We start from the raw sequence: 57671 nt of genomic DNA, 5'->3' as shown, positions 1-57671 counted from the left end.
TACCGCAGGCCGGTCCCGCCGGCGGCGTCGCCGGCGCTCCAGCTCACCGTCACCGTCGACCGGCCGGACGAGTCCGCCTGGTCCCCGGCGACCGCCTGGAGGTTCGTCGGCTTGCCCGGTGTCCCGACGGCACTGCCGGTGGCGGACGCGGAGTTCCACTGCACGACGGTGCCGTTGCGGTCGGCGTCGTTGCGAGCGGACACGGTGACCTTGTACTGGGCAGCGCTCTGGGCGCCGGTGAACGACGTGTTCGTGGCGGTGCCGGTGTGCCGCGTGCTCGACAGCCCGGGGCCCTCGATCGTGACGATGTAGTCGTCGACCGCGCTGCCGTTGTTCGGCGCGGACACCTTGCCCCACTTGACGTCGAGCTGGTTCGGTGTCGCCTTGCTCGGCGTGACCGTGATGCCCTTCGGGGGCGCCGGCACGAAGTCCGCACTCATCGGACCCGAGCGGGACGACGGCTTCGAGTCACCGATCGCGTTGGTCGCGACGACCTGGAACCGGTACGACGCCTTCGGGTCGAGTCCGGTCAGCGTGCACACCGTCGCGGTCCCGCAGTTCTTCGAGACGCCGTTGGTCCCGACGACCCGGTAGCCCGTGATGGGCGAGTTGTTGCCCTGCGGGGTCGACCACGTGAGCGTGACCTGACCGCCGTCGTACGAGCCGGTGCGGGTGGGTGCACCCGGAGCGTCCGGGACGTCCTGCACCGAGATGGTGACGTCGCCCCAGACGTACCGGTCAGGGTCGTTCGTCGCGTCCGCCACCTGGTACTGCAGGTGGGCGTCGCCGGGCTTCGCGGTGTCGGCGACCGAGACCTGCAGGCGCGTGCGGTCACCACTCGGTGTGACGGTGACGCCGCTCGGCAGCCCGCCGGAAAGACCCCGGATGTTCACGACTCGCAACCGCTCACCCGGGAACGGGTTGGTCGGCTGGTCGTTCGTGAGCACGTCGATGGTGGTGGTCGCCCCGCGCTTCGTCACCGACCGGTCCGCACCGGGCTGGACCACCGGACGGGTGGAGGCGACGACGCCGACGGTGACGGTGCCGGCGCGACCGGTGTTGGCGTCGTCCGCGACACCGATCCCGATCGACGCGGTGGTGTTCTTCTTCGCGGTGTCGGCGACCGAGATCGTGAGCTGCTGCTTCGCGATCGACGCGGTCGTCCCCGCGGCGGGCCGACCGACGATCGAGTACCGGAGCTCGGGCAGGTCCCTGGGGTACGGGTAGTCGGTCAGCTTCGTCAGGTCGATCTTGCGCGTCTCGCCCGGCTGCATCTCGACCGAGGATCCCGTGAACGCCGGCGGCTGGTTCGACCGGGGCGTGACCGTGATCGGGAGCACGAGCGTGGCGACGCGGCCCTTGCCGCCGTTCGCCGACGACCCGTCGGTGACCTCGAACGAGATCGACGCCTTGCCGTAGTAGAGCTTCGACGACGTGAACTGCAGCGTCGACGAGTCCACCACCAGACTCTGCCCGTTGGCGTGGGTGGCCTTGACCGTGCCGCGGTCGGTGATCTTCGCGGTCTCGCCGTTCGCCGTCACGACGAAGTCCTGCAGCGGGATGCGGACGGTGGCCTCGCTCTTCACCGTGACCGCACCGGCGCTGCGGTTGATCTGGGGCAGGGCATCGTCGAAGCCCGGCACGTTGATGAAGCCGTAGGAGACGATGTCCGGGTGGTCGGCCCGGGCGACCGAGAACGGGATCACCTGCGAGTCGTCGGTCAACCGGACGGTGATGCGGCCGTCGTCGGTGGGCGTCGCGGTGTCGCCGTAGCCGGGGACGACCCCGACCCGGAGGTCGGCCGCGGTGCCCTCGGCGAAGAAGACGTTGTCGAGCACGTCGACGGTCACGCTCTGCCGGTGCAGGATGTCCTGCAGGTCGAGGGTCGTGTCGTCGACCTCGGGCCGGAGCGGCTGGGCGTCGGGGTCGACGGTCACCGTGAGGAAGGCCGTGCTCGACCCCCCGCTGCTGTTCGCGACGGTGTAGAGCACTGCGAAGTCACCGCTCTTCGCCGACTCCGGAGGCGTGACGCGGATCTGCTGCTTCCGGAGGACCTTGGCGGTGACGTCCTCGGCCGTCGGCTCGGCCTGCGCGACGGTCAGCTGCCCGCCTTCCGGGTCGGAGTCGTTCTGCAGGACGCGCACCGTCACCGACCCACCGGGGCGGATCGTGACGTGGTCGGCCTCGGCCACGGGGTTCGAGGCCTGCTCGGCGCGGGGTGCGATGCCGACCCGTACGGTGCCGGTGGCGCGGGCCCCGAGGGCGTCGACGACGGTGTAGGTGAACTCGTCGGTGCCGGCCGAGTAGTCGCCCGCCTCGTAGGTCAGGGCGTCCGAGGCGACGTCCGAGACCGACCCCTTGTCGGGGTTGGAGCCCACGCCGACCAGCTGGACGGAGTCGCCGTCCGGGTCGATCCCGTTCAACGGCACGCTGACACGCACCGACGACCCGGCGACGACGCGCGCGGTGACGGTCTGCGGGACGGGCGGGTTGTTCGTGGCGGCGTCGCGTTCGCGCACCGAGATCGACACCGCGGCGTCGGCGTACTGGCCGTCCGGGCCGGCGACCCGGTAGACGGCGGTGTAGTTGCCCGGCGTCTTCGGGGCGAGGTACCGCAGGTGGTCGCCGGAGACGAACAGCAGGCCGCCGTCACCGGGGACGTTCTGCACCAGTTCGGGCTGCAGCGTCAACGGCTCGCCCTCGGGCTGGGTGTCGTTGTCGAGCACGTCGATGTTCGCGACGTCGCCGACACGGACGGTGGCGCTGTCCGGCTGGGCGACCGGGGGCTGGATGCGGTCGGGCTTCGGGATCTCGACGACCGTGATCGTGCCGGGTGACGACGCCAGGCCGTTCGTCTCCGTGTACCCGAACGAGACCGGCCCGTCGAGGGGTGCCGTGAGCGTGACACGGACCGTGTGCTGGTCGAGGATGCTCGCCTGCACACCGCTGCCCCGTGGGGGTCCGTCGAGCGCCGTCACGAGCAGCACCCCGCCCGCCGGGTCGATGTCGGTCGCGGTGACGTCCGTGTCCTTGGTGGACAGGGTGTTCACGAACACCGTCTTCGGCGTGGTGATCGGCGCCGTCGAGGCGTCCGGTGGCGCGAGGACGGTCACCCGGACGATGCCGCTCGAGGTCTTCACGCCGTCGGTCACCGTGTATTCGAGCTGGTGGTCGCCCGCCCGCTCCCCCTGCACCCGGAAGGTCCCGGCGTCGTAGCTCGGGGTGACGGTGAGCCCGGACGCCGACGACACGCTCGTCAGCGTCACGGTGCCGTTGCCACCGCGCACGTGGTCGAGCGGCTCGACCGTGAAGGCCTTGCCGGCGTACCCGGACACCGGGAACGGATCGGCGCGCAGCGGGACGGTGCCCTGCTTGGCGACCCGGACCGTCACGGCACCCCGACCGTCGGCGCGACCGTCGCTCACGACCAGCTGCACGGAGCGCTCACCGGTCCGGCCGCTGTCGTTCCGGAAGTCGAGCAGGCCGTCCGGTGTGGTGGACACCCGGTCACCGTTCGACGCGGTCGCCGACTCCAGGTACACCGGGTCGCCGTCCGGGTCGACCCAGTCGCCGAGGACGTTCGAGACGACGTGCCCGTTCTGGACGACGTCGGCCGAGGTGTCACGGACCTGCCGCGGCGCCTCGTTCTGACTGTCGGGGCGCACACTGATCCGGACGGTCGCGGTGTCCGATCCGCCGTTGCCGTCGGTGATCGTGTACGGGAACGTCACGGTCCCGGTGGCGCGCGACGACAGCGTGACCTGCAGGCGTTGGCCGTCGCCGACGATCGCGACGCGGCCGGCGGACTTCGAGATGGCGCCGACCTCGCTCACGATGATCGGGTCACCGTTCGGGTCGTAGTCGTTCAGCAGGACCGGGAGGCTCGTGGTGCGTCCCGGACGAGCGCCCAGTTCGTCGTCCACCGCCACCGGCGGCTTCTGGTCCTTGTCGACCTCGGGGTCGTCGTCGGAGACCTGCTCCTGCTGCTGCTCGTCGTCCTGCTTGATCAGGTCGGCCCAGTTGTCGATGAGCTGCCCGCTCCGGTCGATCGCCCAGGAACGGCCGCTCGTCGGGTCGTTGGCGACGACGGTGTCGCCGTTGTGCAGGATCTGCAGTTCGCTCGTGCCGCCGGTGCTCGCCAGCCGCTGCAGCGCGTTGCCGTCACACGTGTCGATCGCCTGTCCGCCCGCCCACGCCGCGTACGTGCAGGAGCCGTCGACGTAGGGCCGCGCGGCTCGTCCGGCCACCTGGAGCGCGGTGGCGTCCACGGTGCCGGAGGCGCTGACGCGGACCAGGCCCGCCGTGCCCGCGACCGTCACCTGGGCCGTGCTGTCGGAGGACCGCTGGAGGGCCGGCGACGACCCCACCCGGTCGCCGAGTTCGACGGTGCGGCCGTCGACCGACAGGGCACCGCTCGTCCGGTCGAGCACGGCGAGGTGCCCGTCGAACGTGGCGACCTGGAAGTCGTCGCCGCGGTCCATGTCGACCTTCCACCGTTCGGCGACGGTGAGTGTCGTGCCGACGTCGACCAGCGACGCCGTCCCGGTCTTCGCGGAGTAGACTGCGACGTGGCCGTCGGAGGCGTCGAAGACGGTGTCGGCGCCCAGGGTCAGGTCTGCCTTGGCCGACGCGTCGAACTCGGCGAGGTCGTTCGCGGGGGTCGCCCAGAGCTCGCCCGTGTCGGCGTTGCCGATGACCGCGGTGTCGCCCGCGAAGAAGACCTGCGGCGTCCCCGCCGGCAGCGTGATCGCATCACCCACGGTGGCGTCGGCGACGTCGACCCGGGCGACCGTGCCCTTCGTCTCGTCCACGCTGTAGACGGTGGAGCCGCGCTGCAGCACGGACAGGTCGTCGCTGGCCGTCTCGACGGCGGTGTTGAGCTGCAGGATGCCGGTGTTCGCCCGGCCGACCGCGCCGTACTCGGCCGAGGGCACCCAGACCGTGCCGTCGCCGAGGTCGACGCGTTGCGTGTGGTACCCGGTGGAGACGATGGCGGTGGTCGCGACGACGGCGGCGACGAGCACCGAGGCACCGGTCGTCACGGCGGCGGAGCGGTGCTTCGCGAGGAGGGCGCGGATCACCCGGCGCTCCCGATCGTCGCGCACTTCTGCGCGCTCGCGGCACCCGTCTTGCCGTCGCGGTTCACGGCGACGGCGATGCACTCCTCGTCGCCGCGTTCACCGGAGACGACGAACGTCGTGCCGGTCTGCTGGCTCGAAGACCCGTTGGACGAGATGACGTACGTGTCGCCGCTGCGCAGCCCCGGGTCGGTCCAGCTGAAGGACACGGACTGCGGCGACGGCTCGGCACGGACCTCGGCCACGACCGGGATCGCCCCGGCGCCGAGCCGACCGACGACGACGACCGTGGCGATCGCCAGTGCGGCGACCACGACGACGGCCAGGGACGTCGCCCAGACCAGGGTCGAACGGGTCCGGCGCCGGGCACGCGTCACGGACCCGGTGCGGTGCACGGTGCCGACGCTGTGCGAACCCCCGGCCACGACCCCACCCTGCACCGCACGGCGGGTGCGACGACGTCCGCCGACCCGGGTGGGCGGCTGCAGCTCACGGATCACGGTGCGCTCACCGTGCGGGGTCGGCGTCGAGATCGCCCAGGCCTCGACCGCGACGTCGGCGGACGTCTGCGGGATGCCGAGCTCGGCCTCGACCTGCTGGAAGCCGCGGACGAGTTCGATCACCGTCGCGGGGCGGCCCTGCGGCTTGCGGGACAGCGCCGAGGCGAGCAGGCGCTCCAGCGAGGGCGGCACGTCGGTGCGACCGGTGGGCTTCACGCCGCCCTTGTCGATCCGGTGCATCAGGTCGTTCGCACCGTTCTTGCCACCGCGGACCTCGAACGGGCTGCGCCCAGCGAGGAGCGAGTACACGGTCGCCGCGAGGGAGTACACCTCGGACTGGATCGTGCCGCGCGACTCGTCGATCAGGACCTCGGGCGCGGACCACGGGATCGACATGCCGATCGGCTCGTCGGGGTCAGTACCCCCGATCGTCGCGGCGATGCCGAAGTCGGAGAGCACGGGGTTGCCGTAGGCCGTCAGCAGGATGTTCGACGGCTTGATGTCGCGGTGCAGCACGCCCTCGCGGTGTGCGGTCTCGAGCGCCGACCCGATGCGGATGCCGATCGACAGCACCTCGGACACCGGGATCGGTTCGCGGCGGTAGCGCTCACTGAGGGACGAGGAGCAGAGCTCCATGACCAGGTAGGGCCGGCCGTCGGCGGCGACGCTGGCCTGGAGGACGGTGAGGATCGACGGGTGCGTGCTGAGCCGGGCCATCAGGTTGGCCTCGGCCTGGAACATCTGCCGGACGCGGTCGTCGACGACCTCGTCCAGCAGCACCTTCACCGCGACCTGTCGTCGGGGCATGTCCTGCTCGTAGAGGAAGACGTCGGCGAAGCCACCGGACCCGAGGACATGCACGGGACTGAAACCGCCGATCACGGGCGGGTTGGACGGCAGGCGTCTCGCCATGGTCCTCTCCTCCCCCGGCCGAGCGGCCAGCTCTCTCGACGTGGCCATGTCATTGTACGAAGCGTGGGTGACCGACATTCCGCACGCCGATCCCCCACAGCTCGACGTGTTCCCCCAGTTCGGGGGCCAGCTAGTGGCGCGGCAGCGTGTCCTCGAGGTCGCCGTCGTCCGGTGCGGCATCGACCTGCAGCACCACCACGGTGACGTTGTCACGACCGCCGGCCACGACGGCGTCGCCGACGAGGCGCTCCGCCAGGTCCTGCGCGCCGGGCTCGCGTGCCGCGATGCGCGCGATGCCGGCGTCGCCGAGCTCCTTGGTCAGCCCGTCGGAGCAGACGATGTAGCGGTCACCGGCCCGCAGGGGCAGGGTCCACCAGTCCGGTGCCGGCGGTTCGCCGAAGCCGACCGCACGCGTGATGACGTTGCTGTCCGGGTGCTGCTCGGCGTCCTCGGCACGCAGCAGGCCGGCGTCCACCATCTCCTGCACCACCGAGTGGTCGACGGTGACGCGGCGGAGCACGCCGTCCTCGATGCGGTAGGTGCGGGAGTCACCGACGTTGAACACGAGCGCCGCGGGCTGCCCGAGCGAGGCCACGAGCGCGATCCCGGTGACGGTGGTGCCCGCGCCGATGGCGTTGCCGCCGGCTGCACGCTCGATGTCGGCGGTCGCGAGGAGCAGCGCACGCTGGATGCCCTGACGCGTGGTGAACGGTTCGGCCGTCACCTGCTCGAGCCGACGCACGACCGCGTCACTTGCACGGTCGCCCGCGAGGTGTCCGCCCATGCCGTCGGCGACGACGAAGAACGGCGCGCCCACGATGTAGCTGTCCTCGTTGTGGTCACGCCGCCGACCGACGTCGGTCGCGGCTCCCCACGAGAGTGTCAGGGTGGCGCCGTCGGCACCGGGGACGTCGATGGCGTGCGCAGTGGCTGCTCGGCCGAGTTCGGTCACGTGTCAGGATCGCTCTCTGGTGGGTCGGGGCGTGCCGTGTGCTGTCTGATCGGAGGGCCACGGGGGAACCGGAGGCAGCCCCTCTGCCGTCGGTGCGACCCGGAGGTACGGCGAGAGGACCTCGATGGCGTTGCCGTCACCGATCTCGACTACCGTACCCGTCAGCGCGACGATCGACGCACCCGACGCCATGCGGTAGGCGGGTGCCCCGGCCGGGCGGACGACGGTCCCGTTGGTGGACCGGAGGTCCTGCACGACGACGGCTTCGCCCTCGGCGTGCATCCGGACGTGCGACGACGACACCTGCCCGTACGCCGACCGCACGGTCACGAGTTCGGGCTGCGGGCCACGGGTGACCCGCGGCAGCGACGGCCGTCGGCCGATGACCACCGGGTGGTCGAGCCGGAAGGTGCGGTCGCCGATGCGGATCGAGGGCACGCGTGCCGTGGGCGCGGCGGGCGCCTCCGGGACGGCCGGGAGGCCCGGAGCGGCACCCACGAGCGGGCTCGGCCCGGCACCTGGTCGCGCCGGCACCCGGACGACGGTGTCCTCCGGATCGACGTCATCCACCGCTGCGGGTGGCTGGTCGGTTGCCTCGGCCGCGGGCCGGATGACCGTGTCACCGAGGACCCCGTCGTCGGAACCGGGGTCGGAGTCGGAGTCGGGACCGGCTCCCGGGACGACCTGACCTGCGCGCCGGATGACGGTGTCGTCGACGGCGTCCGCCGTCCGGTCGCCCAGCGATCGTCGGGGTCGCCGGATGACGGTGTCCTCGATGTCGTCGTCGTACAACCGGAGCCCTCCCAGTGTGGTCTCCCCCACCGTAGACGATCCGGTCGACCCCACGTCATCGACGCTCCCACGACGGCCCGCTGCCCGCGACGACCGAGCGCAGGACGAGCCCCGCGAGCGGGTCGTCCGCGCGGGTCTCGAGGGCGTACCGGGCACGCGTCTCCGCCCGGGCCCACGACCCGAGCGCCCACGCACACCAGGCGCCGAGCGACAGGGCACCGGCGGCACCCGACGATCCGTCGAAGGGGCCGTCCTGCGCCCGCCACACCCGCCACGCGTCGGCGCACCGGTCACCGGCGACCCGCACGCGGGCCCGATCGGGAGCCGGGCCGAAACCGTGGAGCGCCGGCGGTGTCGCGTCCGCGAAGGGGTCGAACACCCGGATCGACCGGGGGTCCGGTGTGCCCTGCGCCGCGATGAACGGCACCAGGGCCATCCGGGGCGCGAGTGCGCCGCACGCGGTCACCACGGCCGTCGCAGCTGCCGTCGACAGGTCGGCGCGACCGGGCGCGACCAGCGCGGCCGCCGCGGCGGGGAGGGTGACCGCCGCGGCGATCTCGCGAGGGAAACGGACTGCGGAGCCGAGGCCGGACTGTGCCGTGAGAGGGATCATGCACGCCATCGAAACGTGCTGGGAGCCTCCAGGCAGGGTCGCCCCGACCATCTGTGGACAGGAGCGACCTCGCTCACGCCTGTGGAGGACGAGCCGACCCGGCACCCGCTCAGGCGGCGACGGGCTCCAGGCTCTCGGCGACCAGGTCCCAGCCGCCCTCGTTGCGCTCGACGACCACGTTGTTCGCGGCCGCCCAACCGACCAGGTCGTCCATGCTGCCGATGCTCGCGCCGGTGCGGGCGAGCAGCGCCACCAGGCGACCCTTCGCGGTCTTGTTCCAGTGGTTCAGCGCACGACGACGACCGGAGCCGTCGACACTCACCACCCGTGGTGCCACCGCTCCGGGCACGGGACCGAGCTGCCGGTACCCCTCGGACCTCAGGTCGAGCACCAGGCCGTCCGCACGGGTCAGCAGGGAACGGGTCGACACCGCGGGCCAGTGCGCGGCCAACCGGATCGAGCCGAGCCGCGAGTCGTGTGAGAGCCGGTACGCCGGGATCGGGTCACCGGCACCGATGGGGCCGAACATCGCGGACTGCACGACCACGTGTTCCGCCCACCACGCGCGGGTCGCAGCATCCGCGTCCTGCGCGCCCAACGGGTCGTAGAGGACCCCGGTGTACCGCTCGATCGCGGGCATGGTGCCCGAGGTGTCGAGCTCGAGGTTCCGGAGCCGCTCGGCGATCGACTTCGGACCGAGCTTGAGCGCCGTCCTGGCCGAGGACTCCTCGGAACTGACGAAGCGGGCCGCGGTGATCACCGCGGCCCGCTCATCGGCCAGTTCCGGGAACGAGAGTGCACGCAGATCGAGCGTGCGGCTCGTGTCCCCGCCCTCCCGCTTCGTCTCCGAAGGCGGGAGCAGGACGGTCAGTCCGGTCAGGACGCCAGCGCGGCCTGCCGCGCGACGATCGTCACCGTGTCGTGCTCGACCGACAGGAAGCCGTCCTCGGCGTCGACCGCGACGGTCGACCCATCGGCCCGCGTGATGCGGACCTGACCCTGCGCCAGGATCGCGAGCATCGGCTCGTGTCCGGCGAGGATGCCGATCTGGCCCTCTGTCGTCCGTGCGACGACCATGGTGGTGTCGCCCGACCAGACCTCACGGTCCGCCGAGACGACGCTCACGCTGAGACCCGCCATGTCAGCGGTTCTCCTTCTGGATCTGAGCCCACTTCTCTTCCACGTCGTTGATGCCACCGACGTTGAAGAACGCCTGGGTCGCAACGTGGTCGAACTCGCCGTCGGCGATGGCGCGGAAGGACTCGATGGTGTCCTTGAGCGGCACCGTGGAGCCCTCGACACCCGTGAACTTCTTCGCCATGTAGGTGTTCTGCGAGAGGAACTGCTGGATACGACGAGCGCGCTCGACCGTGATCTTGTCCTCTTCGGAGAGCTCGTCGACACCGAGGATGGCGATGATCTCCTGCAGTTCCTTGTTCTTCTGGAGGATCTGCTTGACGCGCGTGGCCGTCTCGTAGTGGTCGGCACCCAGGTAGCGCGGGTCCATGATCCGCGACGTCGACGCCAGCGGGTCGATCGCGGGGTACAGACCCTGCGATGCGATCTCACGGGAGAGCTCGGTCGTCGCGTCGAGGTGCGCGAACGTGGTGGCCGGAGCCGGGTCGGTGTAGTCGTCAGCCGGCACGTAGATCGCCTGCAGCGAGGTGATCGAGTGGCCACGCGTCGAAGTGATGCGCTCCTGGAGCACACCCATCTCGTCGGCGAGGTTGGGCTGGTAACCCACGGCGGACGGCATGCGGCCGAGCAGCGTCGAGACCTCGGAGCCGGCCTGCGTGAAGCGGAAGATGTTGTCGATGAAGAGGAGCACGTCCTGCTTCTGGACATCGCGGAAGTACTCCGCCATCGTCAGCGCCGACAGGGCCACGCGGAGACGCGTTCCCGGCGGCTCGTCCATCTGGCCGAACACGAGGGCCGTCTTGTCGAAGACACCCGCCTCTTCCATCTCACCGATGAGGTCGTTGCCCTCACGGGTGCGCTCACCGACACCGGCGAACACCGACACACCGCCGTGGTCCTGCGCGACGCGCTGGATCATCTCCTGGATGAGGACGGTCTTGCCGACGCCCGCACCACCGAAGAGGCCGATCTTGCCACCCTGCACGTACGGGGTGAGGAGGTCGATGGACTTGATGCCGGTCTCGAACATCGAGGTCTTGGACTCGAGCTGGTCGAAGGCCGGGGCCTTGCGGTGGATCGGCCAGCGCTCGGTGATCTCGAGCTTCTCGTCCGTGTTGAGCACGTTCCCGAGGACGTCGAAGACCTTGCCCTTGGTGACGTCGCCGACGGGGACCGAGATCGGAGCGCCCGAGTCACGGACCTCCTGGCCACGGACCAGGCCGTCGGTCGGCTTCAGGGAGATGGCACGGACGAGGTCGTCGCCCAGGTGCTGCGCGACCTCGAGGCCGATCTCCTGCGACGAGTCACCGATGGTGATGGTCGTGAACAGGAGGTTGTACATCTCCGGGATTGCGTCGTGGGGGAACTCGATGTCGACGACGGGGCCCGTGACACGGGCGATCCGGCCGACACCGGGCGCCGACGACGTCTCGACCGCGGTGGTTGCGGTGTCGGTCATGGCTGGTGCCTTCCTGAGGGTGGGTATCTGTCCGCGAACGACGCGGACTACTTCTTCTTCGACGAGAGGGCGTCGGCGCCGCCGACGATCTCGGAGATCTGCTGGGTGATCTCCGCCTGACGCGCGTTGTTCGCGAGTCGGGTGAAGTCACGGATCAGCGAGTCGGCGTTGTCGCTGGCCGCCTTCATCGCCTTCTGACGCGCGGCGTGCTCGGAAGCAGCCGACTGCAGCATGGCGTTGAAGATGCGGCTCTCGATGTAGACCGGGAGCAGCGAGTCGAGCACCGCATCGGCGTCCGGCTCGAACTCGTAGAGCGGCAGGGGCTCGTTGCCCTCGGGCTCGTCGATGCCCTCGACGACCTCGAGGGGCAGCAGGCGAACGACCTGCGGCTCCTGGGTCGCAAGGCTGATGAACCGGTTGAACACAATGTGGATCTCGTCCACGCCGCCGTCAGCGGTGTCCTGGAGGAACTTCGCCACGACGGCGTCGCCGATCTCCTTGGCCGTCGAGAACTCCGGCTGGTCGGTGTTCCCGACCCACTGCTGCTCGGACGGACGCTCGCGGAACGCGAAGTACCCGACGGACTTGCGGCCGACCAGGTAGTAGACGACGTCCTTGCCCTCGCTGCGGAGCAGGGAGGCGAGCTCCTCGCCCTGCTTGAGGACGTTCGTGCTGAACGCGCCGTTCAGGCCGCGGTCCGAGGTGAAGAGCACGACGGCTGCACGGGTCGACGACTCCGGCTCGGTGGTCAGCACATGGTCGACGTTCGAGAACGTCGCCACGGCCGACACCGCACGCGTGACGGCCCGCGAGTACGGACCGGACGCAGCCATACGGGCCTGCGCCTTCTGGATCCGCGACGCCGAGATCAGCTCCATGGCGCGGGTGACCTTCTTCGTGGTCTTCGCCGACTTGATCCGCTGGCGGTAGACCCGGACCTGCGCTGCCATCTAGCGACGACCCTTGACGATCTGCTCCTGGTCGACGTCCTCGGCGTCAGCCGCGTCGAACTGCTCGGAGCCGAGGGTCTTGCCGTCGCTCGTCTGGAAGCTCTTCGTGAACTCGTCGATCTGCTTGTCCATCTCGGCGACGGTCTCGTCGCTGAGCTGGTTCGTCTCGCGCAGCGTCGTGAGGACGTCGGAGTTGCGACGCAGGTGGTCGAGCAGTTCGGACTCGAAGCGGAGCACGTCCGGCACCGGGACGGTGTCGAGCTTGCCGTTCGTGCCGGCCCAGATCGAGACGACCTGCTCCTCGACCGGGTACGGCGAGTACTGCGGCTGCTTGAGGAGCTCGGTCAGACGCGCACCGCGCTCCAGCTGACGACGCGACGCCTGGTCGAGGTCGGACGCGAACATCGCGAACGCCTCGAGCGAGCGGTACTGCGCCAGCTCGAGCTTCAGCGTGCCGGAGACCTTCTTGATCGACTTCACCTGGGCGTCACCACCGACGCGGGACACCGAGATGCCCACGTCGACGGCCGGACGCTGGTTCGCGTTGAAGAGGTCCGACTGCAGGAAGATCTGGCCGTCGGTGATGGAGATGACGTTGGTCGGGATGTACGCCGAGACGTCGTTCGCCTTGGTCTCGATGATCGGGAGACCCGTCATCGAACCGGCGCCGAGCTCGTCGGACAGCTTCGCGCAACGCTCCAGCAGACGGGAGTGCAGGTAGAAGACGTCACCCGGGTAGGCCTCGCGGCCCGGCGGACGACGCAGGAGGAGCGACACCGCACGGTAGGCCTCGGCCTGCTTCGACAGGTCATCGAAGATGATGAGGACGTGCTTGCCCTGGTACATCCAGTGCTGGCCGATGGCCGAACCGGTGTACGGGGCGAGGTACTTGAAGCCGGCCGGGTCGGAGGCCGGAGCGGCGACGATGGTGGTGTACTCCATCGCACCGGCGTCCTCGAGCGCACCCTTGACGGAGGCGATCGTGGAGCCCTTCTGACCGATGGCGACGTAGATGCAGCGAACCTGCTTCTCCTCGTCGCCGGACTCCCAGTTGGCCTTCTGGTTGATGATCGTGTCGATCGCGATGGCCGTCTTGCCGGTCTGGCGGTCGCCGATGATCAGCTGACGCTGACCACGGCCGACGGGGATCATCGCGTCGATGGCCTTGATGCCGGTCTGCAGCGGCTGGTGGACCGACTTGCGGGCCATGACGCCGGGAGCCTGGAGCTCGAGGGCACGACGGCCCTCTGCGGCGATCTCGCCGAGACCGTCGATCGGGGCGCCGAGCGGGTCGACGACGCGACCGAGGAAGGCGTCGCCGACGGGGGCGGAGAGGACCTCACCCGTGCGGGTGACCTCCATGCCCTCCTCGATGCCGCCGAACTCGCCGAGCACGATGGCGCCGATCTCGTCTTCGTCGAGGTTCTGCGCCAGGCCGAGCGTGCCGTCCGCGAAGCGGATGAGCTCGTTGGCCATGACGCCGGGGAGACCCTCGACGTGGGCGATGCCGTCACCGGCGTCGGTGACGTGCCCGACCTCGGCCGTGGAGGCCTTCGTCGGCTCGTAGTTCGAGACGAAGTCCTTCAGGGCATCACGGATCTCATCGGGGCTGATGGTGATGTCTGCCATGGGATTTTCCTTGTGGTTTTCCGGGGCCCTTCGGCTCCGAGAGGGTGACGCTGCCGGACTCGGCAGTTCCCGTTGTGGACTTGGGGAGGAGCGGCTTCGACCGTACGCCTAGCCGGCGAGCTGGAGCCGGAGCTCCGAGAGTCGCGTGGACACGGTGCCGTCGATGACGTCGCCGCCGATCTGCACCCGGACCCCGCCGACGACCGTGGGGTCGACGACCTGGTTGATGCTGATGTCCTTGCCGTACCGCTCGGACAGACCGCGCGTGACGCGGGCCGACTGGGCGGGGGTCAGTGGCGTCGCCGTGACGACGGTCGCGACGAGCTTGCCGGCCTGCTCGGCCACGATGCGCGAGGCGTCGCGGACGATCTCACCGATGCGGCGGCCGCGGGGCTGCTGCACCAGGGCCGACACGATCGTGATCGTCTGCTCCGAGGCCTTGGCACCGAGGAGGCGCTCGACGAGCGCGCCCTTCTGCTCGGGGCTGCCGAGCTTGGTGCCGAGCGCCAGCTCGAGGCCGGCGTCCGAGCGGACGGCGGTCTCGAAGGCGAACAGCTCCGACTCGATCGACGAGTCCGGACCCGCGGTGGCGGCGACGGCGCGGATGCCCGCGTCCTCGATGCCCGCGAGCAGGTCCTGCTGCGAGGACCAGCGCGAGCCGGCCACCGCGGTCAGGACCGCACGCGTCGCATCCGACTGTCCGGCGAAGACACGGTCGATGAGGACCTTCTTGCCGGCCGCGTCGGCCGTGGGGTCGGACAGCAGCCCGAGCAGCTGCGGCGCACCGGCGATCGCACGCCCGGAGGCGAGGATCTCGGCACCCGCGGCCAGGCCGGCGCTCGGACCGAGGTCCGACAGCACCGCCCTGGTGGACGCGAGTGCTTCTCTGGTAGCGCTGCGCATGCTCAGTGCTCCCCCGTCTTCGTGGCCTGCGAGGCCTCGAGGTCGGCGAGGAAGCGGTCGACCACTGCGGTCGACTTGGCGTCGTCCTTGAGCGACTCACCGATCACACCGGACGCGAGGTCCAGCGCGAGGGTGCCCACTTCGGACCGGAGTGCCTGGACGGCGCTCTGGCGCTCGGCCTCGATCTGCGCCTGGGCGTTGGCCGTGATGCGTGCTGCATCGGCGGCCGCCTGCTCGCGGACCTCGTTGCCGATCGCCGTGGCGTCGGCGCGGGCCTGCTCACGGATGCGCGAAGCCTCGGCACGTGCGTCAGCGAGCTGCTTGTTGTACTCGTCGAGCGCAGCAGCGGCCTGCTCCTGAGCGGCCTCGGCCTTCTTGATGCCGCCCTCGATGGCCTCGGTGCGCTCATCGAGCATCTTCGTGATGCGCGGCGTGACGACACGCCACATCACCAGGAAGATGATGACGAAGGCGAGCGCCGACCACACGATGTCGTACACCGGCGGGATCAGCGGATTGTGCGCTTCCTCCGCCGCGATGATGAGTGCGTTCTGCATCGAGGAACCTTAGTTGGTGAAGATGAAGTACGTGGCGATACCGATGAAGGCCAGGGCCTCGGTGAAGGCGATACCGATGTACATGAGGGTCGTCAGGCGGCCCTGGAGCTCGGGCTGGCGAGCGACGGACTCGATCGTCTTACCGACGACGATGCCGACACCGATGGCCGGGCCGATCGCTGCGAGGCCGTAGCCAACCGTCGCGATGTTGCCGTTGATCTCCGCGAGAACGGTCGTTGCGTCCACGTGTTTTCCTTTCGAGGTGCGGGTCCGACGGTCGCCGGTCCCGTAGGGGGTCAGTGAGGAATCAGTGCTCGTCAGCCAGCGCCAGCTGGATGTAGACGGCGGTGAGGAGCATGAAGACGTAGGCCTGCAGCAGCGCGACGAGGACCTCGAAGAAGCTGAACGCGATGCCGAACGCGATGGTCCCGACGCCGAAGGCCTTGAAGCCGAGCGAAGCGTCGAAGAAGAAGAACTGCGTGGCCGAGAAGAACAGCACGAGGAGCAGGTGCCCCACGACCATGTTCATCAGGAGTCGCAGCGTCAGGGTGACGGGACGGAGCACGAAGGTGGAGACGAGCTCGATCGGCGTCACGATGATGTACAGCGGCCACGGCACCCCGGGCGGGAAGAGCGAGTTCTTGAGGAACGTGCCCGGGTGCTTGCGGAGGCCGGCGTAGATGAAGGCGAGGTACGCGACGATCGCCAGGATCATCGGCATCGCGATGCGGCTGGTTCCCGCGAGGTTCATGAACGGGACCAGACCGGTCAGGTTCATGAAGAGCACGCCGAAGAAGATCGTCGCCAGGAGCGGCAGGAAGCGCTTGCCGTCCTTCTCTCCGAGGTTGTCGAAGGTGTTGCGACGGACGACGTCGAACGCGTACTCGATGAACGCCTGACCGCGGTTCGGCACCAGCTTCAGTGCACGGGTGCCCACGAACGCGAACACCAGGAGCACGGCGACGGCGAAGAAACGGATGAGGACGAGCCGATCGATCTCGAACGGCGTCCCGGCGAAGAAGATCGCATCCGGGAAGAACTCGTTGATCGACGGACCATGGAACTCGGCGGCCTTGCTGCTCCCCGCCGCGACGGTGTCAACCGCAGCGGAGAGGGACAGGGGAAGAGCGTGGGATAGCAGCGCTGTCTCCTGTGTCGGCGCGCGCACATCATGGCACGCGATGGTGGACGTTGTGGAGGCTCGTCCGCCCCGAGCGAAAGGCTCCGGTAGCGGACTTCGAGAAGCCTATCAGGTGCGAGAGGCTTCCCGGCTTCTCAGACGCGGGGGGTCGGGTTCCCAGCGTCCGCGGAGTCGTCGAGGCCGTCGCCCGGCAGCCGGACGCCGATCGGGGTGCGGGCCTTCGCGACGGCGACGACGTCGATCACCAGGGAGCCGACGACCCCCGCGATGATCACGATCGCCAGCACCGGGAAGTCGACCCAGTCGCGGTCCTTGAGCAGGACCAGCAGCACGATGAAGACGATGAACTTGAGCAGCCAGGTGCCCATCACGATGCCGAAGAAGGCACCGGAGATCGTCTGGCCCTTCGAGACGCGCAGCGCGACGAGGACACTGACCGCGGTGAGCCCGAGGAACACGACGCTCAGCACGGCGCCGAGCAGTCCCCCGACCAACCCCGGGCCGTCCGCGACGAGGAACCCGATGAGCCCGCCGACCACCGCGAGGGCGACGGCGAGTACCGCTCCCCAGGTGATGATGCGGCGGAACACCGGCCGGACGTGGTCGAGCGCGTTCGGTGCGGTCACGTGATGTCTCCAGGGATCGTGCGGTCGTTGGCGGCCCGGTCGAGCGGGTCGAGGCTGGCGTCCACCACGGCGGCGGAGCGGTTGGCGGTCTGGGCGGCGATCTCGGTGCGTTTCCGGCCGAGCGGCGCGAAGGTCGCGACGGCGCAGACGGTGAAGCCGACGGACACGAAGACGACGACCCAGTACCAGTCCACGAAGAGGAACAGCAGGCACCCGAAGGCGACGGTCGCGGTCCACGCGTAGAAGATCAGCACCGCGTGGAAGTGCGAGTGCCCCATGTCGAGCAGGCGGTGGTGCAGGTGCTTCCGGTCGGCCGAGAACGGCGACTTGCCCGCGCTGAGCCGTCGGGTGACCGCGAGACCGAAGTCCAGGATCGGGACGATCAGGATCGCGAACGGCAGCAGGATCGGGATGAACGCCGGCAGCAGCGCCTGGCGTGTCTGCACCGCCGCCGGGTCGATGTTGCCCGTGACCGAGACCGCGCTCGTGGCCATCAGGAACCCGACGAGCAGCGCACCGGCGTCGCCCATGAAGAGCTTGGCGGGGTGCCAGTTCAGGATGAGGAAGCCGAAGCAGGCCCCGACGAGGACCGCGGTGAGCAGCGACGGCAGGTTGAAGAAGAACTCGGTCTGGACGACCACGCGGTTGATGAAGAACGTGTAGAGGAAGAAGACCCCGCCGGCGATGATCGCGACGCCGGCCACCAGGCCGTCGAGCCCGTCGATGAAGTTCACCGCGTTCATCACGAGCACCACCGCCAGCACGGTGAAGATCAGGCTCATGTACGACGAGCCGACGCCCAGCGTGTTGCCGATGGGCAGCGAGACGATCGCGACGCCCTGCCAGGCGAGGATGCCCGCCGCGATGATCTGCCCGGCGAGCTTCGTCATCCAGTCGAGGTCCCAGATGTCGTCCGCGACACCGAGGACCACGATGATGGTCGCTCCCCCGAGCACCGCGAGCACGCGACCCGGTTCGGAGAACACGAGCCGGAAGTAGTCGGTCCCCGCGATCGACGGGAACAGGAACCAGGCCGCGAGCAGCGAGACGATGACGCCGATGTACATCGCGATGCCACCGAGCCGCGGCGTCGGGGTGCGGTGCACGTCCCGCTCGCGGACCTGCGGGTACCACTTGTACTTCAGCCCGAGCTTCCAGACGATCAGGCTCATCACGAAGCTCACGACCGCGGCGATGGCCCCGGCGAGCAGGTAGTACTTCATGTGACGAGGTCGGCTCCGACGACCCGGATGATCTCCTCGTCGGGGATCACCCCGTGCCGGACGATGCGGAGCTTCCCGCCGTCCGACAGCCCGGTGGCGTCGACGATGGTCGAGCCGGTGCTGGCCTCGAAGCCGTCGTGCACCTCGACGGGTCCGCCGTCCAGGTAGATCGCGACGCTGTCACCGAGCATCCGTTCGGCGGCGTCGACGTCCATCGCGGCCGGGTCGCCCGTGGAGTTCGCGGACGAGACGGCGAGCGGTCCGACCTCCTGCAGGAGCTCGAGGGCGATCCGCGAGTCCGGCATCCGCAGCGCGACCGTGCCGCGCGTCTCACCGAGGTCCCAGTCGAGCGACGGCTGTGCGTGCAGGATGACGGTCAGCCCGCCCGGCCAGAACTCCGCCACCAGGTCGCGCACCGGCTGCGGGACCTCGCTGGCGAGGGCGTCGAGCGTGGGCGGACCGGGGATGAGCACGGGCGGCGGCGACTGCCGCGTGCGGCCCTTCGCATCGAGCAGCCGCTGCACGGCCGTCGCGCTGAAGGCGTCCGCGGCGAGGCCGTAGACGGTGTCGGTGGGGACCACGACGAGCTCTCCGCGTCCGAGGGCGGCACGTGCGAGCCGCATCCCGGTCAGGAGCCCGTCGGAGTCGGTGCAGTCGTATCGGGATGCCATGACTCGACGATGATAGTGCGACACAATGGTGGACATCGTGAACGAGACGCCCGCACCCCCGCTCCTGTTCCTCTTCGACATGGACGACGTCCTGGTCCGGTACGACTGGCAGGTGCGCATGGCCGCACTCTCCGAGTTCACCGGACACGAGTTCCAGGAGCTCCGTCGCCGATGGTGGGACTGCGGTCACGAGATGCGTGCCGAGGCCGGTGGGTTCGCCGACGGCGACGAGTACCTCGCCGCGTTCGAGCGCGCGATGGAGTGCGACGTCCCCGAGGCCGACTGGGCCCGGATACGCGGATCCGCCATGACCGAGCTGCCGGAACGCATCGAGGCGGTCCGGATCGCGAGCGAGCACGGGCGTGTCGGGCTGCTCACCAACAACGGTCCGCTCGCCGGCCGCTGGATCCACGAGTGGGCGCCGTCCCTGCCCGAGGTCTTCGGCGAGCACCTGGACACCTCGAGCAACTTCGGCGCCCGGAAGCCCGAGCCCGAGGTCTTCCAGCGCGCGATCGCCCACCACGGCGTCCCCGCGGAACGCACCTTCTTCGCCGACGACATGCCCGAGAACATCGCGGGTGCGCGGAGCGTCGGCATCCACGCGGTCCTGGTCGAGCACGACACCGACCTGCGGGAGCACGTCCGCGCCTTCGTCGCGGCGCAGCAGCGCGAGGCCTCCCCCGTCGCGTAGCCCGCCACGCCCGTTCCTTCCCGTCGCGGTTGCGCTGGGAAGCAAGAACGGGCACACCTGGTCGTCCCGAACGACCCGGTACGCCCGATCCCACCAGGTACGCCCGGATCCACGCGGCACACGCAGCACGGCCGAGCGACGGGAGGCCCGCCCCACGCCCGCCACGCCCGTTCCTTCCCATCGCGGTCGCGCTGGAAAGCAAGAACGGGCATACCTGGTCATCCCGGACGACCCGGTACGCCCGATCCCACCAGGTACGCCCGGATCCACCCGGCACGCCCGGATCCACGCGGCACCGGCCTGGAGGCCCGGCTCGCCCCCGACTAGCGCGTCGCGGTGGTCGTGCGGTCGCGCCCCGTCAGGTCGACGTGCGTCTCCGGGGTGCGGAACCCCCGGCGCGCCAGGACCTCCCGGACTCCGGCGCCCTGCGGCTCGGCGTGCTCGACGACCAGGACTCCCCCGGGCACGAGCAACCGCCAGGCCGTCTCGGCGAGAGCCCGGACGGCGTCGAGGCCGTCCGGCCCGCCGTAGAGCGCCATCGCCGGGTCGTGGTCGCGGACCTCGGGGTCGATCGGGATCGCGTCGTCCGGCACGTACGGCGGGTTCGACACGACGACGGACACGGTGCCGTCGAGTTCCGGCAGCGCGTCGGCGAGGTCGCCCTCGACGAGTCGGACCGTGCCACCGTGGGCGTCGACGTTGCGCCGGGTCCAGGGCAGGGCCTCGGCGGACCGCTCGACGGCGTAGACCACAGCGTTCGGCACCTCGGTGTCCATCGCGATCGCGATCGCACCGCTGCCGGAGCCCAGGTCCACGGCGATCGGCTCGGGGACCGCGGTCGCCCGCAGCGCGTCGATGCCGAACTGCACGACGCCCTCGGTCTCCGGACGGGGCACGAACACGCCCGGTCCGACGGCCAGGGTGAGCGCACGGAAGTACGCCTGCCCGGTGATGTGCTGCAGCGGCTCACGGGTGGCACGGCGGGCGACGGCGTGCCGGAAGCGCTCGACGTGCTCCGGTGCGATGCCGCCGCCGATCAGCGCACGGGCTTGGACAGCTCCGCGCGAGGTGTCGGTCGCCCACGCGAGCAGCAGCTCGGCGTCGACCCGGGGCGTCGGCACGCCGACGGCGACGAGCGCCGCGGTCGCCTGCTCGAGCAGGCGATCCGCGGCGTACGTGAGGGGCGTGTCGGCGGTGATCCTCCCCACCGGCTCGGCCGGGCCGTCGCTCCGCAGGCTCCGCGACGCCCCGGTACCGGCCGGCGTGGGCCCAGCCTCCGAGGTCACGCGTCCTGGTCGCCGATGGCGGCCAGACGCGCCTCTTCGTCCGCCTGGATGGCGGACTGGATGACGGGCTCGAGGGCACCGTTCATCACACGGTCGAGGTCGTACGCCTTGTAGCCGGTGCGGTGGTCCGCGATCCGGTTCTCCGGGAAGTTGTACGTGCGGATGCGCTCCGAACGGTCCATCCCGCGGATCTGCGACTTGCGCGCGTCCGAGGCGATCGCGTCGAGCTCCTCCTGCTGGCGCGCGAGGATGCGTGCGCGGAGCACGCGCATGCCGGCCTCGCGGTTCTGCAGCTGCGACTTCTCGTTCTGCATCGCCACCGTGATGCCCGTGGGCAGGTGAGTGATGCGGACCGCGGAGTCCGTCGTGTTGACGGACTGCCCGCCCGGGCCGGAGGACCGGTAGACGTCGATCTTGAGGTCGTTCTGGTTGATCTGGACCTCTTCGGGCTCGTCCACCTCGGGGAACACCAGCACGCCGGTGGTCGAGGTGTGGATGCGCCCCTGCGACTCGGTCTGCGGCACACGCTGGACGCGGTGCACACCGCCCTCGTACTTCAGGTGCGCCCAGACGCCCTGGGACGGATCGGTCGTGTTCGACTTGATCGCGACCTGGACGTCCTTGTAGCCACCCAGGTCGGACTCGGTGCGCTCGAGGAGCTCGACCTTCCAGCCCTTGGTCTCGGCGTAGTGCGAGTACATGCGCAGGAGATCGGCCGCGAACAGCGCCGATTCCTCGCCGCCCTCGCCGCCCTTGATCTCCATGATGACGTCACGGCCGTCGTCGGGGTCGCGCGGGATGAGCAGCCGGCGGAGACGCTCCTGGCGCTCCGACAGCTGCTCCTCGAGCCCGGGGACCTCGTCCGCGAACGCTGCGTCTTCACGGGCGAGTTCCTGGGCGGCGGCGAGGTCGTCCCCCGCCGCCTGCCAGGCCTCGTACGCGGACTTGATCTGGTTGAGCTCGGCGTACCGCCGGTTCACCTTCTTCGCCCGGGCCGCATCGGCGTGGAGCGCGGGGTCCGACAGCTGCTGTGTCAGGTCCTCGTGTTCCGCCAGCAGCCCCGCTACCGACTCGAACACGCGTTACTCCTGGTGGCCGTTGTGGTGGGCGCCGGTCGAGGGGACCGACTTCTGCACCTGCACCAGGAACTCGACGTTCGACTGCGTCTCCTTGAGGTTCCGCAGCACGATCTCGAGGGCCTGCTGCGGGTCGAGCCCGGCGAGGGCCCGGCGCAGACGCCAGGTGATCTTGACCTCGTCGGCGGAGAGCAGCTGCTCCTCGCGACGGGTGCCCGAGGCGTTCACGTCGACGGCGGGGAAGATCCGCTTGTCGGCGAGGTGACGGTTCAGGCGGAGCTCCATGTTGCCGGTGCCCTTGAACTCCTCGAAGATGACCTCGTCCATCTTGGAGCCGGTCTCGACGAGCGCGGTCGCGAGGATGGTCAGCGAGCCGCCGTCCTCGATGTTGCGCGCGGCACCGAAGAAGCGCTTCGGCGGGTAGAGCGCCGCCGAGTCGACGCCACCGGAGAGCACGCGGCCCGACGGCGGGGTCGACAGGTTGTACGCACGGCCCAGGCGGGTGATCGAGTCGAGCAGCAGCACGACGTCGTGGCCCAGCTCCACCAGGCGCTTCGCACGCTCGATGGCGAGCTCGGCGACGGTGGTGTGGTCCTCGGCGGGACGGTCGAAGGTCGAGGCGATGACCTCGCCCTTCACCGTGCGCTGCATGTCGGTGACCTCTTCGGGACGCTCGTCGACGAGGACGACCATCAGGTGCGCCTCGGGGTTGTTCTTGGCGACAGCGTTCGCGATGGCCTGCAGCACGACGGTCTTGCCGGCCTTCGGCGGGGACACGATGAGACCGCGCTGGCCCTTGCCGATCGGCGACACGAGGTCGATGATGCGGGTCGACAGCTTGCCCGGCTCCGTCTCGAGGCGCAGGCGCTCGTTCGGGTACAGCGGGGTGAGGTCGTTGAAGTCGACGCGGGCCGCGGCCTCGTCGGCGGACTGGCCGTTGATCGACTCGACGGCGACGAGCGCGTTGTACTTCTGGCGGCTCTGCTGCTCGCCGTCACGCGGCTGCTTGATCGAACCGACGACGGCGTCGCCCTTGCGCAGGTGGTACTTCTTCACCTGGCCGAGGGAGACGTAGACGTCGCTCGGGCCCGGCAGGTACCCGGTGGTGCGGACGAACGCGTAGTTGTCGAGGACGTCGAGGATGCCCGCGATCGGGATCAGGACGTCGTCCTCGGTGACCTCGGGCTCGAAGTCGTCGTTCTGGCCGCCACGGCCGCGCTTGCGGTCGCGCTGGCGACGGCTGCGGCCGCTCTCGGCCTCGTCGGCGTGCTGTTGCTGCTGCTGCTTCTGCTGGCCGCTGGTCTGCTGCTTCTGCTGACCGGCGTTCTGCTGCTGCTTCTGGTCGGCCTTGTCGTCCTGCTTGGCCTCGGCCTGCTTCGGCTGGTCGTTCTGCTTCTGGCCGCCGTTCTGCTGGCCGCCGTTCTGCTGGTCGGCACCGTTCTGCTTCTGCTGGCCGGCGTTCTGGCCGCCGTTCTGCTGCTCGGCGCCGTTCTGCTTCTGCTGGCCGCCGTTCTGCTGCTCGGCGCCGTTCTGCTGCTCGCCGTTCTCGGCGTTCTGGCCACGGCCACGACCGCGACCACGGCTGCGACGACCGCGACGCGAGCCGCCCTCGCCCTGCTCGGAGTTCTGGTCGCCCTGGTCGTTCTGGTCGCCGGACTCGTTCTGGTCCTGGTCGGCCTGGACGGCGGACGTCGGGGCCTGCTGGCCCTGCTGGGCCGCCTGGCTCGGCTGCTCGGCCTCGGCGGGTGCCGACGCCTGCTGGCCCTGGTCGGCGGCGCGCTGGTCGGCGCCACGCTGCTCGGTGCCACGCTGCTCGGCGTTCCGCTGGCCACGGCCACGGCGCTGGGAGCCGGACTGCGCGGCTTCCTGGGCGTCCTTCTCGGCGCGGACCTGGTCGAGCCCGGCGAGGAGGTCCTCGGTGCCGGTCTGGCCGTGGTTGGTGTGCTCGGCGGCCGAGGTCGGCGCGGCGTTCACGGTGCCGCCGGACGATGCGCGGCGCGAACGACGGGCACGGCTCGGGGCGGCCGACTCGGCGGGTGCCTCGGGGTCGGCGACGGGTGCCTCGGCAGCGGGCTGCGCGGGGGTCTCGGCGGGCTCCGGCAGGGTCGGCTGCTCGGTGGCGGCCGGCTCGGCGGGGGTCTCGGCGACGGCGGCGGCGGCCGGGGCGGCCGGCGTCTCGTCGGCGGGACGCTTGTCCTCGATGGAGGCGATCAGGTCGCCCTTGCGGAGCTTGGAGAGCCCGGTGATGCCGAGCGAGGAGGCGATGCGCTGGAGCTCCGGGAGTCGGAGGACACGCAGGTCGCTGGGGATCTCCACCTGGGCGGAGTTGTTGTCGGTCAAGGTCGGTGTTTCCTTTCGAACCGCAGAACGCGGAGAGTTTCCACCGTCCCGGATGCAGGGTGAGCATCGACCGCCGTTCAGACGACGGATCGGGATTCGGTGATCAGAAAGAGATGCACACTCGCGCACCGGACCCTGCGACGACGCAGGAGCTGTCCTGAGGACGAGCGATCCGTACGGTTACGCGGGTTCGGCTTCGAGCGCCGAGTGCGCTGCCACTGTAGCACCACCGAGATCGACGGCCAGCATGAGCGGCCGCCAGTCGGATTCGGCGTGTCGCTGCACCAGTTCGGCGGCGGTCAGGCGCTGTGCCGGGTCGCTGCCGAGGACGAGCAGGCTCGGCCCGGCACCGGAGACCACCGCGGCGAGGCCGTGCTGTCGGAGCAACCGGATCAGGGCGTCGGTCTCGGGCATGGCGCTGGCGCGGTACGCCTGGTGCAGACGGTCCTCGGTCGCGGCGAGCAGCAGCTCGGGGCTCTGGATGAGCGCCGCGACGAGCAGCGCCGAGCGGGAGACGTTGAAGGCGGCGTCGGCGTGCGGGACCTGCTCGGGCTGCAGGGAGCGCGCGAGCTTGGTCGAGAGCGTCGAGGTCGGCACGAACACCACCGGGGCGACACCGCGGTGCACCAGGAGCCGCTTGTAGGCAGGGCCCTCGGCGGTCATCCACGCGATCGTCAGGCCGCCGAAGAGCGCCGGCGCGACGTTGTCCGGGTGGCCCTCCATCTCGGTGGCCAGGGTCAGGAGCGTCGAGGCGTCCAGGTCGACGATTCCCTCGAGCAGACCACGGGCAGCCATCAGCCCGGCGACGATCGCCGCGGCGGAGGAACCGAGACCGCGGCCGTGCGGGATCGCGTTCGTGGCGTGCAGCTCGAGTCCGGGCTGGTCGACACCGGCGTGCTCCAGGCCCCGGCGGACCGCACGGACGACGAGGTTCGTGTCGTCCGTGGCGACCTCACCGGCACCGACGCCCTCGACCGTGACGGTCGCGCCGGGTTCGGAGCGGACACGCACCACGACCTCGTCGTAGAGCGAGAGCGCGAGGCCGAGCGAGTCGAAGCCGGGGCCGAGGTTCGCCGACGTCGCCGGCACCCGGACGCGGACCGCCGATCCGGTCGGCAGCGCTCGGACCGCCCGTCCGGCCGGTACAGCACTGCGGGCGGTCATGCCCTCACCCGGTCCGGACGAGCGGTCGGAGATCACTGCTCGCTGACCAGACCGAGCACGTCGGCGATCGACTTCGTGTCGACCGGCACGCTCGTCGGGGTGACCTCGCCGCCGTCCGGCGTGCGGAGGGCCCACTGCGGGTCCTTCAGGCCGTGGCCCGTGACCGTGATGACGACCTTCGCGCCCTTCGGCACGACACCGGCGTCGGCACGCTCGAGGAGCCCGGCGACACCGATGGCCGATGCAGGCTCGACGAAGACGCCGACCTCGGCAGACAGGATGCGGTGTGCGGCGAGGATGGCCTCGTCGGTGATGGCACCGAAGTAGCCGTCGGTCTCCTCCCGCGCCTCGAGCGCGAACTGCCACGAGGCCGGGTTGCCGATGCGGATCGCCGACGCGATGGTGTCGGGGTGCCGGACGACCTCGCCGTGCACGATCGGGGCGGAACCCGCGGCCTGGAACCCGAACATGCGGGGCAGCTTGGTGCTGCGGCCGGCGGCGACGTCCTCGCGGTAGCCGCGCGAGTACGCGGTGTAGTTGCCCGCGTTGCCGACGGGCAGGAAGTGGAAGTCCGGTGCGTCACCGAGGACGTCGACGACCTCGAACGCGGCGGTCTTCTGCCCCTCGATGCGGTCGTTGTTTACGGAGTTGACGAGGTGCACCGGGTAGTTCGCCGCCAGGTCGCGGGCGATGTCGAGGCAGTCGTCGAAGTTGCCCTGCACCTGCAGCAGCTGGGCGTCGTGGGCGACGGCCTGGCTGAGCTTGCCCATGGCGATCTTGCCCTCGGGCACGAGCACCGCGGCGGTGATGCCGGCGTGCGTGGCGTACGCGGCGGCCGAGGCGCTGGTGTTGCCGGTCGAGGCGCAGATGACGGCCTTCGCGCCGTGCTCGACGGCCTTCGAGATCGCCATCGTCATGCCGCGGTCCTTGAACGAACCCGTCGGGTTCATGCCCTCGAACTTCACGTAGACCTCGGCGCCGGTGCGCTCGGAGAGCCGACGAGCCGGGATGAGCGGCGTGCCGCCCTCACCGAGCGTGACGATGGGCGTCGCCTCGGTCACGTCGAGTCGGTCGGCGTACTCGCGCAGGACTCCCTGCCACTGGTGGGCCATCAGGCTTCTCTCTCTGTCCGGTGGGGTGGATCTGGTGGTGGTGGTGCGGCTGGGTGGGCCTGCAGGTCGGCCTGGAGGCCCGTGGTCGCGTCAGCGACCGACGACGCGCAGGACGCTGGTGACGTCCAGGACGACGTCCTCGCCGCGGAGGGCGACGACGGTGTCCGCCAGGTCGGCCTCGCGCGCAAGGTGGGTGCCGATGACGAGCGTCGCGGTCCCCTCGGCTGCGCCGGTGGTGGTCTGTTCGACCGTCTCGACGCTGACGCCGTGCTTCGCGAGCACGCCGGCGACCGTCGAAAGCACGCCGGGGGCGTCCGTGACGTGCAGGGTGATCTGGTAGCTCGTGCGGACGGTGCCGATCGGGAACACCGGCAGCTCGGACTGCGTCGACTCGGCGACACCCGGGCCGCCGATGACGTGCCGACGGGCCGCGGAGACCAGGTCGCCGAGGACCGCCGAGGCCGTCTCGACCCCACCGGCGCCCGCGCCGTAGAACATCAGGTCGCCGGCGGCCTCGGCCTCGACGAACACGGCGTTCTTCGCACCGTGCACGCTCGCGAGCGGGTGCGACTCGGGCACGAGGGCCGGGTAGACGCGGGCACTGACGCCCTCGCGGCCGTCCTCGTCGGTGAGTCGCTCGGCGGTCGCCAGGATCTTCACGACGTAGCCGGCCTTGCGGGCGGCGCGGACCTGGTCGATCGTGACGTGGGTGATGCCCTCGCGGTGCACGGCGGCGAGCGGCACCGAGGTGTGGAACGCCAGCGAGGCCAGGATCGCTGCCTTCTGCGCGGCGTCGTAGCCCTCGACGTCGGCGGTCGGGTCGGCCTCGGCGTAGCCCAGCTCCGTCGCGGTGGCCAGGGCATCCTCGAACGTGGAGCCCTTGCGGTCCATCAGGTCGAGGATGAAGTTCGTGGTGCCGTTGACGATGCCCATGATCCGGACGATGCGGTCACCGGCGAGCGAGTCGTGCAGCGGGCGGATGATCGGGATCGCCCCGGCCACGGCGGCCTCGTAGTAGAGCTGCGCGCCGACCTGCTCGGCCGCGGCGAAGAGCTCCGGGCCGTGGGTCGCGAGCAGCGCCTTGTTGCCGGTGACGACGTCCGCGCCCGACTGCAGGGCCTGGAGCACGAGGGTGCGTGCCGGCTCGATGCCACCGATGAGCTCGACGACGATGTCCGCGCCGAGGATGAGCGATGCCGCGTCCGTGGTGAAGAGCTCCGCCGGCAGGTCGACGTCGCGCTGGGCGTCCACGTCGCGCACGGCGATCCCGACCAGCTCCAGCCCGGCACCGGCGCGCGAGGCCAGCTCGTCGCCGTGCTCGAGGAGCAGTCGCGCGACCTGGGAACCGACCGAGCCGGCCCCGAGCAGCGCGACACGGACGTTGCGGTATTCGATCATCTGGTAGCGGTTCCTGTCGGTGGGGGTGCGCCCTGCGGGGTGGGCGGACCCGGTCGGGTCGGGGGTCAGCGGCCGGTGCCGTCGGCGGGCACGGCGGCGACCCCGGTGTCACGGGCGAGAAGGTCGTCGATCGTCTCGCCCCGCACGAGGATACGGGCTGTGCCGTCCGCGACGGCGACGACCGGCGGGCGGCCCACGTGGTTGTAGTTGCTCGACAGCGCCCAGCAGTAGGCCCCGGTGGCCGCGACGGCGAGCAGGTCCCCGCGCTGCACGTCGCCGGGCAGGTACTCGTCGTTCACCACGACGTCGCCGCTCTCGCAGTGCTTGCCGACGACGCGGCTCAGCACCGCTGGTGCGTCCGAGGTGCGGGCGAGCCGGGCCGTGTAGTCGGCGCCGTACAGGGCGGGACGGATGTTGTCGCTCATCCCGCCGTCGACCGAGACGTACGTGCGGGTCGCGCTGCCGCCGTCCTCGGTCTCGAGCGTGACGGGCTTGATCGTGCCGACGCGGTAGAGCGTCACCCCGGGCGGGCCGATGATGTAGCGGCCCGGCTCGACGGCGATGTCCGGCACCGGGATGCCGCGCTCGGCGCAGGCCTCGCCGATGATCGTGGCCAGTGCCTCGGCGACGTCCTCGGGGGCGAAGGCCGAGTCGGCCTCGGTGTAGTCGATGCCCCAGCCGCCGCCGAGGTTCAGCTCGGGCACCGGACCGGAGGCCACGAGCGTCGCGTGCACGTCCATGAGCCGGCGTGCGGCCTCGCGGAAGCCGGCGTCGTCGAAGATCTGCGAACCGATGTGCGAGTGCAGCCCGACGAAGGCGAGCGAGGACTCGGCGCGGACGGCTGCCGCGGCCTCGACGGCCTCGGACAGCGGGATGCCGAACTTCTGGTCCTCGCGAGCGGTCGCCAGGTACTCGTGGGTGGACGCGTGCACACCGGTGTTGATCCGGATGCGCACACGCTGCACGACCCCGGCGTCGGCGGCGGCACGGGCGACGCGCTGCACCTCTTCGTGGCTGTCGAGCACGATCGTGCCGATGCCGACCTCGACCGCGCGGGCGATCTCGGCGTCGGACTTGTCGTTGCCGTGGAAGCCGAGCCGGCCGGGGTCGATGCCGCCGGCCAGGGCGACCGCGAGCTCACCGGCGGTGCAGACGTCCACGCGCAGGTCGGCCTCGGCCATCCACGCGACGACCTGCGTCGTCAGGAAGGCCTTGCCGGCGTAGTAGACGTGCGCGTGGCTGCCGATGCGCTCGAACGCCTCGGCGAACGCGTTCCGCACACGGACGGCGCGGGACTGGACGTCACGCTCGTCGACGACGTACAGGGGCGTGCCGAACTGCGCGACCAGGTCCGTCGCGCTGATGCCGCCGATCGCCAGGGTGCCGTCGTCGGTCCGCGTCGCAGACGCGGGCCAGATGCGGTCCACCAGTTCGGAGGCGTCCGTCGGGAACCGCAGCCGCGGCGGTGCAAGGGGGTTCTCGCTCACGGGACCCGATCCTACCGACGCGAGCCGTTCCTCCAGGCCGCGTTACGCACCCGTCCGCTCACCCGCAGCTGCCGACCGTCCGCAGGCCGTCCTCGTTGAGCGGCAGCGCGTCCGCGGTGATCCGGACCGTCGCGTCCGACTTCGACACGTCGAGCGAACGCACCCGCAGCGCCTCGGGCAGGAACTGCGCGGTGCAGACCTGCACCGGGACGCCGGTGACGCCCGGGATCGAGTCGACCTTCAGGCCGAGGTCGGAGTTCGTGATCCGGACGCTCTCCGGGGTGATCGAGATGCCGCGGCCGTCGTCCTGCGCGACGACGGCACCCTTGGCGGCGTAGGTGATGTCGTAGCCGAGCACCGACGACGACCCCGTCAGTTCGACGCCGCCGTCGACCAGGTTCAGCCGGTCGAACAGCGGGCTGTACTTCGCCAGGTCCTTGACGCTCGACGACGCCAGGGTGACCGTGCCGTCGACGTCGCGGACGTCGCCCTTGCCGTCCACCGGGACGTCCTGCGCGGTGACGTCGGCGGCGAGCGGGATGCCGTCCACCGTGAGCTTCGCCGAGGAGATCTCGACGCGGTCGAGCGTGCCGCTGATGAGCTGCGGGATGACGATGCCCTCGGCGTGGGCGTCGACCTCGCCGGTCGTGCCGTCCGGCAGCGACTGCTCGACCTGCTGGGCGATGATCCGGTCGACGACGCCGCGCAGCACGAACTCGGCGATCACGACGAGGGCGGCGAGCACGACGACGACCACGAGCAGGACGACGGGCCAGCGGCGGCGCGTGGTGGGGCGTTCGATGGCTGCGGGCATGCGTCCCACCCTGCCAGTCCGTCCCGGCAGCCTGCCTGGAGGCCCGGTGCGCGTCCGGCGCAGCGGCTGCAGGGATGCAAAACACCGGTGTTCGCGCTCGACACCGCGGAATGCGGGTGTTCGGTGCGCGAACACCGGTGTTGTGCGGAAGGAGTACCGCTACATGCGGGACGGAGCCGACACGCCGAGCAGGCCGAGGCCGTTCCGGACGACCTGGCCGGTGGCGTCGTTCAGCCACAGGCGCGTGCGGTGCAGGTCGTTCACGGGCTCGTCGCCGAGGGGCGTGACACGGCAGGAGTCGTACCAGCGGTGGTACAGGCCGGCCAGCTGCTCGATGTACCGCGCGATGCGGTGCGGCTCGCGCAGCTCGGCGGCGTGCCGGACCACCCGCGGGTACTCGGCGAGGGCTCCGAGGAGCGCGCTCTCCGACTCGTGGGTCAGCAGCGAGGCGTCGAACACCGACCGGTCGACCCCGGCCGCCGCGGCGTTCCGGGCCACCGACTGCGTGCGGGCGTGGGCGTACTGCACGTAGAAGACGGGGTTGTCGTTCGTGCGCTTCGTGAGCAGGTCGAGGTCGATGTCGATCGCGGTGTCGCTGGCGAAGCGGACCAGGGCGTACCGGCCGGCGTCGACACCGACGGCGTCGACGAGGTCCTCCATCGTGACGATGGTGCCGTTGCGCTTCGACATGCGCATCGGCTCGCCGTCCTTGAGCAGGTTGACCATCTGCCCGATCAGGATCTCGAGGTTCTTGCCGGGCTCGTCCCCGAACGCGGCGCACATCGCCATCATCCGGCCGACGTAGCCGTGGTGGTCGGCGCCGAGCATGATCAGGTTGCGCTCGAACCCGCGCTCGCGCTTGTCGAGGTAGTACGCCAGGTCGCCGGCGATGTACGCGGGCTCGCCGTCCGACTTGATGACGACGCGGTCGCGGTCGTCGCCGAAGTCGGTCGTGCGGAGCCACTCGGCGCCCTCGGCCTCGTACATCACGCCGGCCGACCGCAGTCGGGCGATGGCACGCTCGACGGCCTTCGACTCGTGCAGGGCGTTCTCGTGGAAGTAGACGTCGAAGTCGACGCCGAAGTCGTGCAGCGACGACTTGATGTCCGCGAACATGAAGTCGACGCCCTCGCGACGGAAGAGCTCCTGCGCCTCGTCGCGCGGCAGGTCGCGGACGTCGATGCCCGGCTCGAGGGTCGCGATGACCCGTGCGGCGATCTCGGCGATGTAGGCGCCGCCGTAGCCGTCCTCGGGCGTCGGCTCACCGAGTGCGCTGGCGACGAGGGAGCGGGCGAACCGGTCGATCTGCGCGCCGTGGTCGTTGAAGTAGTACTCGCGGGTGACGAGGCCGCCCTGCGCCTGGAACACGCGGGCCAGGCTGTCGCCCACCGCGGCCCAGCGGACGCCGCCCATGTGGATCGGGCCGGTGGGGTTGGCGGAGACGAACTCCAGGTTGATCCGGACGCCGTCGTACAGGTCGCCGGTGCCGAAGGACTCGCCGCCGTCCACGATGGTGCGCGCGATCTCGCCAGCGGCGGCCGCCTCGAGCGTGATGTTGATGAAGCCGGGGCCGGCGACGTCGACGGAGTCCACGCCGTCGAGCTCGGTCAGCTCGCCGGCGATCTCGGTCGCGAGCTCGCGCGGGTTCGTGCCGAGCCGCTTCGCGAGCTGCATGGCCGCGTTCGAGGCCCAGTCGCCGTGGGCGCGGTTCTTCGGACGCTCGAGCACCACGTGGGACTCCTCGATCGTCACGGTCTCGGACGCGCCTCGGCGCTCGACGATCCCGGTCAGGATCGACAGGTACGCGGCGGAGAGTTCGGCAGGAGTCACGAGGACCGATCCTACCGGGACGCCCAGGTCCGCACCGGTCGATGCAGCATCATGTCGGGATGACCCCCCGCAGCCGTGCCCGGGCGCTCACCGTCGCCACCCTCACCATCGCAGCAGCCGTCGTGCTCGCCGGGTGCTCGGGCGGCGGGGACAGCACCCCGTCGGCCAGCGCGACCCCGGCGGGCAAGCCGGTGTCGCAGACCTGCGCGGAGCTCCTGCCGACCAGCGCACTGTCGGTGTACGGGCAGACCTTCGAGCTCGACGACTCCTTCACCCCGGCGAAGGGCTCCCCCGCTGCGACCATCGCGAAGCAGCAGGGTCGCGTGTGCCGGTTCGTCAGTACCGACGCCGACGCCACGGCGATCACGCTCGCGGTCGCCGACCTGCCTGAGAAGTCGCTCACCAACCTGAAGGACGCCCTGTACGAGCGGGGCGGGTCCGTCCCCACCTACCGCGTGGAGGGCTACTTCGCCCTGAGCGGCGACGTCGGCCGCGCGGACGCCTTCGCCGACCCGTACTGGATCACCGCGCAGTCGACGCTGTTCACCGAGCCGGGTGGGGCGCAGCCCGTCGTGGACGCGGTGCGCGCCGCGCTCCAGCCGTCCGGGTCGGCGACGGCCACGCCCGCGGGCTGACGCGCGCTACCCCCGCGCACGGTGCGGGGCCGCCGCCGTCCGGTGCGAGGTTGCGCACGTGGTGCGCTGCTCGCGGCGCTGCACGGAACGCGGAACCTCGCACGGGATCGCGTCGATCGCACCGTGCGGACGGGAGGCCTGGGGCGGGTCCGCACTGCGCCTCCAGGCCGGCGGCGACCACGCACCGTGCCGGCTCCGCCATCTGGTGCGAGATTGCGCACGTGGTGCGCTGCTCGCAGCGCTGCACGGAACGCGGAACCTCGCACGGGATCTCGACGGACGCACCGTGCGGACGGGAGGCCCGTGGCTGGCCCGCACCGCGCCTCCCGTCCGGCGGCGACCACGCACCGTGCCGCGTCCGCCGTATGGTGCGAGGTTGCGCACGTGGTGCGCGCTTGCAGCGCCGCACGGAGCGCGGAACCTCGCACGGGAACGCGTCGCTCACACGGTGTCGTGTCCGCCATCTGGTGCGAGGTTCCGTGCGTGGTGCGCGCCTGCTGCGCCGCACGGGACACGGAACCTCGCACGGAATCGCGACGCACGCACCGTGCGGACGGGAGGCCCGTGGCGGGCCCGCACCGCGCCTCCCGGCCGTCCGACGGCACGTCCACAGCGCGACACGCGCTGTCCAGGACCACCCGCCGGACCTGCTACGGTTGTTGACACCCCTTGGCCCCCATAGCTCAGGGGATAGAGCACTGCCCTCCGGAGGCAGGGGCGGAGGTTCGAATCCTCCTGGGGGCACTGGAAAGTACGCCGAAGAGGTTCCCGAAGGGATCGAGCAGCTGGCAGAGCCGCTCTCCCGTGAACACCGTCTTCGGTCCCCGATGTGCGACGGCACCGTTGGCGACCCAGTCCTCGACGACGGCATCGACGTCGGCCACCGTCCAGTACGGCACCGTGCCGGACGGCCCCGGCGTGTTCAGTTCGTCGGTCTGGTGCAGCGTGAGGCGGACGCCGTCGATGTCGAACGCGACGAGGGCGCCACCACGCACGACCGGTTCGCGGCGAAGCCTGGCCGCGTACCAGACGACCGCGGCCTCGAGGTCGTCGACGAACAGGAAGACGTTGCCGACCGGGCCGATCGGGAGCGGTGCTGTGGAGTCGTCGGGCACGGGGGTCCTCCTTCGTCGCGCGCCGCTCAGCGGTGCTCGACCCCGAGCGTCTGCGCGAGGAACGCGAGCGATCCGGGCAGCGCGTGGTCGGTGTAGCCCTCGGCGTGCCGGAGACCGGGGATCAGCTGCAGCGTGTTCGGGACGCCGACCGCGGCGAGCGCCGCCTGCAGGGCGATCGGGTCCGACCGCGGGACCCACTCCTCCAGCGAGTTGGCGAGGTAGACGGGGCCCGTCGACGCCGTCACGTGCTCGATCGTGGACGCCGCGGCGAGCGCCGACCGGTCGCCGCCGACCTCCTGCAGGATCACCCAGCGGAGGAACGGGTCGTCCCGCCCGGTCTGGTCGATGTCGGCGCTGCGCATCGCGTCGAGGTCCTGGTTCGTCGGCGCCGCGGAGACCGTGCCGTCCGTCGCCCGGATGATCTCGGCGAGGCCGAAGATCCCGGACCAGCTCACGGAGGGACGGCCGGTCGCGATGCCGCCCTCGACCGCGAGGTTCCCGCCGGCTGACCCGCCGAAGAAGGCGACCTTGCTCCGGTCGAAGGGGACGTCGGACTGCAGCGCCCACTCGTACGCGGTGAGCACGTCGTCCCTGCTCGCGGGGAACACGTCCGTCGGTGCCAGCCGGTAGTTCGGCACGAAGACCGTGTACCCGGCGTCCACGAGTCGGGCGGACAGGCCGTCCTCCTTGGACTTGTCCCCGCGGAACCAGCCGCCCCCGTGCACGAGCACGACGGCGCCGGTGCTCGGGGGCGATCCGGTGCCCGGGCTGTGGACGTCGAGGACCAGGGCGTCGTGCCGGTCCGAGTACCGCACGTCGCGGTCGATGTGGGGAGGTGGCTGGGTGGGCATCGGTGACGACCTTCCTCGGGTTCCCGACGCCGCGACCGGCGGCGGTTCGTGGAATCCGATTCTCATCGACCGTGTCACGGGGCGATTGGGTCGGATGACTCGATGCGGGTCGATTCCGGGGCGAGGAGCCGCACAACCGGGTCCGGAGCATCCCGGTAGCGTTCCGGCATGACGATGACGTTCCCGGTGCCCGGAGTCCACGCGCTGCGGGGCGGCCCCGAGCTCCGGTGGGGTGTGATCGGCCCCGGGGAGATCGCGAACGACTTCACGGCGACGCTGCACGCGAACTCCGACCAGCGCGTCGTCGCCGTCGGGTCCCGCTCCCCCGAGCGTGCCGCGGCCTTCGCCGCCCGCCACGGCGTGCCCGGTGTGCACTGGTCGTACGAGGCCCTCGTGGCGGACCCGTCCGTCGACGTGGTCTACGTCGCCTCGCCGCACCCGCAGCACCTCGGGCACGCGCTGCTCGCGATCGCCGCCGGCAAGCACGTGCTCGTCGAGAAGCCGATGACGACCTCGGCGGCGGACACCCGCACCCTCGCCGACGCCGCACGGGCCGCGGGCGTCCTCGCGATGGAGGCGATGTGGACCCGGTACCTGCCGGGCACGACCGTCGTCGCCCGTCTGCTCGCGGACGGGGTCCTCGGCGACGTCCGGCTCGCGACGGTCGACGTCGGGTGGCCGCACGACCCGGACCCGGCGGACCGGATGTTCGATCCCGCCGCAGGTGGGGGTGCCCTCCTCGACGCCGGTGTCTACGGGCACTGGTTCGCACGGTTCGCCACCGGCGCCCCGGTGACGAGCAGCACGACGGGGGCGGTCTCGGATCGCGGGGTGGACCTCCAGTCCGTCACGGTGTCGACGGCGGAGGGTGGCGCGCAGGCGGTGGTGACCACGTCGATGACGGCGTGGACGCCGGGGCTGGCGGTGATCGCCGGGAGCCGGGCCACGGTCCGGTACACCGACCACTTCGTGTTCCCGGCGTCGTTCGCGGTGCACCACCCGGGTGGGGAGGACCACTGGGCGGAGCCGACGGGGCTGCGGGGCCGTCAGGGACTCGTGTGGCAGGCGGCGGCGCTCGCGCAGTACGTGGCGGACGGTCGCACGGAGTCCCCGGTGCACTCGCTGGACGACTCGGTCGGGATCGCGACGGCGCTCGACGCGGCCCGTGCGGCACTCGAACCGTCCGCTGCGGCACTCGGACCGACCGGTACGGCACCGTCCGTTCCCGAGCAGGACACCTCGACCCTCTAGGATCACGGGCCGGTCGTCCCGCACGCGACCGGGAAGAGGCCTCGATGACCATCGGCACCGGGAACGCGCAGCTCGAACTCGCCCGCGGGGGCGACGCACCCGCCCCACGGACCCTGTTCGACGTCCTGGCGGCGACCGCGGCGACCCACCCGGACGCGACGGCGCTCGAGGACCCCGCCGGCAGCGTCGACTACGCCGCCCTGCTCGACCTCGTGCGCGCGCAGGCCGACGATCTGGCCCGCCGCGGTGTCCGACGGGGCGACCGGGTCGGGGTGCGGATCCCCTCCGGCGGGCGTGACCTGTACCTGTCGATCCTCGCCGTGCTCGCCGCCGGAGCCGCGTACGTGCCGGTCGACGCGGACGACCCCGAGGAGCGCGCCACCCTGGTGTTCGGCGAGGCCGGTGTCGTCGGGGTGATCGGCGCGGGCGGTGTCCTGCGCGACCGCGACGGCACGGAGCTGCCGGTGACGGACCCTACGGCGAGCGCCGAACTCCCCCGTGAGACCGACGACGCGTGGATCATCTTCACGTCCGGGTCGACCGGGGTCCCGAAGGGTGTGGCGGTCACCCACCGCAGTGCAGCGGCGTTCGTGGACGCCGAGGCGCGGATGTTCCTGCAGGCGGCGCGGATCGGTCCGGGTGACCGGGTGCTGGCGGGGCTGAGCGTGGCGTTCGACGCGTCGTGCGAGGAGATGTGGTTGGCGTGGGGGCACGGCGCCGCGCTGGTGCCGGCACCCCGGTCGTTGGTGCGGACGGGGGTGGACCTGGGGCCGTGGCTCATCGCGCACACGATCACGGTGGTGTCGACGGTGCCGACGCTGGCGGCGTTGTGGCCGGACGATGCGCTGGAGCAGGTGCGGCTGGTGATCTTCGGTGGTGAGGCGTGCCCGCCGGAGCTGGCGGCGCGCATCGCGAGTCGTGACCGTGAGGTGTGGAACACGTACGGGCCGACCGAGGCGACGGTGGTGGCGTGCGGGTCCCTGCTCGACGGGAGCCAGCCGATCCGGATCGGGCTGCCGCTGGACGGGTGGGACCTGGCCGTGGTGGACGGTGCCGGACAACGGGTGGAGCCGGGCGGCGTCGGTGAGCTCGTGATCGGTGGCGTCGGGCTGGGGCGGTACCTGGACCCGGCGAAGGACGCGGAGAAGTACGCGCCGTTCCCGGAGCTCGGGTGGGAGCGGGCGTACCGGAGCGGTGACCTGGTGCGGTACGAGCCCGAGGGGCTGGTCTTCCAGGGGCGTGCGGACGACCAGGTGAAGCTCGGTGGCCGGCGGATCGAACTCGGGGAGATCGACGCGGCGCTGCAGGCCCTGGACGACGTGGCGGGTGGGGCCGCGGTGGTGCAGCGGACCCCGGCGGGCAACCAGGTGCTGGTCGGGTACGTGGCTCCGGTGGCCGGGGCGACGGTGGACGTGGCTGCGGCGAACGCCCGGTTGCGGCAGGAGCTGCCGGCGGCGTTGGTGCCGTTGGTGGCCGTGGTGGAGTCGCTGCCGACGCGGACGTCGGGCAAGGTCGACCGCGCGGCGCTGCCGTGGCCGTTGCCCGGTGCCTCGGACGCGGCGATGCTGCCGGACACGGTGGCGTGGATCGCCGAGCGGTGGTCGGCGATCCTGGGGGTGCCGGTGGCGAGCGTCGACGACGACTTCTTCGCGCACGGCGGTGGGTCGTTGACGGCGGCGCAGCTGGTGTCGGCCATCCGGGAGCGGTTCCCGACGACGACGGTGGCGGACGTGTACGACCACCCGCGGATCGGGGCGTTGGCGGCGGCGCTGGACGAGTCCGGCCCGGTCGAGGCGTCGTCGCGCGACGTCACCCCGGTCCCTCCGGCGACGGGGCTGCTGATGACGCTGCTCGGGCTGCCGGTGCAGGTGCTCCGGGGGCTGCGGGTGCTGACGTGGACGGCCCTGGTGGCCGCGGTGCTGCACGCGACGACGCTGCCGTTCCTGCCGGTGCTGCCCTGGCCGGTGCTGGTGCTGGCGCTCCTGGTGTTCGTGACGCCGATCGGCAAGATGGCGCTGACGGTGGTGCTCGCGCGGCTGCTGCTCGCCGGGGTCCGGCCCGGGTCGTACCCCCGTGGCGGCTCGGTGCACCTGCGGGTCTGGCTGGCCGAGCGCATCGCCGAGGCGGTCGACGGCCCCTCGACGGCCGGCGCCCCGTGGATCAGCTACTACGCCCGGGCCCTCGGCGCGCGGATCGGCAGGGACGTCGACCTGCACACGCTGCCGCCGGTGACGGGGATGCTCACGATCGGCAAGCGTGCCTCGATCGAGCCCGAGGTCGACCTGGCCGGGTACTGGCTCGACGGCGACGTGTTCCACCTGGGGCACGTCCGCGTCGACGAGGACGCCGTGGTGCGCAGCCGGACGACGCTGCTGCCGGGGGCGCACGTCGGTGCGGGTGCCGAGATCACGGCGGGTTCCGCCGTCGGCGGCCCGGTGCCCGCGGGCGAACGCTGGGCAGGGGCACCTGCGGAGCGCACCGGGTCGGCTCGTGACGACCGGGAGGCCCGTCCAGCGACCCGACGACGCTGGCTGCTCGCGTACGGGGCCGGGTCCCTGGCCGTGGCCGGGTTGCCGGTGGTCGGTGTCGCGGTCGGCCTGCTGGTCGCCCTCGCCCTGGTCGGGCGGGCGTCGACCCTGGGCGACGCGGTGCTCCGTGCGCTGGTGACGGTCCCCCTGGCGACGGTCGTCGCCGGTGCGGTGTACGCGCTGCTGGTGGTGGTCGCGGTGCGGCTGCTCGGCATCGGCCTGCACGAGGGGCGGCACCCGGTGCGCTCCCGGATCGGCTGGCAGGTGTGGTCGACCGAGCGGGTGCTCGACGCGGCACGCACCCTGCTGTTCCCGCTGTACGCCTCGCTCGTGACGCCGGTGTGGCTGCGGCTGCTCGGTGCCCGCGTCGGTCGGGACACCGAGATCTCGACGGTGCTGCTCATCCCGGCGTTGACGCAGATCGCGTCGGGGGCGTTCCTGGCCGACGACACGATGGTGGCGACGTACGAGCTCGGCGGCGGTCGGGTGCGGATCGGTCGCTCGAAGGTCGGCCGTCGCGCGTTCCTCGGCAACAGCGGCATGACGGGTGCCGGGCGCTCGGTGCCGCGCGAGGCCCTGGTGGCGGTGCTGTCCGCGGTGCCGAAGAAGGCCAAGCGCGGGTCGTCGTGGCTCGGGTCGCCCCCGGTGCGGCTGCGGCGCGCGGCGACGGAGTTCGACGAGGCGCGCACGTTCCGCCCGTCCAGGCGGCTCAAGGTCGCCCGCGGCTGCTGGGAGCTGCTGCGCCTGGTGGCCCCGATGGTCTCCGCCGCCATCGCGCTCGGCGTGGCCGGAGCACTGCTGGCGCTCTGGTCGGCCGTCGGGATCGGGTGGACGGTGCTGCTCGCCGGACCGGTGCTCATCGCCGCCGGTGCCGTCGCCGCCGTGGTCTCGACGATCGCGAAGTGGGCGTTCGTCGGTCGGATCACCGCCCGGGAGCACCCGCTGTGGTCGTCCTTCGTGTGGCGCAACGAGGTGCAGGACACCTTCGTCGAGACCGTCGCGCGCCCCTGGTTCGCCGAGCAGGCCACCGGCACCCCCGCGCTGGCCGTCTGGCTGCGGAGCCTCGGTGCGACGATCGGCCGCGGCACCTGGCTCGAGACGTACTGGCTGCCCGAGGCCGACCTGGTCACCATCGGCTCCGGGGCGTCGGTGGCGCGGGGCACGGTCGTGCAGACGCACCTGTTCCACGACCGCGTGATGCAGCTCGACACCGTCCGGATCGACGCGGGTGCGACGCTCGGGCCGCACAGCGTGGTCCTGCCGGCGGCCGGCATCGGTGCCGGGGCGACCGTCGGGCCGTCCTCGCTCGTCATGCGCGGTGAGCAGGTGCCGACGGGTTCCCGCTGGTCCGGCAACCCGATCGCTCCGTGGACATCGGCAGCCCCCTCGGTGACCGCCCCACCGGCGCCATGAGGTTGACTGTCCCCGTGCCCTCCGATCCCGCCGCAGACCCGTACACCCCGCACAGCGGCGACCGACGGTGGAGTGCCGAGCACTACGAGCTCCGTCTCGACTACCGCGTCGCCACGAACCGCCTGGACGGCACCGCCACGATCACCGCGCGCGCCCTCGAGCCGCTCGAGAAGGTCGTGATCGACCTGCACGGGCTCACGGTCGACCGGGTCGACGTCGACGGACGCCGGGCGAAGAAGGTCTCGACCGCGACGCACAAGGTGACGGTCACCCCGGCCGACCCCATCGCCGCCGACACCGTGTTCAGCGTGCACCTGCGGTACCGCGGCACCCCGCACCCCGTCCGGAGTGCGTGGGGGCAGCTCGGCTGGGAAGAACTGTCCGACGGCGTCATCGTCGCCGCGCAGCCCACGGGAGCGCCGTCGTGGTTCCCGTGCAACGACCGCCCCGACGACAAGGCCACGTACCGGATCGAGATCGCGGCCGAGGCGGCGTACGACGTCCTGGCGAACGGGGAGCTGCTCGCCAAGGAGCGCGACCGCGTCGGCACCCGCTGGACCTACGCCACCACCGAGCCGATGGCGACCTACCTGGCGACCGTGCAGATCGGCCGCTACCGCACCACGAAGCTGCGCACGAGCGGCGTCCCCGTCACGCTGCACCACCCCGCCGACCTCGCCGCCGCCGCGAAGACCGACTTCGGCCAGGTGCCGGAGATGCTCGCGCTGTTCGGTGACCGGTTCGGCCCGTACCCGTTCGCGGCGTACGGCGTCGTGGTGACCGACGACGACCTGGAGATCCCGCTCGAGGCCCACGGCCTGGCGGTGTTCGGCCGGAACCACGTCGACGGCGAGCACGGGACCGACCGCCTCATCGCCCACGAGCTCGCCCACCAGTGGTTCGGCAACTCCGTGACGGTCACCCGGTGGCAGGACATCTGGCTGCACGAGGGGTTCGCCTGCTACGCCGAGTGGCTCTGGTCCGAGGACCGCGGCGACGCCACCGCCGACCAGCTGGCCGAGCGGTACCGGCAGGGACTGCTCGAACAGCCGGAGGACCTGGTCGTCGGTGACCCGGGCGCGAAGGACATGTTCGACGACCGCGTCTACAAGCGCGGCGCCCTCGCCCTGCACGCCGTCCGCCGCACGTTCGGCGACGACGCCTTCTTCGCCGGGCTGCGGAGCATCACCGAGCGGCACCGGCACGGATCCGTCACCGTGCCGGACGTGCTCCGTGCGTTCGCGGACACCGCCGGCCGCTCGGTCGCGGACGTCGGTGCGGTGACCGGGCCCTGGATCGACGAGGCGTCGGTGCCGGCGCTGCCCGCTGGCTAGCAGGCGCCGCCGGCGCGTCGATCAGCAGGCTCCGCCGCCGCGCCGGCCAGCAGGCTCCGCCGCCGCGCCGGCTAGCCCGCCAGCTCGCCGTCGGCCGGGTCGCAGCTGACCTCGGACCACACCGCGTCGAGCGACAGCCCGACCACACCCGCGACCGACGCGATGGTCGAGAACGCCGGCGTCGCGATCCGACCGGTCTCGATCTTCCGGAGCGTCTCCGGCGAGATCCCCGCAGCCAGGGCGGTGTCCACGATCGACCGCGGACCACGGGCACGACGGAGCAGCGCACCGAGGCGACGACCGCGCGCGACCTCGTCGGGACGGAGTGGGAGACGGACCATGACCACATAGTAATACCGGTATGATCATCGGCGTGATCGAGATCCTGACCCCCGCCGAGGTCGACAAGGGCCGCGCCACCGGAGCCCTCGTCGGCACGATCCTGCAGACCCTGCGCGAACGCACCCGCGTCGGCACGAACCTGCTCGAGATCGACCGGTGGGCGAAGCAGATGATCGAGGCCGCCGGTGCCGACTCCTGCTACGTCGACTACGCACCCTCGTTCGGCCGGGGCCCGTTCGGTCACCACATCTGCACGGCCGTGAACGACGCCGTCCTGCACGGGCTGCCGCACGACCGGGTGCTGCAGGACGGCGACCTGCTGACCCTCGACCTCGCGGTGTCCCTGGACGGCATCGCCGCCGACGCCGCGATCAGCTTCGTCGTCGGTACCGCACGCCCCGAGGACCTCGCACTCATCGACGCCACCGAACGCGCGCTGGCCGCGGGCATCGCCGCGGCCGGACCGGGCGCCCGCATCGGTGACCTGTCCCACGCGATCGGCACCGTGCTCGAAGCCGCGGGCTACCCGGTGAACGTCGAGTTCGGCGGGCACGGCATCGGCTCGACCATGCACCAGGACCCGCACGTGTCGAACACCGGGCGCCCCGGCCGCGGCTACACGCTCCGACCCGGGCTCCTGCTCGCGCTCGAACCGTGGGTGATGGCGGACACCGACGTCCTGGTCACCGACGCCGACGGGTGGACCCTGCGGAGTGCCACCGGAGCGCGGACCGCCCACACCGAGCACACCATCGCGATCACCGAGGACGGCGCCGAGGTGCTCACGCTCCCCCGCTGACCGTCCCGACCACCTCGACGGGCAGGCCACCCGCGGCGACGACGAGCACGACGTCCGGTGCGGGGTACAGCACGGTGAGCGGTTGTCCGGCACCCTCGAACCGGGCGGTGCCGGCGGCCGCGTCGACCTCCACCGCGAGCGGGTCGACGCGCAGCCCGCGTCCGTCGCGTTTCAGCACGGCCTCCTTCGCCGCCCACGCCGTGGCGAGGAGCGCCGGGCCTCCGTCGGCTCGACGGAGTTCGTCCGAGGTGAACGCATCGAGCGGCGCGGCAGCGACCCGCGACACCCGTTCGACGTCGACACCGAGTGCCGACGGCCCGACCGCGAGGGCGACGACGCCCGGTGCGCGCGACAGGCTCACGCCGACCGTGACGCCCGCGACGGTCGCCCACGGACGACCGTGGTCGGTCCCCGCGCAGTGCGGGCAGACGCGCCCCGCGCGCACCGCGACCGGCTCGGCGCCGGTCGCCGACACGACGGCGGCGACCAGGGCCTCCCGGTCGTCCGCGCGGTCAGCAGCCGGCGTCCGGAGCGTCACCGTGACGGTCTGGAGGCGCGACCCACCGACCGGGGCAGCGCCCGTCGGTCGTGTGGTCGCGCCCAGAGCGGATCAGGCGTGCGTCAGCGCGATGAGCGCGACGTTCATGGTGCTGTACTGCCCCTCGGAGCGGGTCGCCTGGCGAACTCGTCCGCGCAGGACCTCGTAACGGCCATCGTGCTCGCGCACGAAACCGATCACACCCGTCGCCGGAGTCGACACCCGGTGGTAGCCGTCCTCGAGCGGGACGACCTCGGTGCTCGTGGTGCGTTCCATCGTTCTTCCCCTTCCGTTCATCCTCGAACAGTGGCGCCAGCATACCCCGGTACGGGGGACAAGACGTCCACAGGAAGCACGGTCCGGAGCGTTCCCCCAGAGTCTGGCGGTGCCCCTGCGTGGCCTGGATAGACTCCGGGCGACAGCGCACTCGTGGCGCGGTCCGGTGCGGTGCCACGGGGTACCGGCCGGCGACGGACGGAGGACGGATGCGAGCGGTCCAGCACGGATCGGGCACGGACGGATCGAGCGGGCACAGGGGGACAACGCGGCTGTGGAGCCGTGTGATGGCCGCCCTCGTCGCGACGCTGATCGTCCTGGCTCCGGCAGCGACCGCCCACGCCACGGCGCCCGTCGACCTGGGCGGCGCGTACGTCCTCGACGAGGCCGACGCGCTGACCGCATCCCAGCAGTCGAAGGTCGAGCAGGCCGTGCAGGACCTGTACTCCGAGACCCAGACGCAGCTGTACGTCGTGTTCGTGCCGTCCTTCACCGACCCCACCGACCACACCGAGTGGGGCCGGGCCGTGCTCGAGCAGAACCAGATCGACACCGACGGCATCCTGCTCTCGGTCGCGGTCGACGAGCGGAACTACGACGTGCAGCAGACGAACGAGACCGCGATCTCCTCGTCCGACGTGGAGAACGCCGTCAACGACTCGCTGCTCCCCGAGCTCAAGCAGGGCGACTGGGCCGGCGCCGCCGTGGCCTTCGCCGACGGGTTGACCCAGTCGCAGGCCCCGGTGGACCTCACCTGGCTGTGGATCCTGCTGCTCGTCGTGGTCGTCGGGCTCGTCGTCGTGGTCCTGGTCATCCGGACCCGCAACAAGCGCCGCACCGCCGCGGCGACCAAGGCGCAGGAAGCCTCGCTCGCCGACCTCGAACGCACCGCCGGCGGCGCCCTGGTCACCATCGACGACGAACTCCGCACCGCCGAGCAAGAGGTCGGGTTCGCGAGCGCGCAGTTCGGCCCGGACGCCGCCAAGCCGTTCGCCGACGCCGTGCAGGCCGCCCAGCGCGAGGTCCGCAAGGCCTTCACGATCCGGCAGCAGCTCGACGACGATATCCCCGACACCCCCCAGCAGCGCGCCGAGTGGGCGAACCAGATCATCGTCATCTGCGAGCGTGCGCACGCCGCGATCGAGGAGCAGACCGAGGCGTTCGACCAGCTCCGCTCGCTCGAGGACGGCATCGAGGACGCGGCCGCATCGCTCGCCCAGGCCGTCGCCGCCGCGCCGGCCTCGGTCGGAGCCGCAGCCGCTGCGCTCGACCGTGTCCGCGCGCGCTACACCGGCCGCACCCTCGCGACCGTGGCGAACAACGTCGACCAGGCCCACCAGGTGCTCGCCTTCGCCACCGAACGCTCGAACGCCGCCACCGCCTCCATCGCCGCCGGCGACAAGGGCGAGGCGGTCGTGGCCGTGCGCGACGCCCAGCACGCGCTCGCCCAGGTGCAGCAGCTCACCGACGGCGCACTCGCCGCCGAGCAGTCCTTCGACGAGGCCACCGCCCGCGCCGAGGCGATGCGCATCGACATCCAGGGCGACGTCGCCGCCGCCCGCAGCCTGCGCTCGGGCGGGCCGGACCTCGCCGCCGCGGTCACCCGCGCCGAGGCCGTGCTCCGCCAGGGGCTGGACCCGAAGGACCCGGTGGCGGCCGTCGACGCGCTGACCCGGGCGAACACCGAGATCGACCAGGCCATCGCCACGGCGCGGGGTGCCGAAGAACAGCGCCAGCGGGCCACCCAGGCGCTCGACGCCGCCCTGCGCGACGCCCGGAACCGGATCAGCCAGGCCCGCGACTACGTCTCCCTGCACCGCGGCGGCATCGGCCCGACGGCCCGGACCCGGCTGTCCGAGGCCCAGCGCGCCTACGACGACGCCGTCGAGCTCGCCCCGAACAACCCCGGCCAGGCACTCAACGCCGCCCGCGCGGCCGAGCAGTACGCGGCCGCCGCGATGGACGCCGCCAACGACGACCTCGGCGGCTGGGGTGGCGGCCAGGGCGGTGGCGGCGGCGGCGCCCAGCTCGGCGGCCTCGTCACCGGACTCGTCCTCGGCGGCCTGCTCGGCGGTCGCGGCGGCAGCTACGGCGGCGGTTCCTTCGGGGGCGGCGGCTTCTCCGGCGGCGGCCGCTTCTGACCCGACGCACTCCCCCGGCACCCAGAACCAGACACGACCCGACAACACCGTCCACAGGACTTCCACGAAAGGGAACAGCAATGGCCAAGCAGACCATCTTCGGACGCATCTCCACCCTCGTGCGCGCGAACATCAATCAGATCATCGACGACGCCGAGGACCCGCAGAAGATGCTGGACCAGCTCGTCCGCGACTACACGAACAACATCGCCGACGCGAAGACCGCGATCGCGCAGACCATCGGCAACGTGCGCCTGCTCGAGCAGGACCACGAAGAGGACAAGAAGGCCGCGGTCGAGTGGGGCCAGAAGGCCGCCAACGCCTCCACCGCAGCCGACAAGTACCGCTCCGAGGGCAAGTCGGCCGAGGCGGACAAGTTCGACAACCTCGCCAAGATCGCCATCGGCAAGCAGATCGCCGCCGAGCAGGAGGTCAAGGACGCGGAGCCGAACCTGGCGTCGCAGAACGAGGCCGTCGAGAAGCTCAAGACCGGTCTCGCCGGCATGGAGCAGAAGCTCGAGCAGCTCCGCGCGAAGCGGGACAACCTCGTCGCCCGCTCGAAGACCGCCGAGGCGCAGTCCCGCGTCAACGACGCCCTCGGCAACATCGACGTGCTCGACCCGACGAGCGACCTCGGCCGCTTCGAGGAGAAGGTCCGCCGCGAAGAGGCGAAGGTGCTCGGCCAGCAGGAGCTGCAGTCGTCGAGCCTCGACGCACAGTTCGAGAGCCTCGAGGACGTCGGCAAGGACGCCGAGGTCGAGGCACGGCTCGCCGCGCTGAAGTCCGGCGGATCCTCGAGCATCTGACGAACGCCCTGACGACGCCGGACCCCAGCTGACAGACTGAGACGATGCACTTCCTCGTGGTCGGTCAGTGGCAGGGTTCGGCGTCGTCGCGCGCGATGCGCCTCGGGGACGGTGCGTCGGCGATCGCGGCCGACCTCCCCCGGGCGTCCACCACCGTGGTCGACGTCCCGGCCGGAGCGGGCGACCGCCTCGAGACCGCCGTCGCCCGCTACACCTCGGTGCTCGCCGTCGCCGAACGCGTCGCCGAGGAAACAGCCGTCGCCACCGAACCGGTGCTCGTCGTCGGCGGTGACGGCGCCAGTGTCCTCGGCGCGACCGCCGCCCTCGCACCGGACACCGCGTTCGTCCGCATCTCCGGGTCCAGCGGGTACCGCGCACTCAACCGGGCACAGCCCGTCGCCGCCGAGACCGCCGCCCTGCGCCTGCTGGTCGACCGCCCCGACGACCTGTTCCCCGGACTGCCGGTGGTGCCGGCGTCCTCGGTCGTCGTCGCCGGGGTCCGCGGCGTCGAGGACGCCGAACGAGCCGCCCTCGACAAGGCCGGGATCGTGCACCTCGACGTCGACGCCGCAACCCCGGACGCCCTCGCCGCAGCGGTCGAGCGGACCGGTGCCGCATCGGTCTTCGTGCACGTCGACCTCGACGTCCTCGACCCGTCCGAGGTCGACGGGCTGCTCGAACCCGTCCCGTTCGGCCTCGACGGCGCAGCGCTCGTCGAGCGCATCCAGGCCGCGACCCGCGGCCGGCGCCTCGTCGGCGCCGCGCTCACCGGATTCGCCCCCGTCGACCCGGACCGGGCGGTGGACGACCTCGGCGTGATCCTGCGCGTCGTCGGAGCGGTGACCAGCGCCTCCCGGGTGGGCTGACCACGGGCACGACGCGACCGGCGGACCCCCTGCCGGTCCGCGTACGCTCGGCAGCATGACGGACTACGACCTCATCGTGATCGGAGCCGGCGCTGTCGGCGAGAACGTGGCGGACTACGCCAGGAAGCGCGACCTGTCGGTCGCGATCGTGGAGGCCGAGCTCGTCGGCGGCGAGTGCTCCTACTGGGCGTGCATGCCCTCGAAGGCGCTCCTGCGCAGCGGACACGCCCTCGCCGCCGCCAAGCGGCTCGACGGTGCGAAGCAGGCCGTGACCGGCACGCTCGACGCAGCACACGTGCTCGCCCGCCGCAACTCGTTCACCTCCGACTGGAAGGACGACAGCCAGGTCTCGTGGCTCGAGTCCGCCGGCATCGACCTGATCCGCGGGCACGCCCGCATAACCGGCCCGAAGACCATCGACGTCGACGGCGAGACGCACACCGCGCGCGCCGCCGTCGCGGTCGTCACCGGTTCCCTGCACACGCTGCCCGCGGTGCCCGGTCTCGCCGAGGCGAAGCCGTGGGGCACCCGCGAGGGGACCAGCGCCCAGCAGGTCCCGGAGAGCCTGCTCGTCATCGGCGGCGGTGTCTCCGGCTCGGAGCTCGCGACCGCGTGGGCGTCCCTCGGCGCGAAGGTCACCCTCGTCGCCCGGCACGGTCTGCTCGGCGGCATGGAGCCCTTCGCCGGGGAACTCGTCGCCGACTCCCTGCGCGAACTCGGTGTCGACGTCCGCACCGGCGTCAACCCGGTCCGGGTCGACGGCGACGAGCACGGTCTCGTCACCACGGAGCTCGACGACGGCACCACGGTCATCACGAGCGAGGTGCTCGCCGCCACCGGACGCGCAGCACACACGCGTGACCTCGGGCTCGAGACCGTCGGCCTGACCGCGGGCGACTGGCTCGACGTCGACGACACCATGCTCGTGCACGGCACCGACTGGCTGTACGCCGTGGGTGACGTCAACCACCGCGTCCTGCTCACGCACCAGGGCAAGTACCAGGCGCGTGCCGCCGGCGAGGCGATCGCGGCGCGGTACCAGGGCACGCCGCTGCACACCGAGCCGTGGGGTGCACACGTCGCCACCGCCGACCACGCCGCCTCGCCGCAGGTCACCTTCACCGACCCCGAGGTCGCGAGCGTCGGACTGACCGAGGCGAAGGCCCGCGAGCAGGGGCTGAACGTCCGCGCGGTCGAGTACGACCTCGGTGCGATCGCCGGGTCCTCGCTGCAGGCAGACGGCTACACGGGCCGCGCGAAGATGGTCGTCGACGAGGACCGCGGGGTCGTCGTGGGCGTCACGTTCGTCGGCCAGGACGTCGCCGAGATGCTGCACGGCGCGACCGTCGCCGTCGTGGGCGAGGTCCCGATCGACCGCCTGTGGCACGCGGTGCCGGCCTACCCGACGATGAACGAGATCTGGCTCCGCCTGCTCGAGGCGTACGGCCGCCCGGCCTGAGCGTGCGCAACCCGCTGCTCGACTCCCCCGTGTCCCGTGCGGGGTGGGTCTTCGCGACCGCCGTCGGGCTCGCCGTGGGCGTCCCCCTGTCGACCGGGCGGATCCGGGTGGAGGACGGGCTCGTGGTCTGCACGGGGCTGCCGCGCTGGGCGTTCCGGCGCGGCGGCACCTGCGTCGGTTCGGTGTACCTGACCCGCGACAACGACGGCCCGCGGGTGCTCCGGCACGAGCGGGTGCACGTCGAGCAGTGGCGCCGGTACGGGATGCTCATGCCGCTGCTCTACGCCGTCGCCGGGCGGGATCCCCTGCGGAACCGATTCGAGGTCGAGGCCGGCCTGGAGGACGGCGGCTACCGCTGACGGGGGCGGGTGCGGCGCGGGGCGGCTCGGGTGTGCTGCGGTCGCACGACACGCCGCGTGCGCATCGCCGTGGTCGCGCGATCTGTCGCCCCGACGCCGGTCGGGCGGCAGATCGTGCGACCTCGGCGGGCGTGCCGGTCGGTCGCAACACCCCGCGGGGTGCGCGGCGAGCGGTCGCAGACCGTCGCCTGCGGCGCCGCCAGCCGACGGTTCGTGACCACTCGGCGCCCCACCGACGACGAGTCGTGACCGCTCGGCGGCGGCACGTGACCGAAGTCGCGGGACACGCCGCGTGCGCATCGTCGTGGTCGCGCGAACCGTCGTCCGGACGCCGGGCAGGCGGCAGATCGTGCGACCTCGGCCCGGCCCGGCGCCAGCCGGCCCGTGGGTCAGGCCGCGCGCCGCCGCGGCACCACGAGGGGCGTGCCGGTCTCGGGATCGGGGACGACGACGCACGGCAGGCCGAAGACGTCCTCGACGAGGTCCGCGGTGAGCACCGACGACGGCTCCCCCGCCGAGACGATCGCCCCGTCGCGCATCGCGATGACGTGGGTGGCGTAGCGCGCGGCCTGGTTCAGGTCGTGCAGCACCGCGACGACCGTGCGACCGGCGGCGTGCAGCGTGGAGGCCAGTTCGAGCACGTCGTACTGGTGGGCGATGTCGAGGAACGTCGTCGGCTCGTCGAGCAGCACGATGTCGGTCTGCTGCGCGAGCACCATCGCGATCCACACCCGCTGCCGCTGCCCGCCGGAGAGCTCGTCGACGCTCCGGTCCGCCAGTTCCACCGTCGACGTCTGCTCGAGTGCGGCCTGCACCGCCTGCCGGTCGGACCCGGACGACGGGTGCAGCAGGTCCTGGTGCGGGAACCGGCCCCGGGACACCAGGTCACGCACGGTGATGCCGTCGGGGGCGATCGGGGTCTGCGGGAGCATGCCGACCCGCCGGGCGACGGCCTTCGGGCGGTACGAGTCGATCGGCGCCCCGTCGAGGAACACCGTGCCGGCACGCGGCTTCAGGGTGCGGGCGAAGGACTTCAGCAGCGTCGACTTGCCGCAGGCGTTCGGACCGACGATGACCGTGAGTTCGCCGTCGGGGATGTCGACGTCGAGCGTGTCCACCACGACCCGGTCGTCGTACGCCAGGGTCAGCCCACGGGCCCCCAGCGCGGTGGTCGGGACCGGACCGAGCGCGGTGCCCGAGGTCGGCATCAGTGCTCGGCCTTGCCGTGCCGCCAGTAGCCCATGAACGCGACCTGCTTGCGGTCGATGCCGACGCCGCGCACCAGGTGGCGGCGGAGTTCCTTGACGCAGCCGGCCTCGCCCGCGATCCACGCGTAGACGGGGCGCTCGTCGACCGGGGCGGGGACGTCCCACAGCACCTGCTCGTCGACGTCGACGTCGGTGAGCTCGACGGCCGGCTCGCACGCGGCGGCGGACGGCGCGACGGTGGAGGCCCAGGCGTGCACCTGGTCGGTCATCCGGACCCCGTGGGTGGCGCCGTTGCGGGCGATCCAGCGGACCTCGACCCCGGCGGGCGCGGTGACCGGCAGCCGGTCGGCGTCGGTGGGCACCTCGATGAAGACGTGGCCGACGGTCGAGACGTCGAGGGCTTCGAGGATGGCGCAGATGGCGGGTGCGGCGGTCTCGTCCCCGGCGAGCAGGATCCGGTTCGCGTGCCCGGGAGCGAACTCGGCGGCCCCGGTCGGCAGGTCCTCCGGCGACTCGGGGACGCGCGGCCCGACGATGCGCAGCTCGTCACCGACGCGGCAGGCCGACACCCAGCGCGACGCCGGACCGGTGTCGCCGTGGGCGACGAAGTCGATGTCGAGCTCGCGGGCGTCCGGCCGGAACGAGCGGACCGTGTACGTGCGGAGGGGGTTGCGGGCGTCGTCCGGCAGCGCGCGCCAGGCGGCGTACCAGTCCTCGTCCTCCGGCAGTTCGGAGAAGCCGATGCCGGGCAGGGGCAGCACGATCTTGATCCGCTGGTCGAGACCGACCGAGGAGAAGTCGGCGAGCGCGTCGCCCGTCAGCGTCACCCGGACGAAGTTCGGGGTGAGCGACGTGACGGCGGCCACACGGACGGAGAAGACGCGATACCGGGTTGCCACGGAATCGAGTATGGCATGCCTTACCTAACGTCTCCAGGCCCCCGGAACGGTGCGAGGATCGTCCCCGTGTCCGAAGCCCCCGACGACGAATTCGCCGACCTGCCCGCCCTCGCCAGCGCGAGCGGCGTGACCACGCCGCTCCGCGCCTCCAGGCAGGTGGTCCGCACCGCGGACGGACAGGATACCTCCGCGATCCGGTGGGGCGACGACGGCCAGGAGGCCCGGATCACCTACCTGCACGGGCTCGGCATCGACGCCCACAGCTTCGACACCACGGCACTCGCCGTGGGCGAGCCGGCGGTCGCCCTCGACCTGCCCGGCCACGGCCGGTCGTCGTGGCGGGAGGACGCGGACTACGCGGCGGCCGCGACGGCGCCGAGCGTGCTCGCCGCGCTCGACGCGCTCTCGGTGCCGCCGGGCATCGTCGTCGGCCACTCGCTCGGTGCGATCCTGTCCGCCCGACTCGCGGCCACCGCGCCGGAGCGGGTCACCGGGCTCGTGCTCGTCGACATGTCGCCGGACTTCGCGCAGCGTGCGGTGGACCGGATCGCCCGCGCGCTCGAGGCGGAGGAGCCGTTCGAGTCCCTCGAGCAGGTCGTCGACCGGGCGATCGAGGCGCGGGTCGGCGACGACCGGCAGGTGCTGCTGCGCGAGGCCCGGCACACGACGGCCCTCGGTGCGGACGGGCGACTCGTTCGCCGTCACCACTTCCCGCACCTGCCCGCCGGGCGGACGTCGTCGGTGGGGCGCTTCGCCGATGCGTGGCCGGACCTCGAGGCCCTGCGCGTGCCGATCCTGCTCGTCCGGGGTGACCGCGGGTACGTCTCCCCGAAGCTGCACGCCGGGTTCGCCGAACGCCTGCCGGACGCCGAGATCGTGACGGTGACCTCGCGGCACGCGGTGCAGAACCAGGCACCCCTCGAACTGGCTTCGGCGATCCGGGCATGGGCGGAGCGGCACGGATTGTTGCACCCGATCGAAGAACCGTCGCCGGACGGCACCAGCCGCCGGTACCCTCGTGCGAGCGCGAGGCCCGATCCCAGCCCTCGTGCCCGGAAGGAACCCACCACCCCATGAGTCCGCTCCTGCCCCGTCGCACCGCGCGCACCTCGCGCATCGGGCGCGCTGCCCTCGCCGCCACGGCCGTCGCCGTCGTCTCCGCCCTGGCGCTGGCCGGCTGCTCCGGCTCGTCCGACACCACCGGCGGCAAGGACGCCACGGTGCGCGTCGGGCTGGTGCTCGAGCCGACGAGTCTCGACATCCGCACCCAGTCCGGGGCGGCGCTCGACCAGGTGCTCATCGACAACGTGTACCAGGGGCTCGTCGGCCGGACCGCCGACGGCGAGATCCGTGACGTGCTGGCCTCGTCCCACGAGGTCTCGAAGGACGGCCTGACTTACACGTTCACGCTGCGGGACGGCACGACGTTCCAGGACGGCAAGCCGGTCACCGCGGCCGACGTCGTGTGGTCGCTCGAGCAGGTCAAGTCGAACGACTCGTACGTCGACTCGGCCAAGCTCGCGGGCGTCACGTCGATCACCTCGCCGTCGGACGACTCCGTCGTGCTGCAGCTGGCGAAGCCGGACTCCGACCTGCTCTGGAACCTGACCGGCCGCTCGGGCCTGGTGCTCGAGAAGGCCGCGGACAACGACCTGTCCGACAGCGCGAACGGCACCGGTCCGTTCGAGGTCGCGAGCTGGAAGCAGGGCGACTCGCTCACCTTCGACCGCAACGAGGACTACTGGGGCACGAAGGCGAAGGTCGCGAAGATCGTCTTCCGGTACATCACGGACCCGTCGACCGCCGTCAACGCGATGGCGAACGGTGACCTCGACGTCCTGAACCCCGTTGACGGCACGCTCAAGAGCCAGCTGCAGGGCAACGCCGACATCGCGCTGCACAGCGGCAAGACGACCGACAAGTACACGCTCGCGTTCAACGACCGCAAGGAACCCTTCACCGACGAGCGCGTGCGCCGGGCCATCCGGCAGGCGATCGACGCGAAGGCGCTCATCAAGGCGATCGGCGGCACGGGCGTGGAGCAGGGCGGTCCGATCCCGGAGCTCGACCCCGGCTACGAGGACCTGACCGACATCGACGCGTACGACCCCGCGAACGCGAAGAAGCTCCTGGCCGACGCCGGGCAGCAGGACCTCAAGCTGACGCTCACCTACGCGAACATCTACCCGACCACGATCGGCGACGTGCTGAAGTCGCAGCTCGCCGACGTCGGGATCACCCTGACCGTCAAGCGCGTCGACTTCGCCACCTGGCTGTCCTCGGTGTTCCAGGCACCGAAGTCCGGCGAGCGGGACTTCGACCTGTCGATGGTCGACCACGTCGAGGCCCGTGACTTCGGCAACTGGGCGAACCCGGACTACTACTTCGGGTACGACAACCCGAAGGTGCAGGCGCTCTACGCCCAGTCGATCGCGGCGACTGACGAGGCCACGAAGACCGAGGCACTCCGGAAGGCGGCACGCATCGTCAGCGAGGACGCGGCCGGCGAGTGGCTCTACACGGCGACCGAGATCACCGCGGTGCGCTCCGGCGTGACGGGCTTCCCGGTCGACGGCGGCAACTCGCGCCTCGACCTGGCGAAGCTCGCGGTCAAGTGACCCGGAGCGACCGCGGCGGGGTGTCCGTCCCCGTAGCATCGGTGTCGTGACCCGGTTCCTCATCGGGCGGGTGCTCCTGCTCGTCGTCGGCCTGCTCGTGGCGAGCGTCATCATCTTCGCCACGCTCCGCGTGCTGCCCGGTGACGTCGCCCAGGTCGTCGCCGGCACGCAGTCGACCCCCGCGCAGGTGGAGCAGCTCCGGCAGCAGCTCGGACTCGACCGGCCCGTCGTGGTGCAGTACCTCGACTGGATCGGCGGGGTGTTCCGCGGCGACCTCGGTCGCTCGCTGGTGACGAACGGTGCAGTCGCACCGGAGATCGCGCAGAAGCTCGCGATCACCCTGCCGCTCGCCGCGATGTCCCTGGCGACCGCCCTGGTGATCGGCGTCCCGCTCGGGGTGGTCGCCGCGGTGCTCCGTCGTCGCCCGGGTGGCGCGGTGATCGGGTTCGCGGCGCAGGCGGTCGCCGCCGTGCCCGTCGTGTGGGCCGGCATGCTCCTCGTCGCCCTGTTCGCGGTGACGCTGCACTGGCTGCCGACGCAGGGCTTCCCGCTCGACGGCTGGTCGGAACCCGGGCGGGCGTTCTCGTCGCTCGTACTGCCCGCGCTGACGATCGGTGCCGTCGAGGGCGCCGTGATCCTCCGGTTCACCCGGTCCGCCACGCTCTCCGTCCTCGATGCCGACCACCTGCGCACCGCCGCCGCCGTCGGGCTGACCCGCACGCAGGCGCTGCTCCGCCACGGTCTGCCGAGCGTCGCCCTCACGGTGCTCGCCGTGCTCGGCGTCCAGATCGCCGGACTGCTCGTCGGTGCCGTCGTCGTCGAGCAGCTGTTCTCGCTGCCCGGGGTCGGTCGGATGCTCGTGACCGACGTCGGCCGCCGCGACATCACGAAGGTGCAGTCGGAACTGCTCGTGCTCACCGGACTCGTGCTGCTCGTCGGGTTCGCCGTCGACGTCGTGCACCGCACCCTCGACCCCCGACAGCGCGAGGTGCAGGGATGATCCGCCGCCTGGTGTCCCGACCGACCGGGGTCTTCGCCGTCGTCGTGCTCGGCCTGCTGCTCGTGCTCGCCGCCGTGTCGCTCGTCTGGACACCGCAGAACCCGTTCCGCGCCGACCCGTTCCACCAGTGGGAGGGGCCGAGCGCCGCGCACTGGTTCGGCACCGACGCCGCCGGCCGCGACATCGCGAGCTACCTGCTCGCCGGCACCCGCACCACCGTGCTCGTCGCCGTGGGCTCCGGGGTGATCGCGAGCGTCGTCGGGATCGTCCTCACCGCGATCGGTTCGCTCACCGCCCGCTGGGTGCGCGAGGGCACCGCGGTCCTGCTCGACATCCTGGTGGCGTTCCCGACCCTGCTCACCGCGATGCTCCTGACCGCGGTGTTCGGCGGGTCGCTCGGCGTGGTGATCGTCAGCGTCGGGCTGTCCTTCGGCGTGACGATCGCCCGCGTGGCCCGCGGTGAGATCCGGCGGATCGCCCGCAGCGACTACGTGACCGCGGCCCGGGCGTCCGGCGTCGGCGGTGTCGGCGTGCTGTTCCGTCACCTGGTGCCGAACGCGGCGCCGCTGTTCACCGTGCAGCTGTCACTCGCGATGGCCACGGCGGTGCTCGCCGAGGCCGGGCTGTCCTACCTGGGCTACGGCGCCGGATCGGACACCGCGTCCTGGGGCAGCCTGCTGTCCGACCTGCAGACCTACATCGGGGTCCACCCGTGGAGTGCGACCTGGCCGGGAGCCGCCATCGCGATCGTCGTCGCGGCACTGTCGTTGCTCGGCGACGCGGTGCGGGACGCCTCGGACCCGCGGCTGACGACGAGCGACCGGAGCGCCGACCCGGCCACGACCACGCCGGGGGTGACCGCATGACCGACCACGCAGCCGGCCCCGACCACGCCACCGCAGCCTCCGGGCTCGAGGTGCGCGGGTTGTCGGTCCGCATCACGGGGCGGACGATCCTCGACGACGTCAGCTTCACCGTGCCTCCCGGCCAGCGCGTCGGCGTGATCGGCGCGAGCGGATCCGGCAAGTCGATGACCTCGCTCGCCCTGATGGGCCTGGAGCCCACCGGCGCCGTCGTGACCGGCAGCGTCCGCCTGGACGGCACCGAACTCGTCGGCCTGCCCGACCGTGAGCGCGCGCGACACCGTGGATCGGGCATCGCGATGGTGTTCCAGGAGCCGGGCACCGCGCTCGACCCGCTGCGGCGTGTCGGCGCGCAGATCGCGGAGCCGCTCCGGTTGCACCGCGGGCTCGACCGACGCGCGGCACGCGCGGCAGCCGTCGACCTGGCGGCGTCCGTGGGCCTGCCCGACCCGGAGTCGCTGCTGCGGCAGTACCCGCACCAGCTGTCCGGCGGGCAGCGGCAGCGGATCTGCATCGCGATGGCGATGGCCGGCGAGCCGTCGTACCTGGTGGCCGACGAGCCGACCACGGCGCTCGACGTCACCACCGAGGCCCGCATCCTCGACCTCTTCGAGCACCTGCCGGCGGGCATGGTGTTCGTCACCCACGACCTCGCCGTGCTCGCGCGCATCGCCGACACCGCCGTGGTGCTCGACGCCGGCCGGGTGGTCGAGCAGGGCCGCGTCGCAGACCTGCTCGCCGCACCGCAGCACCCCGCCACCGCCGCGCTCGTCGACGCCGCACGTGCCACCGCCAGGAGGACCGCCCCGTGACCCTCCCCGTCCTCGAGGCCACCGGTCTCCACCGCACCTACCGACTCCCCCGTCGCGGCCCGTTCGAGCCCGGTCCGGTCCGCACCGCCGTCGACGGTGTCGACCTGACGGTCGCCCCCGGCGCACGGCTCGGCATCGTCGGCGAATCGGGATCCGGCAAGTCCACGCTGGTCCGGCTGCTCGCCGGCCTGGAGGCCCCTTCCGCCGGCACCGTCGCCGCCTCCGGCCGTCCGGTGGTCGCGTCCCGGTCCGCGCGTGCGTTGCGCTGGTTCCGTCGCGAGACCGGGGTGGTGTTCCAGGACCCGTACGCGTCCCTCGACCCGCGGATGCGCGTCGGCGCGATCGTCGCCGAGCCGCTGCGGGCCCTGCAGGTCCCGGGGTCGCACGACGACCTGGTCCGTGCCGTGATGGAGCGCGTCGACCTGCCCGCCGACACGGTCGACCGGTACCCGCACGAGTTCTCCGGCGGGCAACGGCAGCGGATCGCGATCGCCCGGGCCGTGGTGCACTCGCCCCGGATCCTGTTCGGCGACGAGCCGATGAGCGCCCTCGACGTGGTGGTCCGCGCCCGGGTGATCGAGCTGTTCCGGTCGCTCGCCGACGACCTCGGGCTGACGCTCGTGCTGGTGTCGCACGACATCGGGGTCGTGCAGCGGCTGTGCGACACGGTCGCGGTGATGTCCGACGGCCGCATCGTCGAGCACGGGCCGGTGTCGCTCCTCGACGCGCCGCAGCACCCGGTGACGCGGGCGTTGGTGGCGGCGGCGCCGACGCTGCCGTAGGCGGCGGGCGGCGGGCGGCGGCGCGTTCCGCCACTCGGTGCGAGCTTGCCCGCACGGAGCCGGCCTACAAGGCCGCACCGAACAAGCAACGCCGCACCACACGCATGAAACCGCACCGTGTGCGAGACAGGAGGCACGACACCAGCCCGCCCCGCGCCTCCAGGCCAGACGCACACGAGTCCACCGCACCGTGCGCACCGCGCCACTCCGTGCGGGCTTGCCCGCACGGAGCCGGCCTACAAGGCCGCACCGAACAAGCAACCCCGCACCATACGCACGAAACCGCACCGTGCGCGCTCCGCCACTCCGTGCCGGCTTGCCCGCACGGAACCGGCCTACAAGGCCCCATCGAGCAAGCAACGCTGCACCAGCCTGACAAGGCCGCACGGTGCGCCAAGTGCCCGCGCCCCGCACCCCGCACCCCCCCCGGCACCC

General features: G+C 71.7%; 49 protein-coding genes, 1 tRNA gene and 1 pseudogene (1 of these 51 running past the window's edge). 18 read left to right on the top strand and 33 right to left on the bottom strand.

The annotated features are described in order from the left end of the window. From DEJ05_RS13445 to DEJ05_RS13365, 17 genes are all read right to left on the bottom strand, one after another. On the bottom strand, positions 1-5081 hold part of the coding region annotated (locus DEJ05_RS13445) for an Ig-like domain-containing protein (RefSeq protein ID WP_146245111.1) (this coding region is incomplete at its 3' end). The annotated region extends 774 nt beyond the left edge of the window; 5081 of 5855 annotated nt are visible. Continuing rightward, positions 5078-6490, bottom strand: a complete 1413-nt coding sequence (locus tag DEJ05_RS13440) for a serine/threonine-protein kinase (protein WP_111110648.1) — start codon at positions 6488-6490, stop codon at positions 5078-5080. The genes DEJ05_RS13440 and DEJ05_RS13445, both read right to left, overlap by 4 nt. A 130-nt stretch (positions 6491-6620) precedes the next feature. Beyond that, a complete protein-coding gene (locus tag DEJ05_RS13435) occupies positions 6621-7442 on the bottom strand; it encodes a PP2C family serine/threonine-protein phosphatase (RefSeq protein WP_017885739.1) in 822 nt (273 codons plus the stop codon). Positions 7443-7445: 3 nt separating this feature from the next. Continuing rightward, on the bottom strand, positions 7446-8264 hold the full coding sequence (locus DEJ05_RS13430; RefSeq protein WP_146245110.1) for an FHA domain-containing protein: 819 nt from the start codon (positions 8262-8264) through the stop codon (positions 7446-7448). A 25-nt stretch (positions 8265-8289) separates the two neighbouring features. Then, on the bottom strand, positions 8290-8847 hold the full coding sequence (locus DEJ05_RS13425; protein ID WP_111110646.1) for a hypothetical protein: 558 nt from the start codon (positions 8845-8847) through the stop codon (positions 8290-8292). A 109-nt stretch (positions 8848-8956) separates the two neighbouring features. Next, a complete protein-coding gene (locus DEJ05_RS13420) occupies positions 8957-9709 on the bottom strand; it encodes a YaaA family protein (protein ID WP_258376159.1) in 753 nt (250 codons plus the stop codon). Positions 9710-9723: 14 nt separating this feature from the next. Continuing rightward, positions 9724-9987: a F0F1 ATP synthase subunit epsilon gene (locus DEJ05_RS13415; protein WP_027465776.1), complete on the bottom strand. Its 264-nt coding sequence runs from the start codon at positions 9985-9987 to the stop codon at positions 9724-9726. Position 9988: 1 nt separating this feature from the next. Continuing rightward, a complete protein-coding gene (gene atpD / locus DEJ05_RS13410; protein ID WP_017885744.1) occupies positions 9989-11443 on the bottom strand; it encodes a F0F1 ATP synthase subunit beta in 1455 nt (484 codons plus the stop codon). 47 nt (positions 11444-11490) lie between these two features. Beyond that, positions 11491-12393: a F0F1 ATP synthase subunit gamma gene (locus DEJ05_RS13405; protein ID WP_027465777.1), complete on the bottom strand. Its 903-nt coding sequence runs from the start codon at positions 12391-12393 to the stop codon at positions 11491-11493. Further along, entirely contained in the window at positions 12394-14022 is a 1629-nt protein-coding gene (gene atpA / locus DEJ05_RS13400; protein WP_027465778.1) for a F0F1 ATP synthase subunit alpha, read from the bottom strand. A 108-nt stretch (positions 14023-14130) separates the two neighbouring features. Beyond that, on the bottom strand, positions 14131-14925 hold the full coding sequence (locus tag DEJ05_RS13395) for a F0F1 ATP synthase subunit delta (protein WP_027465779.1): 795 nt from the start codon (positions 14923-14925) through the stop codon (positions 14131-14133). A 2-nt stretch (positions 14926-14927) separates the two neighbouring features. Beyond that, a complete protein-coding gene (locus tag DEJ05_RS13390; protein ID WP_110859012.1) occupies positions 14928-15482 on the bottom strand; it encodes a F0F1 ATP synthase subunit B in 555 nt (184 codons plus the stop codon). A gap of 9 nt (positions 15483-15491) precedes the next feature. Next, entirely contained in the window at positions 15492-15728 is a 237-nt protein-coding gene (gene atpE / locus DEJ05_RS13385) for an ATP synthase F0 subunit C (protein ID WP_027465781.1), read from the bottom strand. 61 nt (positions 15729-15789) lie between these two features. Further along, the gene (gene atpB / locus DEJ05_RS13380; protein WP_241660362.1) at positions 15790-16650 is read right to left on the bottom strand and encodes a F0F1 ATP synthase subunit A; all 861 of its coding nucleotides are present in this window, start codon (positions 16648-16650) and stop codon (positions 15790-15792) included. 107 nt (positions 16651-16757) lie between these two features. Further along, positions 16758-17249 carry a hypothetical protein gene (locus DEJ05_RS13375; protein WP_258376158.1) on the bottom strand — a complete coding sequence of 164 codons (492 nt, stop codon included), beginning with the start codon at positions 17247-17249 and terminating at the stop codon, positions 16758-16760. After that, positions 17246-18472, bottom strand: a complete 1227-nt coding sequence (locus tag DEJ05_RS13370; protein ID WP_027465783.1) for an MraY family glycosyltransferase — start codon at positions 18470-18472, stop codon at positions 17246-17248. The genes DEJ05_RS13375 and DEJ05_RS13370 overlap by 4 nt, the downstream gene beginning before the upstream one ends. Continuing rightward, the gene (locus tag DEJ05_RS13365; protein ID WP_027465784.1) at positions 18469-19143 is read right to left on the bottom strand and encodes an L-threonylcarbamoyladenylate synthase; all 675 of its coding nucleotides are present in this window, start codon (positions 19141-19143) and stop codon (positions 18469-18471) included. Before DEJ05_RS13365 ends, DEJ05_RS13370 begins: the two co-directional genes overlap by 4 nt. 37 nt (positions 19144-19180) lie before the next feature. On the opposite strand from DEJ05_RS13365, the gene DEJ05_RS13360 reads away from it, so the two are divergent. Beyond that, positions 19181-19834 (top strand): HAD family phosphatase, encoded by a 654-nt coding sequence (locus tag DEJ05_RS13360; protein WP_139196861.1) that lies wholly within the window; start codon positions 19181-19183, stop codon positions 19832-19834. Positions 19835-20157: 323 nt separating this feature from the next. Here DEJ05_RS13360 and prmC read toward each other — a convergent pair whose 3' ends face one another. From prmC to argS, 9 genes are all read right to left on the bottom strand, one after another. Then, positions 20158-21033 carry a peptide chain release factor N(5)-glutamine methyltransferase gene (gene prmC / locus DEJ05_RS13355; protein ID WP_110864066.1) on the bottom strand — a complete coding sequence of 292 codons (876 nt, stop codon included), beginning with the start codon at positions 21031-21033 and terminating at the stop codon, positions 20158-20160. Between the two features lie 83 nt (positions 21034-21116). Further along, the gene (gene prfA, locus DEJ05_RS13350; RefSeq protein WP_017885756.1) at positions 21117-22199 is read right to left on the bottom strand and encodes a peptide chain release factor 1; all 1083 of its coding nucleotides are present in this window, start codon (positions 22197-22199) and stop codon (positions 21117-21119) included. A 3-nt stretch (positions 22200-22202) separates the two neighbouring features. After that, complete coding sequence (gene rho, locus DEJ05_RS13345; RefSeq protein ID WP_111110644.1) at positions 22203-24536, bottom strand: transcription termination factor Rho; 2334 nt, start codon at positions 24534-24536, stop codon at positions 22203-22205. Between the two features lie 180 nt (positions 24537-24716). Continuing rightward, a complete protein-coding gene (thrB, locus tag DEJ05_RS13340; RefSeq protein WP_175330774.1) occupies positions 24717-25700 on the bottom strand; it encodes a homoserine kinase in 984 nt (327 codons plus the stop codon). A 32-nt stretch (positions 25701-25732) separates the two neighbouring features. Further along, positions 25733-26812, bottom strand: a complete 1080-nt coding sequence (thrC, locus tag DEJ05_RS13335; RefSeq protein ID WP_071404606.1) for a threonine synthase — start codon at positions 26810-26812, stop codon at positions 25733-25735. A gap of 90 nt (positions 26813-26902) precedes the next feature. Then, positions 26903-28210, bottom strand: coding sequence for a homoserine dehydrogenase (locus tag DEJ05_RS13330; RefSeq protein WP_027465790.1), 1308 nt, complete (start codon positions 28208-28210; stop codon positions 26903-26905). Positions 28211-28275: 65 nt separating this feature from the next. After that, positions 28276-29697 (bottom strand): diaminopimelate decarboxylase, encoded by a 1422-nt coding sequence (gene lysA / locus DEJ05_RS13325; RefSeq protein WP_111110643.1) that lies wholly within the window; start codon positions 29695-29697, stop codon positions 28276-28278. 58 nt (positions 29698-29755) lie between these two features. Beyond that, positions 29756-30511, bottom strand: a complete 756-nt coding sequence (locus DEJ05_RS13320; protein WP_111110642.1) for an LmeA family phospholipid-binding protein — start codon at positions 30509-30511, stop codon at positions 29756-29758. 159 nt (positions 30512-30670) lie between these two features. Further along, positions 30671-32341, bottom strand: a complete 1671-nt coding sequence (argS, locus tag DEJ05_RS13315; protein WP_111110641.1) for an arginine--tRNA ligase — start codon at positions 32339-32341, stop codon at positions 30671-30673. Between the two features lie 59 nt (positions 32342-32400). Here argS and DEJ05_RS13310 point away from each other — a divergent pair, with 59 nt between their 5' ends. Together DEJ05_RS13310 and DEJ05_RS13305 are read left to right on the top strand one after the other, a co-directional pair. Further along, positions 32401-32976, top strand: coding sequence for a hypothetical protein (locus DEJ05_RS13310; RefSeq protein WP_111110640.1), 576 nt, complete (start codon positions 32401-32403; stop codon positions 32974-32976). 672 nt (positions 32977-33648) lie between these two features. Continuing rightward, positions 33649-33720: transfer RNA gene (locus DEJ05_RS13305), tRNA-Arg, on the top strand. Positions 33721-33746: 26 nt separating this feature from the next. Here DEJ05_RS13305 and DEJ05_RS18440 read toward each other — a convergent pair. Continuing rightward, a pseudogene (locus DEJ05_RS18440) lies at positions 33747-34091 on the bottom strand (VOC family protein); the annotation flags it as partial. A 26-nt stretch (positions 34092-34117) separates the two neighbouring features. Next, positions 34118-34942, bottom strand: a complete 825-nt coding sequence (locus tag DEJ05_RS13300) for an alpha/beta hydrolase (protein WP_181440728.1) — start codon at positions 34940-34942, stop codon at positions 34118-34120. A gap of 168 nt (positions 34943-35110) precedes the next feature. Between DEJ05_RS13300 and DEJ05_RS13295 the strand changes: the two genes are divergently transcribed. From DEJ05_RS13295 to DEJ05_RS13285, 3 genes are read left to right on the top strand one after another with little or no spacing between them, the layout of a single operon-like run. Continuing rightward, positions 35111-36193, top strand: a complete 1083-nt coding sequence (locus tag DEJ05_RS13295) for a Gfo/Idh/MocA family protein (protein WP_258370473.1) — start codon at positions 35111-35113, stop codon at positions 36191-36193. A gap of 44 nt (positions 36194-36237) precedes the next feature. After that, the gene (locus DEJ05_RS13290; protein ID WP_111110638.1) at positions 36238-40134 is read left to right on the top strand and encodes a Pls/PosA family non-ribosomal peptide synthetase; all 3897 of its coding nucleotides are present in this window, start codon (positions 36238-36240) and stop codon (positions 40132-40134) included. Between the two features lie 14 nt (positions 40135-40148). Further along, positions 40149-41468 (top strand): M1 family metallopeptidase, encoded by a 1320-nt coding sequence (locus DEJ05_RS13285; RefSeq protein WP_258376157.1) that lies wholly within the window; start codon positions 40149-40151, stop codon positions 41466-41468. A gap of 71 nt (positions 41469-41539) precedes the next feature. Here DEJ05_RS13285 and DEJ05_RS13280 read toward each other — a convergent pair whose 3' ends face one another. After that, the gene (locus tag DEJ05_RS13280) at positions 41540-41809 is read right to left on the bottom strand and encodes a helix-turn-helix domain-containing protein (RefSeq protein WP_027465796.1); all 270 of its coding nucleotides are present in this window, start codon (positions 41807-41809) and stop codon (positions 41540-41542) included. Positions 41810-41841: 32 nt separating this feature from the next. Between DEJ05_RS13280 and map the strand changes: the two genes are divergently transcribed. Further along, positions 41842-42609 (top strand): type I methionyl aminopeptidase, encoded by a 768-nt coding sequence (gene map / locus DEJ05_RS13275; RefSeq protein WP_111094285.1) that lies wholly within the window; start codon positions 41842-41844, stop codon positions 42607-42609. On the opposite strand, the gene DEJ05_RS13270 is transcribed toward map, so the two are convergent. Both DEJ05_RS13270 and DEJ05_RS13265 read right to left on the bottom strand, forming a co-directional pair. Further along, the gene (locus DEJ05_RS13270) at positions 42593-43147 is read right to left on the bottom strand and encodes a 4'-phosphopantetheinyl transferase superfamily protein (protein WP_146245108.1); all 555 of its coding nucleotides are present in this window, start codon (positions 43145-43147) and stop codon (positions 42593-42595) included. The genes map and DEJ05_RS13270 overlap by 17 nt on opposite strands. 72 nt (positions 43148-43219) lie before the next feature. Beyond that, complete coding sequence (locus DEJ05_RS13265; RefSeq protein ID WP_017885770.1) at positions 43220-43423, bottom strand: hypothetical protein; 204 nt, start codon at positions 43421-43423, stop codon at positions 43220-43222. A gap of 287 nt (positions 43424-43710) precedes the next feature. Here DEJ05_RS13265 and DEJ05_RS13260 point away from each other — a divergent pair, with 287 nt between their 5' ends. The 5 genes from DEJ05_RS13260 (at position 43711) to DEJ05_RS13240 (ending at position 49054) form a co-directional block, all read left to right on the top strand. Beyond that, positions 43711-45564: a TPM domain-containing protein gene (locus DEJ05_RS13260; RefSeq protein WP_181440727.1), complete on the top strand. Its 1854-nt coding sequence runs from the start codon at positions 43711-43713 to the stop codon at positions 45562-45564. Between the two features lie 80 nt (positions 45565-45644). Next, complete coding sequence (locus DEJ05_RS13255) at positions 45645-46370, top strand: PspA/IM30 family protein (protein WP_017885772.1); 726 nt, start codon at positions 45645-45647, stop codon at positions 46368-46370. Between the two features lie 44 nt (positions 46371-46414). After that, on the top strand, positions 46415-47236 hold the full coding sequence (locus DEJ05_RS13250; protein ID WP_027465799.1) for an arginase family protein: 822 nt from the start codon (positions 46415-46417) through the stop codon (positions 47234-47236). A 55-nt stretch (positions 47237-47291) separates the two neighbouring features. Next, positions 47292-48695, top strand: a complete 1404-nt coding sequence (locus DEJ05_RS13245; RefSeq protein ID WP_111110634.1) for an NAD(P)/FAD-dependent oxidoreductase — start codon at positions 47292-47294, stop codon at positions 48693-48695. A 2-nt stretch (positions 48696-48697) separates the two neighbouring features. After that, positions 48698-49054, top strand: a complete 357-nt coding sequence (locus DEJ05_RS13240; protein WP_181440726.1) for a Fe-S oxidoreductase — start codon at positions 48698-48700, stop codon at positions 49052-49054. Between the two features lie 389 nt (positions 49055-49443). On the opposite strand, the gene DEJ05_RS13230 is transcribed toward DEJ05_RS13240, so the two are convergent. Next, positions 49444-50262 (bottom strand): ABC transporter ATP-binding protein, encoded by an 819-nt coding sequence (locus DEJ05_RS13230; protein ID WP_071404595.1) that lies wholly within the window; start codon positions 50260-50262, stop codon positions 49444-49446. Next, positions 50262-51161, bottom strand: coding sequence for a siderophore-interacting protein (locus DEJ05_RS13225; protein WP_258376156.1), 900 nt, complete (start codon positions 51159-51161; stop codon positions 50262-50264). The genes DEJ05_RS13230 and DEJ05_RS13225 overlap by 1 nt, the downstream gene beginning before the upstream one ends. 66 nt (positions 51162-51227) lie before the next feature. Between DEJ05_RS13225 and DEJ05_RS13220 the strand changes: the two genes are divergently transcribed. The 6 genes from DEJ05_RS13220 to DEJ05_RS13195 are packed head-to-tail and all read left to right on the top strand — an operon-like array spanning position 51228 to position 57236. After that, a complete protein-coding gene (locus DEJ05_RS13220; RefSeq protein ID WP_181440725.1) occupies positions 51228-52238 on the top strand; it encodes an alpha/beta fold hydrolase in 1011 nt (336 codons plus the stop codon). Continuing rightward, on the top strand, positions 52235-53779 hold the full coding sequence (locus DEJ05_RS13215) for an ABC transporter substrate-binding protein (RefSeq protein WP_111029217.1): 1545 nt from the start codon (positions 52235-52237) through the stop codon (positions 53777-53779). Before DEJ05_RS13220 ends, DEJ05_RS13215 begins: the two co-directional genes overlap by 4 nt. 46 nt (positions 53780-53825) lie before the next feature. Then, positions 53826-54779, top strand: coding sequence for an ABC transporter permease (locus tag DEJ05_RS13210; protein ID WP_111087840.1), 954 nt, complete (start codon positions 53826-53828; stop codon positions 54777-54779). Continuing rightward, complete coding sequence (locus DEJ05_RS13205) at positions 54776-55645, top strand: ABC transporter permease (RefSeq protein ID WP_111110630.1); 870 nt, start codon at positions 54776-54778, stop codon at positions 55643-55645. Before DEJ05_RS13210 ends, DEJ05_RS13205 begins: the two co-directional genes overlap by 4 nt. Beyond that, on the top strand, positions 55642-56454 hold the full coding sequence (locus DEJ05_RS13200; protein ID WP_111110629.1) for an ABC transporter ATP-binding protein: 813 nt from the start codon (positions 55642-55644) through the stop codon (positions 56452-56454). Before DEJ05_RS13205 ends, DEJ05_RS13200 begins: the two co-directional genes overlap by 4 nt. Next, complete coding sequence (locus DEJ05_RS13195; RefSeq protein ID WP_111110628.1) at positions 56451-57236, top strand: ABC transporter ATP-binding protein; 786 nt, start codon at positions 56451-56453, stop codon at positions 57234-57236. The genes DEJ05_RS13200 and DEJ05_RS13195 overlap by 4 nt, the downstream gene beginning before the upstream one ends. The last annotated feature ends 435 nt before the right edge of the window (positions 57237-57671 follow it).

Source organism: Curtobacterium sp. MCLR17_045 (assembly GCF_003234405.1).
Taxonomy (GTDB): domain Bacteria; phylum Actinomycetota; class Actinomycetes; order Actinomycetales; family Microbacteriaceae; genus Curtobacterium; species Curtobacterium flaccumfaciens.
This window is presented reverse-complemented; position numbering and strand designations above follow the sequence as displayed.

Excerpts from the sequence above, each read along its gene's own strand:
- DEJ05_RS13440 (WP_111110648.1), bottom strand. The coding sequence starts at position 6,490 with ATGGCGAGACGCCTGCCGTCCAACCCGCCCGTGATCGGCGGTTTCAGT.
- DEJ05_RS13425 (WP_111110646.1), bottom strand. The coding sequence starts at position 8,847 with ATGATCCCTCTCACGGCACAGTCCGGCCTCGGCTCCGCAGTCCGTTTC.
- DEJ05_RS13415 (WP_027465776.1), bottom strand. The coding sequence starts at position 9,987 with ATGGCGGGTCTCAGCGTGAGCGTCGTCTCGGCGGACCGTGAGGTCTGG.
- atpD (WP_017885744.1), bottom strand. The coding sequence starts at position 11,443 with ATGACCGACACCGCAACCACCGCGGTCGAGACGTCGTCGGCGCCCGGT.
- DEJ05_RS13405 (WP_027465777.1), bottom strand. The coding sequence starts at position 12,393 with ATGGCAGCGCAGGTCCGGGTCTACCGCCAGCGGATCAAGTCGGCGAAG.
- atpA (WP_027465778.1), bottom strand. The coding sequence starts at position 14,022 with ATGGCAGACATCACCATCAGCCCCGATGAGATCCGTGATGCCCTGAAG.
- DEJ05_RS13395 (WP_027465779.1), bottom strand. The coding sequence starts at position 14,925 with ATGCGCAGCGCTACCAGAGAAGCACTCGCGTCCACCAGGGCGGTGCTG.
- DEJ05_RS13390 (WP_110859012.1), bottom strand. The coding sequence starts at position 15,482 with ATGCAGAACGCACTCATCATCGCGGCGGAGGAAGCGCACAATCCGCTG.
- DEJ05_RS13370 (WP_027465783.1), bottom strand. The coding sequence starts at position 18,472 with ATGAAGTACTACCTGCTCGCCGGGGCCATCGCCGCGGTCGTGAGCTTC.
- DEJ05_RS13365 (WP_027465784.1), bottom strand. The coding sequence starts at position 19,143 with ATGGCATCCCGATACGACTGCACCGACTCCGACGGGCTCCTGACCGGG.
- thrB (WP_175330774.1), bottom strand. The coding sequence starts at position 25,700 with ATGACCGCCCGCAGTGCTGTACCGGCCGGACGGGCGGTCCGAGCGCTG.
- thrC (WP_071404606.1), bottom strand. The coding sequence starts at position 26,812 with ATGGCCCACCAGTGGCAGGGAGTCCTGCGCGAGTACGCCGACCGACTC.
- DEJ05_RS13330 (WP_027465790.1), bottom strand. The coding sequence starts at position 28,210 with ATGATCGAATACCGCAACGTCCGTGTCGCGCTGCTCGGGGCCGGCTCG.
- DEJ05_RS13320 (WP_111110642.1), bottom strand. The coding sequence starts at position 30,511 with ATGCCCGCAGCCATCGAACGCCCCACCACGCGCCGCCGCTGGCCCGTC.
- DEJ05_RS13310 (WP_111110640.1), top strand. The coding sequence starts at position 32,401 with ATGACCCCCCGCAGCCGTGCCCGGGCGCTCACCGTCGCCACCCTCACC.
- DEJ05_RS13300 (WP_181440728.1), bottom strand. The coding sequence starts at position 34,942 with ATGCCCACCCAGCCACCTCCCCACATCGACCGCGACGTGCGGTACTCG.
- DEJ05_RS13295 (WP_258370473.1), top strand. The coding sequence starts at position 35,111 with ATGACGATGACGTTCCCGGTGCCCGGAGTCCACGCGCTGCGGGGCGGC.
- DEJ05_RS13290 (WP_111110638.1), top strand. The coding sequence starts at position 36,238 with ATGACCATCGGCACCGGGAACGCGCAGCTCGAACTCGCCCGCGGGGGC.
- DEJ05_RS13280 (WP_027465796.1), bottom strand. The coding sequence starts at position 41,809 with ATGGTCCGTCTCCCACTCCGTCCCGACGAGGTCGCGCGCGGTCGTCGC.
- DEJ05_RS13265 (WP_017885770.1), bottom strand. The coding sequence starts at position 43,423 with ATGGAACGCACCACGAGCACCGAGGTCGTCCCGCTCGAGGACGGCTAC.
- DEJ05_RS13260 (WP_181440727.1), top strand. The coding sequence starts at position 43,711 with ATGGCCGCCCTCGTCGCGACGCTGATCGTCCTGGCTCCGGCAGCGACC.
- DEJ05_RS13255 (WP_017885772.1), top strand. The coding sequence starts at position 45,645 with ATGGCCAAGCAGACCATCTTCGGACGCATCTCCACCCTCGTGCGCGCG.
- DEJ05_RS13250 (WP_027465799.1), top strand. The coding sequence starts at position 46,415 with ATGCACTTCCTCGTGGTCGGTCAGTGGCAGGGTTCGGCGTCGTCGCGC.
- DEJ05_RS13245 (WP_111110634.1), top strand. The coding sequence starts at position 47,292 with ATGACGGACTACGACCTCATCGTGATCGGAGCCGGCGCTGTCGGCGAG.
- DEJ05_RS13230 (WP_071404595.1), bottom strand. The coding sequence starts at position 50,262 with ATGCCGACCTCGGGCACCGCGCTCGGTCCGGTCCCGACCACCGCGCTG.
- DEJ05_RS13215 (WP_111029217.1), top strand. The coding sequence starts at position 52,235 with ATGAGTCCGCTCCTGCCCCGTCGCACCGCGCGCACCTCGCGCATCGGG.
- DEJ05_RS13205 (WP_111110630.1), top strand. The coding sequence starts at position 54,776 with ATGATCCGCCGCCTGGTGTCCCGACCGACCGGGGTCTTCGCCGTCGTC.
- DEJ05_RS13200 (WP_111110629.1), top strand. The coding sequence starts at position 55,642 with ATGACCGACCACGCAGCCGGCCCCGACCACGCCACCGCAGCCTCCGGG.